The sequence below is a fragment of the Reyranella sp. genome, from assembly GCF_965249915.1.
Classification (GTDB): Bacteria; Pseudomonadota; Alphaproteobacteria; order Reyranellales; family Reyranellaceae; genus Reyranella.
This window is the reverse complement of the sequence record NZ_OZ252257.1, coordinates 3,395,424-3,449,482: the sequence shown is the minus strand read 5'-3', so window position 1 is coordinate 3,449,482 and position 54,059 is coordinate 3,395,424. Positions and strand designations below refer to the sequence as shown.

Annotated in this window: 56 protein-coding genes and 2 pseudogenes (2 of these 58 cut by a window edge); 36 read left to right on the top strand and 22 right to left on the bottom strand. The window is 66.8% G+C overall.

Annotation, left to right across the window (positions count from 1 at the left end; all coding sequences use genetic code 11):
• Together ACP15H_RS17160 and ACP15H_RS17155 are read left to right on the top strand one after the other, a co-directional pair.
• Nucleotides 1–62 carry the 3' end of a Bug family tripartite tricarboxylate transporter substrate binding protein gene (locus ACP15H_RS17160; RefSeq protein ID WP_425067395.1) on the top strand. It extends 916 nt beyond the left edge of the window, so 62 of the gene's 978 nt are visible here — the last part of the coding sequence; its start codon lies off the left edge, out of view; its stop codon occupies nt 60–62.
• Nucleotides 63–159: 97 nt separating this feature from the next.
• A complete protein-coding gene (locus ACP15H_RS17155) occupies nt 160–945 on the top strand; it encodes a dienelactone hydrolase family protein (RefSeq protein WP_425067394.1) in 786 nt (261 codons plus the stop codon).
• Between the two features lie 146 nt (nt 946–1,091).
• On the opposite strand, the gene ACP15H_RS17150 is transcribed toward ACP15H_RS17155, so the two are convergent.
• The 5 genes from ACP15H_RS17150 to ACP15H_RS17130 form a co-directional block, all read right to left on the bottom strand.
• The gene (locus tag ACP15H_RS17150) at nt 1,092–2,036 is read right to left on the bottom strand and encodes an arginase family protein (protein WP_425067393.1); all 945 of its coding nucleotides are present in this window, start codon (nt 2,034–2,036) and stop codon (nt 1,092–1,094) included.
• A gap of 1 nt (nt 2,037) precedes the next feature.
• On the bottom strand, nt 2,038–3,294 hold the full coding sequence (locus tag ACP15H_RS17145; RefSeq protein WP_425067392.1) for a M20/M25/M40 family metallo-hydrolase: 1,257 nt from the start codon (nt 3,292–3,294) through the stop codon (nt 2,038–2,040).
• Nucleotides 3,294–3,959 carry an amino acid ABC transporter permease gene (locus tag ACP15H_RS17140; protein ID WP_425067391.1) on the bottom strand — a complete coding sequence of 222 codons (666 nt, stop codon included), beginning with the start codon at nt 3,957–3,959 and terminating at the stop codon, nt 3,294–3,296. Before ACP15H_RS17140 ends, ACP15H_RS17145 begins: the two co-directional genes overlap by 1 nt.
• An 89-nt stretch (nt 3,960–4,048) precedes the next feature.
• Nucleotides 4,049–4,855 (bottom strand): ABC transporter substrate-binding protein, encoded by an 807-nt coding sequence (locus ACP15H_RS17135; RefSeq protein ID WP_425067390.1) that lies wholly within the window; start codon nt 4,853–4,855, stop codon nt 4,049–4,051.
• A gap of 28 nt (nt 4,856–4,883) precedes the next feature.
• On the bottom strand, nt 4,884–5,648 hold the full coding sequence (locus ACP15H_RS17130) for an amino acid ABC transporter ATP-binding protein (RefSeq protein WP_425067389.1): 765 nt from the start codon (nt 5,646–5,648) through the stop codon (nt 4,884–4,886).
• Nucleotides 5,649–5,764: 116 nt separating this feature from the next.
• On the opposite strand from ACP15H_RS17130, the gene ACP15H_RS17125 reads away from it, so the two are divergent.
• Together ACP15H_RS17125 and ACP15H_RS17120 are read left to right on the top strand one after the other, a co-directional pair.
• Entirely contained in the window at nt 5,765–6,643 is an 879-nt protein-coding gene (locus ACP15H_RS17125; protein ID WP_425067388.1) for a LysR family transcriptional regulator, read from the top strand.
• On the top strand, nt 6,644–7,912 hold the full coding sequence (locus tag ACP15H_RS17120; protein ID WP_425067387.1) for a M28 family peptidase: 1,269 nt from the start codon (nt 6,644–6,646) through the stop codon (nt 7,910–7,912).
• Between the two features lie 3 nt (nt 7,913–7,915).
• Here ACP15H_RS17120 and ACP15H_RS17115 read toward each other — a convergent pair whose 3' ends face one another.
• Nucleotides 7,916–8,812, bottom strand: coding sequence for a LysR family transcriptional regulator (locus tag ACP15H_RS17115; RefSeq protein ID WP_425067386.1), 897 nt, complete (start codon nt 8,810–8,812; stop codon nt 7,916–7,918).
• Nucleotides 8,813–8,903: 91 nt separating this feature from the next.
• Between ACP15H_RS17115 and ACP15H_RS17110 the strand changes: the two genes are divergently transcribed.
• The 4 genes and pseudogenes from ACP15H_RS17110 to ACP15H_RS17095 form a co-directional block, all read left to right on the top strand.
• The gene (locus tag ACP15H_RS17110) at nt 8,904–9,788 is read left to right on the top strand and encodes a pirin family protein (protein WP_425067385.1); all 885 of its coding nucleotides are present in this window, start codon (nt 8,904–8,906) and stop codon (nt 9,786–9,788) included.
• Nucleotides 9,789–9,837: 49 nt separating this feature from the next.
• Nucleotides 9,838–10,437 carry an NAD(P)H:quinone oxidoreductase gene (wrbA, locus tag ACP15H_RS17105; protein ID WP_425067384.1) on the top strand — a complete coding sequence of 200 codons (600 nt, stop codon included), beginning with the start codon at nt 9,838–9,840 and terminating at the stop codon, nt 10,435–10,437.
• A gap of 241 nt (nt 10,438–10,678) precedes the next feature.
• A pseudogene (locus ACP15H_RS17100) lies at nt 10,679–10,789 on the top strand (ISAs1 family transposase); the annotation flags it as partial.
• Between the two features lie 4 nt (nt 10,790–10,793).
• A pseudogene (locus tag ACP15H_RS17095) lies at nt 10,794–11,012 on the top strand (ISAs1 family transposase); the annotation flags it as partial.
• 57 nt (nt 11,013–11,069) lie between these two features.
• Here ACP15H_RS17095 and ACP15H_RS17090 read toward each other — a convergent pair.
• Complete coding sequence (locus ACP15H_RS17090; protein WP_425067383.1) at nt 11,070–12,248, bottom strand: pyridoxal-phosphate-dependent aminotransferase family protein; 1,179 nt, start codon at nt 12,246–12,248, stop codon at nt 11,070–11,072.
• 100 nt (nt 12,249–12,348) lie between these two features.
• Between ACP15H_RS17090 and ACP15H_RS17085 the strand changes: the two genes are divergently transcribed.
• From ACP15H_RS17085 to ACP15H_RS17075, 3 genes are all read left to right on the top strand, one after another.
• Entirely contained in the window at nt 12,349–13,611 is a 1,263-nt protein-coding gene (locus ACP15H_RS17085; protein ID WP_425067382.1) for an aspartate aminotransferase family protein, read from the top strand.
• On the top strand, nt 13,611–13,754 hold the full coding sequence (locus ACP15H_RS17080) for a hypothetical protein (RefSeq protein ID WP_425067381.1): 144 nt from the start codon (nt 13,611–13,613) through the stop codon (nt 13,752–13,754). Before ACP15H_RS17085 ends, ACP15H_RS17080 begins: the two co-directional genes overlap by 1 nt.
• 88 nt (nt 13,755–13,842) lie before the next feature.
• A complete protein-coding gene (locus ACP15H_RS17075) occupies nt 13,843–14,769 on the top strand; it encodes an SMP-30/gluconolactonase/LRE family protein (protein ID WP_425067380.1) in 927 nt (308 codons plus the stop codon).
• A 10-nt stretch (nt 14,770–14,779) separates the two neighbouring features.
• On the opposite strand, the gene ACP15H_RS17070 is transcribed toward ACP15H_RS17075, so the two are convergent.
• The gene (locus tag ACP15H_RS17070; RefSeq protein WP_425067379.1) at nt 14,780–15,166 is read right to left on the bottom strand and encodes an SET domain-containing protein-lysine N-methyltransferase; all 387 of its coding nucleotides are present in this window, start codon (nt 15,164–15,166) and stop codon (nt 14,780–14,782) included.
• 218 nt (nt 15,167–15,384) lie between these two features.
• Here ACP15H_RS17070 and ACP15H_RS17065 point away from each other — a divergent pair, with 218 nt between their 5' ends.
• Nucleotides 15,385–15,822 (top strand): GNAT family N-acetyltransferase, encoded by a 438-nt coding sequence (locus ACP15H_RS17065; RefSeq protein WP_425067378.1) that lies wholly within the window; start codon nt 15,385–15,387, stop codon nt 15,820–15,822.
• Here the strand turns inward: ACP15H_RS17065 and ACP15H_RS17060 are convergent.
• Nucleotides 15,819–16,220: a RidA family protein gene (locus ACP15H_RS17060; protein ID WP_425067377.1), complete on the bottom strand. Its 402-nt coding sequence runs from the start codon at nt 16,218–16,220 to the stop codon at nt 15,819–15,821. The two genes, ACP15H_RS17065 and ACP15H_RS17060, sit on opposite strands and share 4 nt — an antisense overlap.
• 15 nt (nt 16,221–16,235) lie before the next feature.
• Nucleotides 16,236–17,207, bottom strand: coding sequence for a Bug family tripartite tricarboxylate transporter substrate binding protein (locus ACP15H_RS17055; RefSeq protein WP_425067376.1), 972 nt, complete (start codon nt 17,205–17,207; stop codon nt 16,236–16,238).
• Between the two features lie 20 nt (nt 17,208–17,227).
• Here ACP15H_RS17055 and ACP15H_RS17050 point away from each other — a divergent pair, with 20 nt between their 5' ends.
• On the top strand, nt 17,228–19,327 hold the full coding sequence (locus ACP15H_RS17050; protein WP_425067375.1) for an acetate--CoA ligase family protein: 2,100 nt from the start codon (nt 17,228–17,230) through the stop codon (nt 19,325–19,327).
• 99 nt (nt 19,328–19,426) lie between these two features.
• On the opposite strand, the gene phhA is transcribed toward ACP15H_RS17050, so the two are convergent.
• Nucleotides 19,427–20,170 (bottom strand): phenylalanine 4-monooxygenase, encoded by a 744-nt coding sequence (phhA, locus tag ACP15H_RS17045; protein WP_425067374.1) that lies wholly within the window; start codon nt 20,168–20,170, stop codon nt 19,427–19,429.
• Nucleotides 20,171–20,280: 110 nt separating this feature from the next.
• On the opposite strand from phhA, the gene ACP15H_RS17040 reads away from it, so the two are divergent.
• Nucleotides 20,281–20,781, top strand: a complete 501-nt coding sequence (locus ACP15H_RS17040) for an Lrp/AsnC family transcriptional regulator (RefSeq protein WP_425067373.1) — start codon at nt 20,281–20,283, stop codon at nt 20,779–20,781.
• Here ACP15H_RS17040 and ACP15H_RS17035 read toward each other — a convergent pair.
• Complete coding sequence (locus ACP15H_RS17035) at nt 20,754–21,710, bottom strand: threonine dehydratase (protein ID WP_425067372.1); 957 nt, start codon at nt 21,708–21,710, stop codon at nt 20,754–20,756. The two genes, ACP15H_RS17040 and ACP15H_RS17035, sit on opposite strands and share 28 nt — an antisense overlap.
• 47 nt (nt 21,711–21,757) lie before the next feature.
• On the opposite strand from ACP15H_RS17035, the gene ACP15H_RS17030 reads away from it, so the two are divergent.
• The 6 genes from ACP15H_RS17030 (at nt 21,758) to ACP15H_RS17005 (ending at nt 28,852) form a co-directional block, all read left to right on the top strand.
• Nucleotides 21,758–22,933 (top strand): M20 aminoacylase family protein, encoded by a 1,176-nt coding sequence (locus ACP15H_RS17030; protein ID WP_425067371.1) that lies wholly within the window; start codon nt 21,758–21,760, stop codon nt 22,931–22,933.
• Between the two features lie 24 nt (nt 22,934–22,957).
• Complete coding sequence (locus ACP15H_RS17025) at nt 22,958–24,718, top strand: glucan ABC transporter ATP-binding protein/ permease (protein ID WP_425067370.1); 1,761 nt, start codon at nt 22,958–22,960, stop codon at nt 24,716–24,718.
• 68 nt (nt 24,719–24,786) lie between these two features.
• Nucleotides 24,787–25,800, top strand: coding sequence for an ABC transporter substrate-binding protein (locus ACP15H_RS17020; protein WP_425067369.1), 1,014 nt, complete (start codon nt 24,787–24,789; stop codon nt 25,798–25,800).
• 148 nt (nt 25,801–25,948) lie between these two features.
• Nucleotides 25,949–26,734: an ABC transporter ATP-binding protein gene (locus tag ACP15H_RS17015; RefSeq protein ID WP_425067368.1), complete on the top strand. Its 786-nt coding sequence runs from the start codon at nt 25,949–25,951 to the stop codon at nt 26,732–26,734.
• Nucleotides 26,731–27,507: an ABC transporter permease gene (locus ACP15H_RS17010; RefSeq protein ID WP_425067367.1), complete on the top strand. Its 777-nt coding sequence runs from the start codon at nt 26,731–26,733 to the stop codon at nt 27,505–27,507. Before ACP15H_RS17015 ends, ACP15H_RS17010 begins: the two co-directional genes overlap by 4 nt.
• Nucleotides 27,508–27,571: 64 nt before the next feature.
• Complete coding sequence (locus ACP15H_RS17005; RefSeq protein ID WP_425067366.1) at nt 27,572–28,852, top strand: Hsp70 family protein; 1,281 nt, start codon at nt 27,572–27,574, stop codon at nt 28,850–28,852.
• Nucleotides 28,853–28,889: 37 nt separating this feature from the next.
• Here ACP15H_RS17005 and ACP15H_RS17000 read toward each other — a convergent pair whose 3' ends face one another.
• From ACP15H_RS17000 to ACP15H_RS16990, 3 genes are all read right to left on the bottom strand, one after another.
• Entirely contained in the window at nt 28,890–30,422 is a 1,533-nt protein-coding gene (locus ACP15H_RS17000; protein WP_425067365.1) for an ABC-F family ATP-binding cassette domain-containing protein, read from the bottom strand.
• A gap of 69 nt (nt 30,423–30,491) precedes the next feature.
• On the bottom strand, nt 30,492–31,664 hold the full coding sequence (locus ACP15H_RS16995; RefSeq protein WP_425067364.1) for an amidohydrolase family protein: 1,173 nt from the start codon (nt 31,662–31,664) through the stop codon (nt 30,492–30,494).
• 13 nt (nt 31,665–31,677) lie between these two features.
• Complete coding sequence (locus ACP15H_RS16990; RefSeq protein WP_425067363.1) at nt 31,678–32,460, bottom strand: HpcH/HpaI aldolase family protein; 783 nt, start codon at nt 32,458–32,460, stop codon at nt 31,678–31,680.
• Nucleotides 32,461–32,517: 57 nt separating this feature from the next.
• Here ACP15H_RS16990 and ACP15H_RS16985 point away from each other — a divergent pair, with 57 nt between their 5' ends.
• Genes ACP15H_RS16985 through ACP15H_RS16975 form a run of 3 tightly spaced genes read left to right on the top strand, consistent with a single transcriptional unit; the run spans nt 32,518 to nt 34,853 of the window.
• Nucleotides 32,518–33,396, top strand: coding sequence for an aldose 1-epimerase (locus ACP15H_RS16985; RefSeq protein WP_425067362.1), 879 nt, complete (start codon nt 32,518–32,520; stop codon nt 33,394–33,396).
• Between the two features lie 9 nt (nt 33,397–33,405).
• Nucleotides 33,406–34,173, top strand: a complete 768-nt coding sequence (locus ACP15H_RS16980; protein WP_425067361.1) for an SDR family NAD(P)-dependent oxidoreductase — start codon at nt 33,406–33,408, stop codon at nt 34,171–34,173.
• The gene (locus ACP15H_RS16975; RefSeq protein WP_425067360.1) at nt 34,170–34,853 is read left to right on the top strand and encodes a hypothetical protein; all 684 of its coding nucleotides are present in this window, start codon (nt 34,170–34,172) and stop codon (nt 34,851–34,853) included. Before ACP15H_RS16980 ends, ACP15H_RS16975 begins: the two co-directional genes overlap by 4 nt.
• A 36-nt stretch (nt 34,854–34,889) precedes the next feature.
• Here ACP15H_RS16975 and ACP15H_RS16970 read toward each other — a convergent pair whose 3' ends face one another.
• Genes ACP15H_RS16970 through ACP15H_RS16960 form a run of 3 tightly spaced genes read right to left on the bottom strand, consistent with a single transcriptional unit; the run spans nt 34,890 to nt 37,805 of the window.
• Nucleotides 34,890–35,582 carry an alpha/beta fold hydrolase gene (locus ACP15H_RS16970; protein ID WP_425067359.1) on the bottom strand — a complete coding sequence of 231 codons (693 nt, stop codon included), beginning with the start codon at nt 35,580–35,582 and terminating at the stop codon, nt 34,890–34,892.
• A gap of 37 nt (nt 35,583–35,619) precedes the next feature.
• Nucleotides 35,620–36,864, bottom strand: a complete 1,245-nt coding sequence (locus ACP15H_RS16965; protein WP_425067358.1) for an MgtC/SapB family protein — start codon at nt 36,862–36,864, stop codon at nt 35,620–35,622.
• Nucleotides 36,865–36,908: 44 nt separating this feature from the next.
• Nucleotides 36,909–37,805 (bottom strand): LysR substrate-binding domain-containing protein, encoded by an 897-nt coding sequence (locus ACP15H_RS16960; RefSeq protein WP_425067357.1) that lies wholly within the window; start codon nt 37,803–37,805, stop codon nt 36,909–36,911.
• Nucleotides 37,806–37,903: 98 nt separating this feature from the next.
• Between ACP15H_RS16960 and ACP15H_RS16955 the strand changes: the two genes are divergently transcribed.
• The 12 genes from ACP15H_RS16955 (at nt 37,904) to ACP15H_RS16900 (ending at nt 48,311) form a co-directional block, all read left to right on the top strand.
• On the top strand, nt 37,904–39,439 hold the full coding sequence (locus tag ACP15H_RS16955; protein ID WP_425067356.1) for an alkaline phosphatase family protein: 1,536 nt from the start codon (nt 37,904–37,906) through the stop codon (nt 39,437–39,439).
• Nucleotides 39,440–39,456: 17 nt separating this feature from the next.
• Entirely contained in the window at nt 39,457–40,764 is a 1,308-nt protein-coding gene (gene ugpB / locus ACP15H_RS16950) for a sn-glycerol-3-phosphate ABC transporter substrate-binding protein UgpB (protein ID WP_425067355.1), read from the top strand.
• Between the two features lie 27 nt (nt 40,765–40,791).
• Nucleotides 40,792–41,685 carry a sn-glycerol-3-phosphate ABC transporter permease UgpA gene (gene ugpA / locus ACP15H_RS16945; protein ID WP_425067354.1) on the top strand — a complete coding sequence of 298 codons (894 nt, stop codon included), beginning with the start codon at nt 40,792–40,794 and terminating at the stop codon, nt 41,683–41,685.
• Nucleotides 41,682–42,605 (top strand): ABC transporter permease subunit, encoded by a 924-nt coding sequence (locus ACP15H_RS16940; RefSeq protein WP_425067353.1) that lies wholly within the window; start codon nt 41,682–41,684, stop codon nt 42,603–42,605. Before ugpA ends, ACP15H_RS16940 begins: the two co-directional genes overlap by 4 nt.
• Nucleotides 42,606–42,616: 11 nt before the next feature.
• Nucleotides 42,617–43,684, top strand: a complete 1,068-nt coding sequence (locus ACP15H_RS16935) for an ABC transporter ATP-binding protein (protein WP_425067352.1) — start codon at nt 42,617–42,619, stop codon at nt 43,682–43,684.
• A 24-nt stretch (nt 43,685–43,708) separates the two neighbouring features.
• Nucleotides 43,709–45,127 carry an amidase family protein gene (locus tag ACP15H_RS16930; protein WP_425067351.1) on the top strand — a complete coding sequence of 473 codons (1,419 nt, stop codon included), beginning with the start codon at nt 43,709–43,711 and terminating at the stop codon, nt 45,125–45,127.
• Nucleotides 45,128–45,275: 148 nt separating this feature from the next.
• On the top strand, nt 45,276–45,566 hold the full coding sequence (locus tag ACP15H_RS16925) for a hypothetical protein (protein ID WP_425067350.1): 291 nt from the start codon (nt 45,276–45,278) through the stop codon (nt 45,564–45,566).
• A 1-nt stretch (nt 45,567) separates the two neighbouring features.
• Entirely contained in the window at nt 45,568–45,888 is a 321-nt protein-coding gene (locus ACP15H_RS16920; protein ID WP_425067349.1) for a DUF3325 domain-containing protein, read from the top strand.
• On the top strand, nt 45,888–46,745 hold the full coding sequence (exbB, locus tag ACP15H_RS16915) for a tonB-system energizer ExbB (protein ID WP_425067348.1): 858 nt from the start codon (nt 45,888–45,890) through the stop codon (nt 46,743–46,745). Before ACP15H_RS16920 ends, exbB begins: the two co-directional genes overlap by 1 nt.
• 3 nt (nt 46,746–46,748) lie before the next feature.
• Nucleotides 46,749–47,162 carry a TonB system transport protein ExbD gene (gene exbD, locus ACP15H_RS16910; protein WP_425067347.1) on the top strand — a complete coding sequence of 138 codons (414 nt, stop codon included), beginning with the start codon at nt 46,749–46,751 and terminating at the stop codon, nt 47,160–47,162.
• Entirely contained in the window at nt 47,159–47,905 is a 747-nt protein-coding gene (locus ACP15H_RS16905) for an energy transducer TonB (RefSeq protein ID WP_425067346.1), read from the top strand. Before exbD ends, ACP15H_RS16905 begins: the two co-directional genes overlap by 4 nt.
• A 4-nt stretch (nt 47,906–47,909) precedes the next feature.
• Complete coding sequence (locus ACP15H_RS16900) at nt 47,910–48,311, top strand: Fur family transcriptional regulator (protein WP_425067345.1); 402 nt, start codon at nt 47,910–47,912, stop codon at nt 48,309–48,311.
• Nucleotides 48,312–48,317: 6 nt separating this feature from the next.
• Here ACP15H_RS16900 and ACP15H_RS16895 read toward each other — a convergent pair whose 3' ends face one another.
• From ACP15H_RS16895 to ACP15H_RS16885, 3 genes are read right to left on the bottom strand one after another with little or no spacing between them, the layout of a single operon-like run.
• Entirely contained in the window at nt 48,318–49,502 is a 1,185-nt protein-coding gene (locus tag ACP15H_RS16895) for an MFS transporter (protein ID WP_425067344.1), read from the bottom strand.
• A complete protein-coding gene (gene mtnA / locus ACP15H_RS16890; RefSeq protein WP_425067343.1) occupies nt 49,499–50,617 on the bottom strand; it encodes an S-methyl-5-thioribose-1-phosphate isomerase in 1,119 nt (372 codons plus the stop codon). Before mtnA ends, ACP15H_RS16895 begins: the two co-directional genes overlap by 4 nt.
• 9 nt (nt 50,618–50,626) lie before the next feature.
• Entirely contained in the window at nt 50,627–52,966 is a 2,340-nt protein-coding gene (locus tag ACP15H_RS16885; protein WP_425067342.1) for a transketolase, read from the bottom strand.
• Between the two features lie 100 nt (nt 52,967–53,066).
• Between ACP15H_RS16885 and ACP15H_RS16880 the strand changes: the two genes are divergently transcribed.
• On the top strand, nt 53,067–53,540 hold the full coding sequence (locus ACP15H_RS16880) for an Lrp/AsnC family transcriptional regulator (RefSeq protein WP_425067341.1): 474 nt from the start codon (nt 53,067–53,069) through the stop codon (nt 53,538–53,540).
• Nucleotides 53,541–53,656: 116 nt separating this feature from the next.
• On the opposite strand, the gene ACP15H_RS16875 is transcribed toward ACP15H_RS16880, so the two are convergent.
• A protein-coding gene (locus ACP15H_RS16875; protein ID WP_425067340.1) for a PhzF family phenazine biosynthesis protein crosses the window boundary here: on the bottom strand, nt 53,657–54,059 show its final stretch. Its footprint extends 506 nt past the window's final position; only the last 403 of its 909 coding nucleotides appear in the window; the start codon falls outside the window, past its right edge; it ends in the stop codon at nt 53,657–53,659.

The following is a 54,059-nucleotide window of genomic DNA, read 5'->3' as shown; positions in this document are numbered from 1 at the left end:
TCAAGAAGGAGTTGGTGAGCTGGGGCGAAATCGCCAAACTGGCGGGCATCCAGCCGGAGTGATTTTGCTGGGGGCGCGCCGCTCCAGCGGCGCGTCTTTGGAGATCTTGACGGTGGCCGCGCCACTGGAGTGGCGCGCCCCCAGCGGATGAGGCGCGACATGATCCGTCTGCTCGTAATCGTCCTTCTCGTGGCTCTGGGGACGCCCGCCTGGGCGCAGTCGGTGAGCTTCCCCAGCGTGACCGTCGGCAGCAGCCAAGCCGGGCCGGAAGTGAAAGGCTGGGTCTACAAGCCGGCGGGCAACGGACCGTTTCCGGCGATCATCCTGGCCCATAGTTGCGCCGGAACGAACCCGCATACCGACGGGTGGGGCAAGCTGCTGGTGAGCTGGGGCTATCTCGTGCTCGCGCCGGATTCCTTCGGCCCGCGCGGTACCAGGGCCGTCTGCACGACGCCCAACGTGGTGACGCCCAACATGCGCGTAGCCGACATCGCGGGCGCGCTCGACTATCTGGCGACGCGGCCCGACGTGATGAAGGGCAAGGTCGGCATCATCGGCCACAGCCATGGCGGCTCGACCGTCATACGCTCGGCGCAGAGGAACTTTGGGCTGGCGCAACGCGGCCTGGCGGCAGGCGTCGCCTATTATCCCGGCTGCAACCCACAGCTCGATGGCGGCATCGACGTCCCGGTGCTGCTGCTGGCCGGCGACAAGGACGACTGGACGCCCGCCGATCGCTGCCGCAGCCTGGTCTCGGGCCTGCGGCGCGGCGACCTCGTCGAGGCGGTCTACTACCCCAACGCCTATCATAGCTTCGACTCGAAGGTCGCCGACCGCAACGTGCCCGGCGCGGCCGGCAAGCAGCATCACCTCGCCTACGACACCGTCGCCGCTCCCGACGCCGAGGCGCGGACGAAGGCGTTCTTCGCGAAGTACCTGCGTTAGCGCGCTGCGTCTCCCCACCAATAACCTCGTCCTGAGGAGGCCGCGCAGCGGCCGTCTCGAAGGATGGGAACGAGCACCAAGTCTGTGGCCCATCCTTCGAGACGCGCGCGATGCGCGCTCCTCAGGATGAGGTCGTGCATAATTTACTACTGAGCCTCCGCCAGACCCATCTGCCGGCACAGCAGCACGAGCGTCTCGTAGATCACGTGCGAGCAGAGGTGGGCGGCCATGCCGTTCACATCCTGCGGCGGGCTCACCGTGTTCACGTCGACGGCCACGATGTTGAGGTCCGTGAGGCAGCGCAGCAGGTCGATGCCTTCGCGGGCGCTCAGCCCGCCCCAGGACGGGGTGCAGACGCCCGGCGCGCAGGACGGATCGAACACGTCCATGTCGAAGCAGAGATAGACGGGCCGCTTGCCGACCTCGTCGCGGAACTCGGCCATGCGCTGGGCGAAGCCGCCGCGGATCAGCTCGTCGATCGACACGACCTTGTAGCCGAGGCTCAGGGCGCGCGGCACGACGCCCTGCGCGTAGGTCGTGCTGCGGATGCCGACATGCCAGGAGAATTCGGGGTCGATGAGGCCTTCTTCGGCGACATGGGTGAACTGGGTGGCGGAGTTGTACTTCTCCTCCGAGCCGTAGGCGTACGAATCGGTGTGGGAGTCGATGTGGAGCGCCGCCATCTTCGGGTACTTCTTGCCGACCGCGCGGGCGACGGGAACGGTGACCGAGCCGTCGCCGCCGATGGTGATCGGCACGGCCCCTGCCTCGACGATGCGGTCGGCCGCCTGCTCGATTCGTTCGAAGGCATCGACGATCTTCGAGGGCGTGAGTTTCACGTTGCCGCAATCGACCAGGCCCAGCGCGGTCGCGGGATCGAAATCGGCATTGGTCGGATTGAAGCGCCGCATCAGCTGCGACTGCTGGCGGACCGAATCGGGGCCGCCGCGCGCGCCGATGCGCATGTTGGTGCCGCAGTCGAACGGGATGCCAAGGATTGCGGCCTTGTTCGCCGGACCGGGCCGTCCGTAGGGCACGCCCATGAAGGTCAGGGGCAGGGTGAACAGCTCGTCGTCGGACAGACGGTCCATGTCAAAGCTCCGCGGAGAGGAAGTCGTAGGCGACCAGGGTGTGGATCTTTGCGACGGCCAGCAGCTCGTCGACCAGCACATACTCGTCGGCACCGCCCATGTTGAAGGGCGTGAGGCCCAGCACCACGGTCGGCACATTGAACATGCGATACCAACGCGAGTCCGAACCGCCGACCCTCATGTTGACGGCCGGTGTCTCGCCCAGCACCTCGGCGGCGACGGCGGCGGTGCGTGTCACGATCTCGTGGCCGGGATCGGTGAAGGACGGCTCGAAACGGCGGATCGCCTTCCAGCTCACGCCTTCGAGCGGGCCCAGCCATTCGTCCAGTTTGGCGGCAAGCACGTCGGTCGTGATGCCGACCGGTAGGCGAATGTCGGCGCGGGCAATCGCATGCGTGGGCACCAGGTTGGGCGAGGTGCCACCCTCGATGGTGCCGATGTTCACCGTGACCCGCGACAGCGTGTCGGCCTCGCCCGTGCCCGACAGGGGCTCGGAAATGGGCTTGGCCTTGCCGATCGCATTGGTGACGACGGGCGGCGGCTGGAAGGGTAAGTCCTCGAGCTGCTTCAGGTAGTCGAGCGCGGTCCGCAGCCGGTCGATGGCGTTGGTGCCCTTGTGGACATGGGCGCCGTGGGCGGGGGAGCCCGTGGTCTCGATCTCGACCCACATCAGGCCCTTTTCGCCGAACCGCACGACCTTGGGCGAGCCGACATCGCCGCAGATGTTGGCGTCGCCGGCGGCATGCGGGAAATGTTTGAGCAGATAGCCCGAGCCCAGCGAGCCCATGTTCTCCTCGTCACCGGCCAGGGTGAGCACGATCTCGCCATCCCAGGCATCGCGGTTCTCGGCCAGCAGCAGGGCGGCCAGCAGCGAGCAGGCGATGCCGCCCTTCATGTCGCAGACGCCGCGCCCGTAGAGCTTGCCGTCCTTCAGCACGCCGCCCAGCGGCGGCACGGTCCAGGGCAGGTTCTCCAGCAGAGGGAAAGTGTCGAGATGGCCGTTGAAGATCAGGCGGCGCCCCGGCGAGCGCCCGCGGATGCGGCCGATCAGCGAGACGATTCGCGGTTCCGGTTCGACCCGCTCGACCTCGATGCCGGGAATCTCGCGCAGCAGCGCTTCGGCCACCGCGGCCACGTCGAACGTGTCGCTCGGCGGGTTGGGCGAGGCGATGGCCACCAGCCGCTGCGTCACGGCGATGAGACGGTCGAGGGAGCCCTCGACCTTGCGCGCCAGTTCGGTACGGATTTTCGACGACATCAGCGAGCCTGCAGCCTGCGTTCCCAGAAGCGGATGGCCATGGCGAGCGGCCAGCAGATGAAGAAGTAGACCACGGCGATGAAGGTGAAGGTCTCGAGCGGCCGGAAGTTGGTGGCCGAGAGCTCCATGCCGCGTCTTGTGATCTCGCTCACCGAGATGACGGCGCCCAGCGAGGAGAACTTGATGAGCTGCACGAAGTTCGAGGCGAGCGGCGGCAGCGTCATGCGGATCGCCTGCGGCAGCACGATGCGATTGAACGACTGCAGCGGCGTCAGGCCCAGCACCTGGGCGGCCTCACGATGGCCCTTGGGCACGCTCTGGATACCGGAGCGGTAGACCTCGGAGATGAAGGACGCCTGGTAAAGGGCGAGGCCGATGATCAGGGCCACGAGCGCCTCGATGCGGACGCCGAACACGATCGGCAGCACGTAGTAGACCCAGAGGAGCTGGACCAGGATCGGCGTGTTGCGCACCACCTCGCCGATCGAGATGCCGATCCAGCGCAGGACCCGGAAGCGCGACATGTCGAGCAGCGCGATGATCAGCCCGCCGATCATCGCCAGCACCAGGGTGATGGCCGAGATGATCAGCGTCATCTGCAGGCCACCCATCAGGAAGTCGAAGCTTCCCCAGACCGTGTCCCAGCGGAATTGGTACTTGAACATTCAAGCCTCGGCGGAGCGCGCCACTCCAGTGGCGCTCCCCTTGATAACGAGCGCCACTGGAGTGGCGCGCTCCAATGAGCGAACGCCGATTACGGCGCGACGATCGGGTCGAGCTTGTGCTTCTTGGCGTACTTGAGCAGCCGTCCGTCGAGCTTGATCGTGTCGACGAACAGGTTGACGTAGTTCAGCCAGATCTGGTCGCCCTGCGGCACGACGTAGGCGTAGGGCGTGATGGCGAGCTTCTCGTTGGGGAGGATGTAGGTCGCCCAGTCGAACTCGTCGGTCACTTTGATGGCGGTCGGGAAGTCGGTAATGATGACGTCGACCCGCTGCGCGACGAGCTCGGCCTCGCGCGTGTTGGGCGGCGCCACCGAGACGACCTCGGCGTTCTTCACGTAGCCCTTCATGAAGGGCTCCATGTAGCTGCCCAGGGAGACGGCAGCCTTGACGCCCTTCTGGTCGATGTCCTTCCACTCCTTGATCTTGCTGTCCTTGCGGGTGACCGCATAGAGGTTGGTCAGCAGGTAGGGCTTGGAGAATTCGACGGCCTGGCCGCGCTTCATCGTGGCGCCGACGCCGAACATGCCGATCTCGCACTTGCCGGCCTGGAGGTCGGCGATGAAGGATCCGAAGCTCGACTCGACAATCTCGAGCTTGGCGTCGAGTTCCTTGGCCAATTCCTTCGCCAGGTCGGCGTCGATGCCTTCGATCTCGCCGGTCTTGGAATTGCGGAACGAGATCGAATAGTAGAGCGGGAACTGGCAGACCCGCAGCTTCTTGCTCTTGGTGATCTCGAAGAGACGCGACTGCGTCTGCTGGGCTTCCGCGCCCGTGATCGAAAATGCGCCAACCGTGCCGGCCAGCGCGAGCGCACCCAATATCCTTGCTACACCCATCATCGGTCTCCCTTGTTGACCTTCCCCATCACTCGTCCGCGAACTGCTGCAGGAAGCGCTGGGCGCGCTCCGTCTGCGGCGCATCGAAGAACGCCGAACCCGGCGCCGCCTCGACGATCTCACCTCGATCCATGAACACGGTGCGCGTGCCGACATGGCGCGCGAAGCCCATCTCATGCGTCACGACCAGCATGGTCATGCCCTCGCGCGCGAGTTGGCGCATGACGGCCAGCACCTCGCGGCGCAACTCGGGATCGAGCGCGCTGGTTGCCTCGTCGAACAGCAGGACCTTGGGCGACATGGCCAAAGCGCGGGCAATCGCCACGCGCTGCTGCTGGCCGCCGGACAGGCGCGCCGGATAGGCGTCGCGCTTCTCGAACAGGTCGACCTTCTTCAGCAGCGACTCGGCGATGGCGACGGCCTTGTCCCTGGGCATCTTCTTCACGCGGATCGGCGCTTCGATCAGGTTCTGCAGCACGGACATGTGCGGCCAGAGATTGAAGTGCTGGAAGACCATGCCGATCTCGGAGCGCACGTCGCGCGCGGCGGCCTTGACCTGCTTGTCCGGCGATGGCGTCGAAATGGGCACGCCCTCCATCACCACACGGCCCTCGCTCGGCTCCTCCAGCAGCGCAAGGCAGCGCAGCAGCGTGGTCTTGCCCGAGCCCGACGGACCCACGACGCAGACAACGTCGCGCTCCAGGACTTCCAGAGACACGCGCGTCAGCACCTGGTTCGCGCCAAAGCGCTTGGTGATGCCGTCCGCGAGGATGAGAGGGCTGGGATTGCTCATGTCATTCCATAAGCAATTCCTATGCCGCTCCTTATTCGCCTCCTGAATCGGCAAGAGTCTTGCTAGGAAGTGGATGCAATACGGGCAATGCACACAATAACGGCTGATTATAGAGTATGGACGTCAAGCTTCTCGAAGCCTTCCGGGCGGTCGTCGACCACCGCTCCATGACTGCTGCCGCGGGCGCCATGGGTGTGACCCAGCCCGCCGTCAGTACCCAGATCGCGCGTCTGGAGGAGGCGGTGGGTTTTTCCCTGTTCGAGCGCGCCAACGGCCGGCTGAAACCGACGCCCGAGGGCATTCTGTTCTATGCCGAAGCAAGCCGTGTGCTGGGAGAGGTCGACCGGCTGGAGGCCGCGACCGCGCAGATCCGCGAGGGCCAGTCGGGCCGGCTGACGATCGCCAGCCACCCTTCGGCCGCCATCTCCCTGTTGCCCAATCTCGTGGCGCAGTTCCTCGCCGAGCGTCCGGGCGTGGCGGTGCGGCTGATCTCGCGCCATTCCGACGTGGTGAGCCAGTTGCTGCCGACCGAGAGCTTCGACATCGGCATCGCCGAACTGCCGATCGACGACAGTCAGGTCGAGGTGCGGCGCTACGCGATGCGCTGCGTCGCGATCCTGCCGCCGCGCCATCCGCTCGCCTCCTGCAAGCTTCTGACGCCGCAACTGCTCGCGCCGCATCCGATGGTGATGCCGGCGCGATCGCATCAGGTCCCAAACCGCATCCGCAGCGTCTTCTCGGCGGCGGGCGTATCGCTGAACGCCGTGGTCGAAGCCGAGTTCTTCGCCACGCTGTGTGGTCTCGTGGCGGCCGGCGCGGGCTGGTCGATCGTCGATCCGCTGTCGGCGCGCAGCTTCGAGCATCTCGGTCTCGTGACGCGGCCCTTCGAACCCGCCGTCACCTACGATATTGGCGCCTTCCACCGCCGCGACCGCGAACCTTCGCTTCTGGCGACGGCCTTCCTCGACATGCTCGACGACAAACTGAAAGGGTGAATGATGCGTCTCGACGCCAACCTGATGGGTCGCCTCGCGGCCGACGAGGCGCTGTGGCGCGACTTCAACGACATCTGCGATTGCGGGGGCCGTCTCTCGGGCACCGAGAGCGAGAAGAAGGCCTTCGCGTTGCTGCGGGAGAGGGTGCGGGCGGCCTCGCCGGCCAATTCGGGCCGGTCGATTCCGGTGCCCTACAATGGCTGGCAGCCCAGGTCGGCGACGCTCGAGCTGCCGGGCGGAGCCTTTGCGCCGTGCCATCCGCTGGTGCGCACCATCGCGACGCCGGGCCTCACCGCCGAGGTGATCGACCTTGGGCGCGGCACGCCCGACGAGTTCGAGGCGCACAAGGCGGAGATCGCCGGCCGCATCGTGCTGGTGCGGCACGAGCTGATGTTCGCGGCGGGAACGATCCATCGCCGCCGCAAGTACGACATGGCGCGCGCCCATGGCGCGGTGGGATTCCTGATCGGCGGTCCCCTGCCGGGCCATGTGGTGGCGGGCTCCTCGGGCCGCGACTCGGGCGAGGGCATTCCCGCGCTCGGCATTTCGCCCGAGACGGCGGCGAAGCTGGCGCGCCGTTCGACCGGCTTCCCGTCCGTGACGATCGCCATCGAGACGGCGGAAGGGCCGGCGGAGACCGAAACGCTGGTCTTCGACTATCCCGGCCAGACCGACGAATGGGTGGTGCTGTCGGCGCATGTCGACGGCCACGATCTGGCCGAAAGCGCGATGGACAACGGCACCGGGCTTGCCGCCGTGCTGGCGGTGACGCGGGCGCTGTCGCCGGAAGTCGCGAAGTGGCGGCGCGGCCTGCGGGTGATGTTCTTCAGCGTCGAGGAATGGGCGCTGACGGGCTCGGCGCAATATGTGAAGGCGCTGAGCGAGGCGGAACGCGCGAAGATCGCGCTCAACGTCAATCTCGATTCGGTCGCGGGCAGCCCGAACCTCGCCGCCCTCACCAGCGGCTATGCCGGCGTCGAGCCTTTCCTGTTGGGCGTTGCCGAGGCCAATGGCCAATCCCTGCGCACCGTGCGGCCGTTGATGACCAATTCCGACCATGCGAACTTCGCGGCGAGTGGCATCCCGGCGATCCGCCTGGTGGCGGGCTTCGACGATCCCAACGCCCATCTGCGCGTCGTGCTGACACCCGCCGACACGCGCGACAAGGTCGCGCAAAGCGAGCTACGGCAGGCGACGATGCTCACCGCCGCGTTGGTCGCCGCCGCCTGCAATGCCGATCCGGAAGAAGCCGCGCGGTGGCGGGGGTAGACGCTACATCTGACTCCTGAAGCGCTCGATCAGCCATTGGGCGGCGGGGCCGGGCGGGCTGTCGATGCGGTGCAGGACGCGCAGCGGGTAGGTCGCCGCCCACCAGTCGGAGAGAGCGAGTTCGACGAGGCGGCCGGCCTCGATGTCGCCTTTTACCATCGGTGCCGGCATGCTGCCCCAGCCGACGCCAGCCAGCAGCAGCGCGTGCTTGGCGCCGAGATCCGCGAGCCGCCACGTCTTGGGACCGACCACACCAAAATCCTGGCCCTCGGTCAGCTTCGAGCGGTCGCTGAGGACGAGCTGGATATGATCGCGCGCCGCCCCTCGCGCCTGCCCTCCGAGACGCGCCAGGGGATGGAACGGCGCGGCGACAGGGACCAGCTGGACGCCGCCGATGGCGATGCTCTCGGTGTCGTCGACCGCGACGTTCAACGGACCGCTGATGGCAATGGTCGCCGTACCGTCTAGAACGAGCTGTGTGACCGCGCCCAGCGTCTCGACATGAAGCCGCAATGGCACGGTCGGGAAATTCGTCTGAAAGGCCTGCAGCGCGTCGACGAGACGGGCAGTCGGCAGCATGACGTCAACGGCGAGCGAGACTTCGGCCTCCAGGCCCTCGAGCAGCCCTTTCACCTTGGCGCGCAACATGTCGACGCCGTGCGTCACGGCGCGGGCCTCGGCCAGCACGGCCCGGCCGGCTTGGGTGAGCTCGGGTTTGCGCGTGGCAACCCGGTCGAACAAGGGCAGGCCGAGCTGCGCCTCCAGATTGTCGATGGCGTAGGTGATCGCCGAGGTCGCGCGGTTGAGACGCCGGGCGGCGGCAGCAAAGCTGCCAGCATCCACCACAGCGAGCAGAACCTGCAGTTGGGCAAAGGAGGGGGTGCCGGGCGTTTGCGTCATTTCTAAATTATCGAAAAGATCATTAAATATTATACGGATTTTCAGGCAGAGAGGCAGCGCCTACATAGCCTTCTTAGCAAGGAGGGCGGCCATGACGGCTTCGACCATCAACAAAAGCAGGCGCCAACTCGTTTCCATACATGAGGCGTTTCGGACCCTCGAAGGCGACGGTTTCGAAGTGCGCCGCGCCATTCCCTCCGACGCCTACGAGGCGATCGGCCCGTTTATCTTCCTCGACCAGTTCGGCCCGATCGATGTCCGGCCGGGCGAGGCCAAGGGCGCCTCGGCGCATCCGCATGCGGGCATCGAGACGCTGACCCTGCTGCTGGAAGGCAGCCAGACGCACAAGGACAGTCTGGGAAACACCAGCAGCATGCTGCCGGGCGAGGTCCAGTGGATGCGCGCCGGGCGTGGCGTGGTCCACGACGAGAGCCCGGATGAGCAGCTCCGCCGCGAGGGCGGTCACGTCCATGGCGTCCAGCTCTGGATCAACATGCCCAAGGGCACCAAGCACGGGGAGCCGGCCTATCGCCACGTGAAGGCGTCGGAGATCCCGACCGTCACGGCGGATGAGGGGCGCGTCGTGGCACGGCTCGTGGCGGGAAGCCTGGGCGATCTCCAGGGACCGATCGCGACGTCAGGCGCGCCGTTCGTCGTGCACGCCTCGCTGCGGGACGGTGCCCGCGCGGAGCTTCCCGCGAGCAGCCCGGCTGAACTCGGCCTCTACGTGATGGTCGGCGCCGTGCGCGTCGGCGGCGACGAGCGTCGGCTTGAGGCGGGCCAGCTCGGACGGCTGACGGCGGGCGACTCTCTCGAGATCGCGGCTACGGCTAACAGCGAGATCCTGCTGGTCGGTGGCGACCCTCTCGATGCGCCCATCCTGCGCCACGGACCGTTCGTCATGAACTCGATCGACGAACTCGAACGCGCAGTCCGCGACTACCACGCCGGTCGAATGGGCCGGATCGCGGCCTGAAGCCTCTCTTCCTCAACCCATCAACCTCAACCGACAACTGGAGACTGAAATGACCAAGGTTCTCGTCCTTTACTATTCGACCTACGGCCACATCGAGACGATGGCGGAAGCCATTGCCGCCGGCGCCCGCGAGGCCGGCGCCCAGGTCGACATCAAGCGCGTTCCCGAGACCGTGCCGGAAGAGCTGGCCAAGGCCGCGCACTTCAAGCTCGACCAGAAGGCACCGATCGCCAAGGTCGAGGACCTGGCCGACTACGACGCGGTGATCGTCGGCACCGGCACGCGCTTCGGCCGCATGTCCTCGCAGATGGCGAGCTTCCTCGACCAGGCGGGCGGCCTGTGGGCCAAGGGTGCGCTGAACGGCAAGGTGGGCGGCGCCTTCACCTCGACGGCCACCCAGCATGGCGGCCAGGAGACGACGCTCTTCTCCATCATCACCAACCTGCTGCACTTCGGCATGGTGGTGGTCGGTCTCGACTATGGCCACGCCGGGCAGATGACGATCGACGAGATCACCGGCGGCAGCCCCTATGGCGCCACCACGATCGCCGGCGGCACCGGTCAGCGCCAGCCGTCGGAGAATGAGCTGGTCGGCGCCCGCTATCAGGGCCGCCGGATCGCGGAGACGGCGAAGAAGCTCGTCGCCTGACATCGCTCAGCTACCTCCCCCGTCTTGCGGGGGAGGTGGCCCCAGCGCTGTTTACAGCGCCTTTGGCCGGAGGGGGCAGCCATGAGTCTGAACTCTTCGCGGCTGGCAATCATCGCGTTGCTCTCGCCCTCCCGGCCTCCTCCGTTTGACGGGGGAACGCATGTCCGTCCGAGTAAGTTGTTGTTCGGGCAAGGCAAATAGATTCCGAAGATGGCTCCTGCCGCAGAAGGAGCCATCTTCGCTGAAGCGCTTTGCGGCCTGTTTTGCGGACCTGCCGGACCCTCGTGCAGAGAACGCGCTGCACGATCTGACGGAGTCGCCGTTCATTGCGCTATCGACGCTGTGCGGAGCGACGAATTGAGAACTGCCTGCACGGGCCTCTCGACGTGCTGCTCGACGAAGGCCTCGCGCGAAACCGCGAGAACAATCGCCCCGCCAGTCCGGCCGTCCTGAAGCGCCTTACCCTCAACGTCGCGCGCGCTCAGCCAGACAAAACCTTCTCCCTGCGCGCGAAACTCAAACGCGCAGGATGGGGCGGCGCCTTCCTCTTCGACGGGTTCGGACACAGGCGATAGCCCTGGTCACCCGAGGGAGGTGGCCGCAGGCCGGACGGGGCGAGTTCCAGACGCGGTTTACGCCGACAGCGACTTGATCGCCGCGTCGACGCCGCCCGGGACGAACGGCACGCCCGAGGCCTTCATGGCGAGTTCGGTCGTGGCGAGGCAGCCGAGGAGCATCGGCTCGTTGAGGTCGCCCATGTGGCCGATGCGGAACATCTTGCCCATCATCTTGCCCAGCCCGCCGCCCAGCGACAGGTTGAAGCGATCGACGGCGGCCTTGCGCATCGGGTCCGAGCTGACGCCCTCGGGCATGACGACCGCGGTCACCGAGTTCGAAAGCCGGTCCTCGTTCTGGCAGAAGAGCTGCGGCCCCTTGCCGTCGGATCCCCACACGCGCACCGCGGCGCGCGTCGCTTCGGCGAGGCGCGCGTGGCGCGCGAACACCGCGTCGAGACCTTCTTCCTCGAGCATCTTCAGCGATTCCTGGAGGCCGAAGAACATGTGAACGGGCGCGGTGCCAACAAACTTCTGCGGCGCGCGGCCGGTCATCATCTCCCAGCTCCAGTAGTGGCGCGGCGTCTTGGACTTGCGCGACACTTCCAGCGCCTTGTTGCTGACGCCGGTCATCGACATGCCGGTGGGCAGCATCAGGCCCTTCTGGCTGCCGCCGACCGTCAGGTCGATGCCCCAGGCGTCCATCTTGTATTCCATGCTGGCGAGCGACGAGATCGTGTCGCTGAGCAGCAGGGCCGGATGCTTGGCCTCGTCGATCGCACGGCGCACCTCGGCCAGCGGCAGGACCATGCCGGTCGCGGTTTCGTTGTGGACGGTCAGGACCGCCTTGATCTTGTGTTCCGTGTCGGCGGCGAGGCGCTCGGCGATCCTGGAAATGTCGGCGCCCTGGCGCTGGTCGGCGGGAATCGTCTCGACCTTGATGTCGAGATGGTTCGCCATCTCGGTCCAACTCTCGGAGAAGTAGCCGGTCTCGACCATCAGCACGGTCTCGCCGGGCGAGAACAGGTTGGCGAGGGCGGCTTCCCAGGCGCCGTGACCGGTCGAGGAATACATGAACAGGTTCTGGTCGGTCTTGAGCACGCGCTTCAGGCCGTTGTGGCAAGCGTGATGGATGGCCACGAACTCATCCGACATGAAATCGATTACGGGCCGGTCCATGGCACGAAGCACACGGTCGGGAATGTTGGTCGGGCCGGGGTTGTTGAAGAATTGACGGCCACGGGGCTTGGCGTTCACGGCGTTCCTCCACCTTTTAGACGGCGGACTGTGGCGCGAGGCCCTTGGCGAAACAAGCGAGACAAGCGATGCTCAGCCATTAGCTGGGTTGAGGGCAAGTATGACCGTGCAAGAGAAAGATTCATCGCAGACGAACTCGGCCGTCGTCGCCGACTACAAGGCCAGGACGGGCAAATCGGCGGCTCTGTTCGAGCGCGCCCACAAGGTGCTGCCGAGCGGCATCACCCACGATGCGCGCTACCTCGACCCCTATTCGATCCACGTTTCGCGCGCTGCGGGCCCGCGCAAGTGGGACGTCGACGGCAACGAGTATGTCGATTACTTCGGCGGCCACGGCGCCATGCTGCTCGGCCATTCGCACCCTGCCGTCGTCGAGGCGGTCAAGCGACAGATCGAACTCGGCACGCATTACGGCTCCAGCCACGAGCTGGAGGTGCGCTGGGCCGAGCTGGTGTGCGAGCTGACGCCCTGCGCCGATCGCGTGCGCTTCACCGCGTCGGGCACCGAGGCCTCGCACATGGCGATCCGCCTCGCCCGCGCCCACACAGGCAAGGACAAGATCCTTCGCTTCCTCGGCCACTTCCACGGCTGGCACGATCACGTGACGGCGGGCGCCGGCGCGACCTATGACGGGGGCACCACGCCCGGCGTGCCGCAGGAGGTGAGCTCGCTGTCGATCGTCATGCCGAGCAGCGACGTTGCGGCGGTCGTGAAGGTGATCGAGGAACGCGACGACATCGCCGCCGTCATGTTCGAGCCGTCGGGCGCGTCGTGGGGCCAGGTGCCGCTGCCGCCGGGCTTCATCCAGGCGGTGCGCGATGCCACGGCCAAGAAGGGCGTCGTCATGCTGATGGACGAGGTCATCACCGGCTATCGCTGGTCCTCGGGCGGCGCGCAGAAGGCGTTCGGCATCACGCCGGACCTCTGCATCCAGGCAAAGATCGTGGCCGGCGGCCTGCCGGGCGGTGCCGTCTCGGGCAAGCGCGAGATCATGGACCGCATCGATCACGTCGCGACCGCGGCCCGCAAGATCGAGCGCATCCTCCATCCCGGCACTTTCAACGCCAATCCGCTGTCGGCCGCTGCGGCGGTCACTGCGCTGTCGCTGGTGCGCGATGAGGACCTTGCCGAGAAGGCCAACAGGACGGCGGCCGAACTGCGCGCGGCCCTCACCGAGGTGCTGGTCCAGGAAGGCGTGCCGTGGGGCATCTACGGCCAGAGCTCGACCTTCCTGATCTATCCCAATCCGTTCGGCGATCCGATCGATCCGGCGACCTTCGATCCGCTGAAGTTGCCGATCGAGAAGCTCAAGGGCGCGCGCGCGCCGCGGGGCCGCTCACCGGCAAGATCCGCATGGGCCTGATGACGCATGGCGTAGACGTCATGGGCTCGCCCGGCGGCTTCGTCTCGGCCACGCACGGCGGCGCCGAGATCGAGAAGACGGTCCATGCGCTCCGCGAGACCGTTCGCGCGCTCAAGGCCGAACGCGAAGTGAAGGCAGCTTAGGCGGCTGGGGGCGCGCGACTCCAGTCGCGCGTCTTCGTTGCTGAAACAATGATCGCGCCACTGGAGTGGCGCGCCCCCGGCGGGAGTTATGACGATGTACGGAATGACCAAGCCCGTTCCCGCGACCGAGTTCACACGGCTGCCGGACAGGTTCCGTAAGCCTGGGCGCACGTCGTGGGGTGACGCCAATGCGGTGGGGCAGTTGCTCGATTCCTTCCTCGAAGGGCCGAGCTTCGACCGCGCGGGCAATCTCTACGTCACCGACATTCCGTTCGGGCGCATCTTCCGAATCTCCCCGGCGGGCGAGTGGACGCTGGTGACCGAGTATGACGGCTGGCCCAACGGGCTGAAGATCCACAAGGACGGCCGCATCTTCATCACCGACTACAAGCGCGGCATCGTCCTGCTCGATCCCGACACCGGCACGGTGACGCCGCTGCTCGAGACGCGCGGTTCGGAGAGCTTCAAGGGCGTGAACGACCTGTTCTTTGCCCAGAACGGCGATCTCTATTTCACCGACCAGGGCCAGACCGGCCTGCACGACCCGACCGGCCGCGTCTATCGCTACGATACGGCAGGCAGGCTCACGATGCTGGTGAACACCGTGCCCAGCCCCAACGGGCTGGTGATGAACAAGGCCGAGACCGTGCTCTATGTCGGCGTCACGCGCGGCAATGCGGTGTGGCGGCTGCCGCTGATGGGCGACGGCACGGCGAGCAAGGTCGGGCTGTTCATCCAGATGAGCGGCGGCCATGCGGGTCCCGACGGCATGGCGCTGGACGATGAGGGCGGGCTGGTGATCGCCCATCCCAGCACCACGGCCTGGCGCTTCGATTCACTGGGGCGGCCGACGCACCATGTCGAATGCGGCGACGATATCTACTGCACCAACGTCGCCTTCTCCGGCCATGATCTCTATGTCGTGGTGTCGCGCCGCAGCGAGAAGGTCGCGGCCGGCACCATCCTCAAGGCGACCATGCCCGTGCCCGGCAAGGCGATGTTCTCGCACGCCTAAAGTATATCCACTACTTGGCGATCGGGTCGTAGCCGTAGTCGAAGGTCAGTTCTTCGCCCTTGGAGACGCGGCGTATGGACCACGCCTCGACCATCCAGCGATCGTGGACCTGGAGCATCCGCCATTCACAGTTGGGCTCCGGATCGTGGTTGATCAGGGAGATGTGACCGATCGCGACAAGGCCGCGTCGGGAGTTGACGGGATGATCGAAGTAGTTTCCGTTCAGGACAGTCTCGGTGACATGCTTGATGTCCCGCCCGGGCAGCTCCCAGGTGAAGCAGTCATCGATCTTTGTGCGCGCAGCGATGTCTGAGCACGCGGTGAGCCCAAGGCCACGACCAGGGATCGCCGTGACCCGATACGGTCGGACGGTGAGAGGGGTTTTGACGCGCTTCACGTGCTGGCGGCTTCCGGAACTCTAGGGACTCGCAAGGGGCTCAACTCTTTCCCGAACAGCCGCGTGCGGATAAGGAGGTGGCAATACTCGATCACCCTGTGGCCGATCAAGTGTTCGAAGCACCCCAGACGCCGAATCCCCGCAGACACATCCATCGGTGGCTCCGATGTAGCAATGCCCGTGCCGAGCAGCGGCAAGAGACTGTATAGTCCGCCGCGATGATCACCATTGGAAAGCTCGAACCGTCCGACCGCGCGCAATGGGAAGTGCTGTTCCGCGCCTACATGGATTTCTACGAGCGCACGCTCCCGCAGGCGATGTACGACCGCGCCTGGAACGAATTCGCCAAGGACACGCGCATGCACGCGCTGGGCGCCCGACTCGACGGACGCCTGGTCGGCATCACGCACTTCCTGATCCACGCCAACACCTCGTCCGACGATGTCTGCTACCTGCAGGACCTGTTCACCTCGGCCGAGGTGCGCGGCAAGGGCGTGGCGCGGGCGCTCATCCAGGCGGTCGCCGATTGGGCGAAGGCGCAAGGCTGCCCTCGCCTCTACTGGCAGACGCAGGCCAGCAACACGACCGCGCGGCTGCTCTACGACAAGATGGCCGTGAACCGCGGGTTCATTCGTTACGATATCGAATTGGGTTAACGCCGACCCTTGCCGATGTAGGCGATGGCCTCGATCTCGACGAGGATTTCGGGCGCGGCGAGGGCGCTGACCTCGACGAGGGTGGAAGCGGGAAAGTCACCGGTGAAGAACTCACGGCGAGCTTGCCAGACCTTGGTGTTGTTGGCGATCCGGGTGAGGAAGACCGTGATCTTCACCACGTCGGACATGGCGCCGCCGGCGGCTTCGACCAGCGACTTGATCTTGCCGAAGATGATCTTGGCCTGGGCGTATTCGTCCATCTTGCCCAGCGCCTCGGGATCGGCGCTGCGCGCGGTCATGCCGGAGACATAGGCGACGCCGTCCACCACGAGGCAGTTCGACCAGCGCTCGGGCGGCGGTTCGGCGACGTCGGGCGAGATCACACGTCGGATGGTCATGGCGTCTCCTTCTGGTTACTCGGGCTTCGCCCCCGAAGACTTCACGACCGGCGTCCATTTGTCGATCTCGGCCTTGATGAAGCGCGTCACCTCGGCAGGCGTCATGGTGCTGCCCTCGGCGCCGATCTCTTCCCAGCGCTTGATGACGGCAGGTTCCTTCAGCACGGCCTGCATCTCGGTCGCCAAGCGATCGACGATCGGCTGCGGTGTCTTGGCGGGCACGGAGATGCCGAACCAGGAATAGGAGATCAGGTCAGGATAGCCCAGCTCCTTCATGGTCGGCACGTCGGGAAAGGCGGGGCTGCGCGTTTCGCCGCTCACCGCCAGCGCGCGGACCTTGCCGGCCTTGATGTGCGGCGCGGCCGAGGGCAGCGAATCGAACATCACCGGCACGGTGCCGGCGATCGTGTCGATCATGGCCGGTCCGGCGCCGCGATAGGGAACATGGACCATCTCCGCGCCGATCACCTGGGCAAGCCGCGCGCCCAGCAGATGGTTGCTCGAACCGGCGCCGGAGGTGGCGTAGGAGAGCTTGCCGGGGTTGGCCTTGGCGTAGTCGACGAACTCCTTGAAAGTCTTGGCCTGGAAATTCGGATTGGCGACCAGCACGCTGGGATTGGTCGAGGCGATGGAGACATGGATGAAGTCGCCCATCGGATCGAAATCGCCGCCGCCGTAAAGCGTGGGCGAAATCGACAGGCCGGAGATCACCGACATCAGCAGCGTGTAGCCGTCGGGGGCTGCCTTGGCGACGAGGGCCGTGCCGACCATCGCACCCTTGCCCGGCTTGTTGTCGACGATGATGTTCTGGCCAAGCTTCTGGCCGAGATATTCGGCGACCATGCGGGCCACCACGTCGGTGGTGCCGCCGGGCGCGTAGGGCACGACGAGCTTGATGGGCTTGCTGGGCCACGGCGCGGTCTGAGCGGTGGCAGGGGTGGCGGCAACGGCGAGCGTCGCGGCGACGAAGGAGCGGCGGTTGAGCATGCACGGAGTATACTCGGGCGATGAGTGATCCCAAGGTTCTGTTCTCCGCCCTTTTCGAACCGCGACGTGTCGCGCTGATCGGTGCCTCGTCGGATGTCACCAAAACGACATCGCGGCCCCAGCGTTTCCTGCGCAAGCACGGCTTCACCGGCGAGATTTTGCCCGTCAATCCGTCGCGAAGCGAAATACTGGGCGAGCCGGCCTACAAAGACCTCGACGCGATCGCAGGTGATATCGACCACGCCTACATCCTGCTGAATGGCGCGGCCGCGGTACGCGCGCTGGCCGAGTGCGGCCGGCGCGGCGTCAAGGTGGCATCGATCCTGGCCGGCGGCTTCGCCGATGCAGGCGCGGCTGGAGCCTCGCTGCAGGACGAGTTGGCGAGGGTCGTACGCGAGACCGGCATCCGCCTCGTCGGTCCCAACAGCATCGGTACGGTCAGCACCGATCCCGCCATGGCGCTGACGGCCAATGCCGCTTTTGCCGTGGAGAACTTGCGCAGCGGCGACTGGGCCGTCGTCAGCCAGAGCGGCAGCCTGATCGGCGCGCTGCTGTCGCGGGCCGACGCACGCGGCATCGGCTTCTCGCGACTGATCTCCGTGGGCAACGAGGTCGACCTCGCTGTCGGCGAGATCGCGGACATGCTGGTCGACGATCCGAAGACCAAAGCCATCCTGCTGTTCATGGAGACGTTGCGTGACGGCGACCGGCTGGCGCGCGCGGCGCGACGGGCGCACGAGGCCGGCAAGCCGGTGATCGCCTACAAGCTCGGCCGCTCCGAGATCGGCCAGGAACTCGCGAAGTCGCACACCGGCGCCATCGCCGGCTCCGATGCGACCTTCGATGCCTTCTGCCGCCGACACGGCATCGCCCGCGTCTCGATGTTCGAATCGCTGATCGATGTGCCGTCGCTGCTGGTCGGCCACGCCAGGTCGAGGAGCGGCGGCCGACGCGTGGTGGTGGCGACCACCACCGGCGGCGGCGCGGCCATGGTGGTCGACAGCATGGCGATGGCCGGTCTCGACATCGTGGGTCCGCCGAGGAACCTCGTGGAATGGTTGAAGCCGCATGGCATCGCGGCCGGCGACGGCAAGCTGGTCGATCTCACCCTGGCCGGCGCCAAGCCCGAGATCGTGGCGGGCACGATCGAGCGGCTGCTGGCCGACGAGGGCAACGACGCAGCGATCTTCGTGGTCGGGTCCTCCGCGCAGTTCAATCCCGAGCTCGCCGTCGAGCCACTGCTGCGCTTCGCGGGATCGGCGAAACCGTTCGCCGTGGCGCTGACGCCGTCGGCCGAGACGTCGCTGGCACAGCTGACGGCGGCCGGCGTGCCGGCCTTTCGCCATCCCGAATCCTGCGCCGAGGCGATGGCGCTCTGTCTTCTGCGTACGCCGCCGCAACCCGTGCCGCGTCTCGCCGAACCGTCGATCGCCGCGCTCGCCGCGCTTGAAGCCGGTCGTGCGTCCGGTTTCGACGAGCGCCGCGCCGCCGACTTCTTCGCGGCACTCGGCGTGCCGATGGCGAAGTCGCTGGCCGTACCGGATGCCCGGCGCGTCGCGGCGGCTGTCAACGAAGTCGGCGCGCCTGTCGTGCTGAAAATTCTGTCGGCCGACATTCCGCACAAGACCGAAGCCGGGGGCGTGGCCTTGGGCATTCCCGATGGCCAGACCGCCGCCGTCGCGGCACGTGAGATCGAGAAGCGCGTGAAGGCCCACGCGCCCGGCGCGCGGCTGCAGGGCTTCCTAGTGCAGAAGATGGAGCGCGGGCTCGTCGAAGTGATCCTGGGCTACCGCCGCGATCCGCTGGTGGGGCCGACCATCACCGTCGGCCGCGGCGGCGTGCTGGCGGAGATCTACAAGGATGCCTCGACGCGTCTCGCGCCCGTCGACGAAGCCGAGGCGATGCAGATGATTGCCGAAGTGAAGGGGCTGGCGACCATCCGCGGCTATCGCAATCTGCCGAAGGGTGACATCGCCGCGCTCGCGAAGACGATCGCCGCGTTCTCCGCATTGGCCCACAGGCAGTTTGCCAGTGTGGTGGAGGCGGAGATCAACCCGCTGCTGGTGAAGCGCGAAAGCGAGGGTGTCGTCGCGGTGGATGGGCTGGTTGCGCTGAATTGAGTGATAAATCCGCCGTCTCGACCGGAGCCTCGCCCCTTGAACGCCTAGGGGTGAACTCCGCTTCGCACCTGCGGCGCTCCGGTCGAGACGACAGACTACTCAGTTCACAGTGGGCCGATCCACGAGCTGGCTGAAGTCGTCGAGTACGAAGTACGTGCTCTGCAGCCGGTCGATCTCGTAGGGACGGTTCATCGCCACGGTCGCATCGAAGGGGATCCGCTCGACGCCTTCGCCCTCGATCGCATGCTTCACTTCGGCGGCCGAGGACAGAATGCCGGCGCCATAGGCCTTCATTCCCCGAGGCGTGCGGATCAGGCCGAACTCGACGGTGAACCAGTAGAGGCGCGCCAGCAGATGGACGTTGGGGCCCGCTTCGACGCCGCGTCGGCCATAGTCCTGCATGTAGTCGGCGAACACCGGGTTGGTGAGCAGCGGCACGTGGCCGAAGAAATCGTGGAAGAGGTCTGGCTCGACCAGATAGTCGATTTCCTTGCGCTTGCGAATCCACACCGTCACCGGGAAGCGGCGATGGGCGAGATGGTCGTAAAAGGCCGCATCGGGGATCAGTCCTGGCACACCGACGATGCGCCAGCCCGTGAGTGGCTCGAGGCGCGCATTCACTGCCGCGAAATCGGGAATCGTGTCGCCCAGCCCGATCGCCTCCAGCCCCTCCAGGAACTCCGCGCAGGCATATCGTTCGGCCAGGGCGCGCTGGCGCTGGACCAGCAGGCGCCACACGGCCTGGTCCTCGGCGGAATGCAGGTCGGGATGCTGCGGTACCGTCCAATCCGGTGCCATGCCGGCATAGTCGCCGCGCAGGTTCTCGAGGGGTGCGGTGTTCATGCCCTGAATATGGGACCGCCCCGCTGGTGAATCCCGGCGAAGTTGGGCTTCGAAGTGACAGAATTCAGGGATATCATCTCAGACAGGCCGCGATATTAGAGATTATCACCATGATCGAACTGGATGACATCGATAGACGCATCATCGCCGCTCTGCAGGCCGAAGGCCGGTTGCCGATGGTGGATCTCGCGGAACGCGTCGGCCTGTCCCCGACACCCTGCCAGAGGCGCGTGAAGCGGCTGGAGGAAGAGGGGGTGATCGAACGCTATGGCGCGCTGGTCTCGCCGCCCTCCCTGGGTCTGGCGCTGCAGGCAATGGTGCAGGTGACGCTCGATGACCATTCGGAAAAGACCGTCGATGCCTTCGAGGCCGCGATCCGGGCTCGTCCCGAAGTCGTCGCCTGCTATGCCATGACCGGTGACATGGACTTCCTGCTGCACGTGCTGGCGCCCGACCTCGCGAGCTTCAGCGATTTCGCCATGAAGGCGCTGCTGCGCATGCCGGGCGTCCGCGGCACGCGCTCGTCCTTCATCATGCAGGCGGTCAAGAGCGACCTCGCCTGGGCGCCCCAGGCGCCGCCCCCTCAGCTGTCGGCCAGAGTTCGCAAATAGACCGGCCGGTCGATGTTGCCGCCGCTCAGGATCAGGCCGACGCGCTTGCCCGCCATGCGCCCGCGCTCCTGCAGAAGCGCCGCGAGTGCGGCGGCGCCGGCGCCTTCGGCGAGCTGGTGCGTGTCCTCGTAATAGGCCCGCATCGCCACGCCGATCTCGGCGTCGCTCACCTGCACGATGCGATCCGCCCCCTTCAGGATGACCTCGAGCGCCTCCGCGTCGGGGCCGCGCACCGCCATGCCGTCGGCCATCGTGTCGGCGCTGTTGGTCGGCACGACACTGCCGGCGGCGAAGGACAGGGCATAGGCCGGCGCCTCGGTCGAGACGACCCCGACCACCTTCGTCGCTAATCCGAGCGCGTCGCGCACCGCGATGGTGCCGCAGATGCCGGAGCCCAGCCCGATCGGCACATAGACCGTGTCGAGCGGCGGCGCCGTACGGAACAGTTCGAGCGCATAGGAGGCGACGCCCGCCACCAGGTCGCGGTGAAAGGATGGCACCATGACCAGATCACGCTCGCCGGCCAGCTTGATCGCCGCCTCCTTGGCGGCATCGAAATCGTGCCCGGCCTCGACCAGCTCGGCCCCGAAGGCGCGCATGGCGGCATTCTTCTCGACCGAATTGCCCTGGGGCACGACGATCGTGGCGGCGATGCCGTTGCGCGCCGCCGCCAGCGCTATGCTCTGGCCATGGTTGCCTCGGGTGGCGCTGATGACGCCGCCGGTGTGGGGCATCCTGCGCTTCAGGCGGTCCATGAAGACCAGCCCGCCGCGTACCTTGAAGGCGCCGGTCGGCGTGTGGTTCTCATGCTTGACCCAGGTTTCGCAGCCGGTGCGCAGGGCGAGCAGGGGCCACGCATATTGCGCGGTGGGCGGCATGGCGTCCTGCACGATGGCGGCAGCCCGCTCGATCTCGTCGAGAGACAACATGGTCCTACTCTGGTCTAAGATGGTTGAGGTTCCAACCGGAGTACCCCATGCCTGTCCTGCCGCGTACACTTGAAATCCAGGGCGAGATCTCGGCGATCCGCCGCGACATCCATGCCCATCCCGAACTTGCCTACGAGGAAAACCGCACGTCCGACGTGGTGGCGGCCAAGCTGGAGGAATGGGGACTGGAAGTGACGCGCGGCCTGGGCAAGACCGGCCTGGTCGGTACCCTCCGCAAGGGCAATTCGCTGAAGTCGATCGGGCTGCGCGCCGACATGGACTGCCTGCCGATGGACGAAGCCAACGATTTCGCGCACCGCTCGACCAATCCCGGCCGCATGCATGCCTGCGGCCATGACGGTCACACCGCCATGCTGCTGGGTGCGGCCAAGGTGCTGAGCGAGACGCGGAACTTCGAGGGCGCCGTCCACTTCATCTTCCAGCCGGCCGAAGAGGGCGGCGGCGGCGCCAAGGTGATGATCGAGGACGGGCTGTTCGAGAAGTTCCCCTGCGACGCCGTGTTCGCGATCCACAACAAGCCCGGCGTCCCGGTCGGCCACATCGTCACCAAGGGCGGGCCGCTGCTCGCCGCGGCCGATCGCTGGGACATCCGGATCACCGGCAGGGGCGGTCATGCCGCCCATCCGCATTCGACGCTCGATCCCATGGTCGTCGGCGCCAATATCGTGATGGCCCTCCAGACCATCGTCTCGCGCAACATCGACCCGATCGATGCGGGCGTCGTGACCGTCGGCTTCTTCCATGCCGGCTCCGCCTACAACGTCATTCCGGGCGATGCGCATATCGGCGGGACGACGCGCACGACGACGCCCGAGAACCGCGCGCTGGTGAAGCGGCGCATCGACGAGATCTGCGAGGGCGCCGCCCGGATGCACGGCGTCAAGATCGAGGTCGAGCACAAGCCGGGGTATCCGCCGACGGTGAACGACGTCGAGCAGGCCCGCTTCGCCGCCGACGTGGCCGCCGGCGTCTGCGGCGAACATGCGGTCCAGGACAATACGCGTCCGAGCATGGGCGCCGAGGACTTCTCCTACATGCTGGAGAAGGTGCCGGGCGCGATGGTATGGCTGGGCAACGGCGGCGGTCCCGGAACGGTCAGCCTGCACAACTCGCGCTACGACTTCAATGACATGGCCATCCCGTTCGGCGTGAGCTTCTTCGTGCGCACCGTCGAACGCTTTCTCGACCCCAAGGCGGCCTAGAGCGGACGGGCGCGGACGAGGCATATGGAATTCTTCCGCGTCTATGGCCGTGTCATAGGCCTGCTCAGGGCCGAGAAGGGCCTGGCCATCACGCTGGCCATCGCGAACATCGCGGTGGCGGGCCTGCAATTCTATGAGCCGGTGCTGTTCGGCAAGGTGATCGACCTGCTGAGCACCGCGCGCGACCGGCCGGTCGACCTCCTGTGGCGCGATGCGCGCGAGATCCTGGGCCTATGGGCGCTGGTCGGCATCGGCGGCATCGTGGCCAACATGGTGGTCTCGCTGCAGGCCGACCGGATGGCCCATCGCCGCCGCCTGGGCGCGATGGCCACCTATTTCCAGCATCTGCTGATGCTGCCGTTCTCGTTCCACAATGCCCAGCATTCCGGCCGGCTGATCAAGATCATGCTGACCGGCGTCGACAATCTGTTCGGCATCTGGCTGTCCTTCTTCCGAGAGAACCTCGCGACCCTGGTGGCGCTGTTCGTCATGCTGCCGCTCAGCCTTTTCATGAACTGGCGGCTGGGCCTGCTGCTGCTGGTCCTGATCCTGTTCTTCGCCGTGACCAATGTCTGGGTCGTGAGTCGCACCGACCGGCTGCAGAAAGAGGTCGAGGACCTGCATAGCGAGCTTGCGGGCCGGGCGGGCGACGCGCTGGGCAACATCAGCCTCATCCAGAGCTTCGTGCGGCTGGGCGCCGAGACCAGCGAAATGCACCGCATCATCGGCCAGACGCTGCAGGCGCAGTTCCCGGTGCTGAACTGGTGGGCGCTGCTGTCGGTGATGACGCGCGCTGCCTCGACGGTCACCGTGATCGCTATCTTCGTGCTGGGCACCTGGCTCTATACACGGAACGAAGCGACGGTCGGCGAGATCGTGAGCTTCATGGGCTTCGCCACCATGCTGATCGGGCGCATGGATCAGGCCTCGGGCTTCGTCAGCCGCATCTTCTTCCAGATGCCGTCGCTGGGCGATTTCTTCCGCGTGCTGGATTCGCAGTCGAGCGTGCCGGACAAGCCGAACGGCATCGATATCGGGCGCGCCAGGGGCGATGTCGAGTTCGACGACATCAACTTCTCCTACGACGGCAAGCGGCCGGCCCTGGTGCATTTTTCGCTCAAGGTCCCGGCCGGCGCGACGGTGGCGTTCGTCGGCCCGACCGGCGCCGGCAAGAGCACGGCGCTGTCGCTGCTGCACCGCATGTGGGACGCCCAATCGGGCGTGATCCGCATCGACGGCGTCGACCATCGCGACATCAAGCTGGAATCGCTGCGCCGGAACATCGGCGTGGTGTTCCAGGACAGCACCATGTTCTACCGCTCGATCGCCGACAATCTGCGCATCGGCAAGCCCGACGCGACGCAGGCCGAACTGGAGGAGGCCGCCAAGCTCGCGGAGGCGCACGACTTCATCATGCGCCAGCCGCAGGGCTACGAGACGCTGGTCGGCGAACGCGGTACCACTTTGTCGGGCGGCGAACGCCAGCGCCTCGCGATCGCCCGCGCACTGCTCAAGAACCCGCCGATCCTGATCCTCGACGAGGCGACCAGTGCGCTGGATTCGGTTACCGAGGCGCGCATCCAGAAAGCGCTGAAGATCCTGATGCAGGGCCGCACCACCTTCGTGATCGCCCATCGCCTGTCGACCATCCGCGATGCCGATCAGGTCGTCGTGTTCGAACACGGGCGGGTCGTCGAGCAGGGTGGCTATCAGGCGTTGCTCGCCCAGGGCGGTGCCTTCGCCCGGCTGGTGGCGACGCAGCAGGCTGGCATAGAATCTGCCTGATATCCCCTTGGCGGGCGTGAAATGTCCGCCTAAGAGTCGCCGACAGGGAACGCAGGGGGATCAAGAAGATGAGCAAATTCGCCAAGATGCTGGGCGGTGCAGCGGCCGTCGCGCTCGCCCTGGGCAGCCTGCCGGCCAATGCCCAGACCGCGATCAAATTCACCCTCGACTGGGTCTTCCAGGGCCCGACCTCGCCGTTCCTGGTGGCTCTGGAGAAGGGCTACTACAAGGCGGAGGGCCTCGACGTCACGATGGACCCCGGCCAGGGCTCGGCCGGTGCGGTGCAGCGCGTGGCCACGGGCGCTTACCAGGTCGGCTTCGCCGATGTGAACTCGACCATCGAATACAATGCCAAGAACCCGGGCAAGGAAGTGCTCTGCGTGTTCATGGTCTACGATTTCGCGCCGTTCGGCGTCTATGCGCTGAAGAAGAGCGGCATCAAGACGCCGAAGGACCTGGAGGGCAAGAAGCTCGGGGCGCCGGTGTTCGACGCCAGCTTCCGCCTGTTCCCGGCCTTCGCCAAGAAGAACGGCATCACCAAGTGGGAGCACGTCAACTTGACGCCCCAGCTGCGCGAGCAGAGCTTGGTCCAGGGCACGGTCGACTTCATCTCCGGCCACTATTTCTCGTCGATGCTCGATCTCAAGGCGCGCGGCGTGGCGTTCGAGGACATCGTGGCGATGCGCTACGTCGACTTCGGCATGGACGTCTACGGCAACGGCATCGTCATCTCGGCCGACATGATCAAGAACGAGAAGGCCGTGAAGGGCTTCCTCGCCGCCACGGTGAAAGGTTGGAAGGACGTCATCGCCAACCCGCAACTCGGCATTGCCGCCGCCAAGAAGCGCGATCCGCTGATCGACGAGAAGCTTGAAATGGAGCGTCTCCAGATCTCGCTGGAGACCAACATCCTGACGCCCTACGTCAAGGCCAACGGGATGGGCGACGTCGACCCCGCCCGCTTCGCCCGTGCCGTGAAGGACGTATCCGAGGCCTTCGGCCTGCCGAACGCGCCGGCGCCCGACAAGGTGTTCAGCAACGCCTACCTGCCGCCCAAGGCCGACCGGATGGTCGCCAAGTAAACTTAAATTCCTCCCCCGTCATACGGGGGAGGTGCCCGAAGGGCGGAGGGGGAAGGCATCACCATGGGTTCCACACTCAAGACGATCATGTTGTTGCTCTCCCCCTCCCTGTCCCTCCCCCGTGTGACGGGGGAGGGGAGATGATCTGATGGCCTTCGTCGATCTCAAGGGCGTCAGCCTTACCTACCGCCTCGGCAAGGACACCACGCTGGCGCTGGCCGATGCCACTTTCGGCATCGAGAAGGGCGAGTTCATCGCCGTCGTCGGGCCGTCGGGCTGCGGCAAGTCCACCATCATGAAGCTGGTCACGGGCCTGCTGCCGCCGTCGGGCGGCGAGGTGCGGGTGAACGGTGCGAAGGTGACGGGACCGATCAAGGGCGTCGGCATGGCGTTCCAGAATCCGACCCTGATGCCGTGGCGTACGACCATGAACAACATCCTCCTGCCCATGGAGGTGGTGGAGCCGCACAAGCGCCGCTTCCGCAGCCATCGCGCGGAGTATGTCGAGCGCGCGATGAAGCTCCTGAAGACCGTCGGCCTCACCGATTTTGCCGACAAGTACCCCTGGCAGCTCTCGGGCGGCATGCAGCAGCGCTCGAACCTGTGCCGCGCGCTGATCCACGAGCCCGAGCTCCTGATGCTCGACGAGCCGTTCGGTGCGCTCGACGCCTTCACGCGCGAGGAGCTGTGGGGCGTCATGCAGGCGCTGTGGCTCGAGAAGCGCTTCACCGGCGTTCTGGTGACGCATGATCTGCGCGAGGCGGTCTATCTCGCCGACACCGTCTACGTGATGAGCCGGCGGCCCGGCCGCATCGTGCTGGCGAAGAAGATCGACATCCCGCGGCCCCGTACCCTGGAGACGACCTTCGAACCGCACTTCGTGGACATCGTCCACGAGCTGCGCGACCGCATCCACCAGGAGCACGCGCCATGAGCGACCTGCGGCGTGAGGCGCTGAAGCATGCGATGCCGTGGCTGGTGCTGGCGGGTTTGCTGATCGTCTGGGAAGTCTGCTGCATCGTGTTCCAGGTGCCCGAGATCATCCTGCCGAAGCCGACCAAGATCTTCGCCGTCTTCGTCCAGCGCTTCGACATCCTGATGGCCTATTGCTGGGACACGCTGTGGACCACGACGATCGGCTTCCTGCTGGCCATTGCTTTCGGCCTGCTGCTCGGCCTCGCGGTCGGCGCATCGCCCTTCATCTATTCCGGCCTCTATCCGCTGCTGATCGCCTTCAACGCGATCCCCAAGGTGGCGATCGTGCCGATCTTGATGATCTGGGTCGGTGTCGGCTCGCTGCCGGCGGTCATCACCGCCTTCGTCATCAGCTTCTTTCCCATCGTGGTGAACGTGGCGACCGGCCTCGCGACCATCGAGCCCGAGATGCGCGATGTGCTGCGCAGCCTCGGCGCCACGCGGCTCGAAATCCTGACCAAGGTCGGTATCCCGCGCGCCATGCCCTACCTGTTCGCCAGCCTCAAGGTCGCGATCACGCTGGCCTTCATCGGCTCGGTGATCTCCGAGACGGTGGGCGGCAACAACGGCATCGGCTTCCTGATGCTCTCGGCCAGCGCCCGCAACGACGCGCCCACCACCTTCGCCGGCCTGTTCGCCATCGCCATCATGGGCGTGGCCATGTACGCGGTCTGCGCCATGGTCGAGAAGCGCATGACCCGCTGGGCCTTCCGCGGCGAGATCGTCGCCTAGCGCGCCATCGCGCAGGGGCTAGGCGAAAAGAAACGGTCTGGCACCGCGTGGCGCATCGTAATAGATGACATCCCCTTCGCGCCTCCAGGGGATCAACATGCTCGCGTGCGGACTGGATTTCGGAACGTCGAACTCGGCGATCGGCGTGATGCGCAACGGCGTGGCCGAGCTGGCGCCGATCGAGGTGGACAACACGCTGATGCCCAGCGCGGTGTTCTTCGATTACGAAACCAAGGGCCGGGTCGTGCTCGGCAATGCCGCCATCGCGGCCTATGTCGAGCAAACCGAGGGCCGGCTGATGCGGGCGCTGAAGTCGATCCTGGGCTCCCCCCTGATCGACGAGGAAACCAGCCTCGGCGGCCGCAAGGTGCCGCTCACCCATGTCGTCGAGATCTTCGTCCGGAACCTGAAAGCCAAGGCGGAAGAATTCGCCGGCCAGGAGATCGCCTCCGTCGTGATGGGCCGTCCGGTGCGTTTTGTCGACGACGACGACCAGGCCGATGCGCGCGCGCAATCCGTGCTGGAGCGTGTGGCGCGGCAGGCCGGCTTCCGCGAGATCGCCTTCGCCTACGAACCCATCGCCGCCGCCCATCACTACGAGCAGACCGTAGCGCGCGAGGAGCTGGTGCTGATCGCCGACATCGGCGGCGGTACCAGCGACTTCTCGATCGTACGTGTCGGCCCCGAGCGACGAGGGCGGGCGGATCGCAGCAGCGATGTGCTGGCCAGCACCGGCGTGCGCATCGGCGGCACGGATCTCGACTCGGCGCTCAGCCTCGCTGCGGTGATGCCGTTGCTGGGGCTCGGCACGCAGCTCGTGAAGAAGAACCTGCCGATGCCGAACGCGCTCTTTCACCAGCTCGCCACCTGGGCAACGATCAACTTCGCCTACACCTACAGGAACGAGCGCGAGGTGGCCGAACTCGTCTCACTGGCCTGCGAGCCCGAGAAGGTCTCGAGGCTCCTCAAGCTGCTGCAGCAGGGGCTGGGCCATCGCCTCGCCTTCATCGTCGAGGACGCGAAGATCGCGCTCAGCGCCGAGGATCGCGTTGCCATTCCGCTGGCATTTCTCGAAGCGGGCCTGTCGGCTGTCGCGACTCGCCACGCGTTCGACCATGCGATCGGCACCGCGACGGATCGGCTTTGCGAGGCAGCCAGCGCCTGTATCACCGCCGCCGGCCTCAAGGCCGATGCGATCGAGACCATCTTCCTGACTGGTGGATCGAGCCGCGTGCCCGCGGTGCGCAACGCCGTCGCGCGAGCTGCCCCGGCCGCCCGCATTGCCGGCGGCTCCGATTTCCTCTCGGTCGCGCTCGGTCTGGCTCAGATGTCGGGGCGCAAGTGATGAATTCCGCCTCCCATTCAAATGGGGAGGCGAAGACTTAAGCCTGCGAATCGAAGAAGGCGTCGGCGTCGTCGGTTTCGACCAGGCGGCCCTTGCGGATTTCGAGGAAGCGCGTCGCCACGGTGCGCGTGAAGAAGCGGTCGTGGCTCACGAAAATGCACGACACGTCGCTCTTCTCGAGCTGCTCCTCGAGGTCCTCTTGGCCCTCGATGTCGAGATGGTTGGTCGGCTCGTCGAGCACGTAGAAGTTGGGCCGCAGCAGCTTCATCTTGAGAAACACGAGTCTCGCGCGCTCGCCGTGACTCAGCACGCCGATCGGTTCCTTCAGGCGCACAAAGGCGAAGCCCGCACCGGCGAGATGGCGGATTGCCTCCTTCTCGGTCACGCCCTCGGCCGAGGCCACGTAGTCGAGGATCTTCGTCGCGACCGGCAGCGCGCTCATCGCCTGATCGAAATAGACCAGGCGGCAGGCCGGGTTGAAGCGCACGGCGGCCTGCCCGTCATAATGCTCGCGGCCGGGCTCGTAGGCGGCGGCCAGCGCGGCCAGCAAGGTCGATTTTCCGGTGCCGTTGGTGCCGAGCAGGGCGACGCGCTCGCCCGCGGCAATCGCCAGCCGGTCGATGCCGATCAGCTTGCGTTCCGATCCCGGCACCGTGATGTCGAGGTTGGACAGGCGCAGCGCCACCTTGGCGTCGATGTCGCCGTCCGCCAGTTCGAGCCGGCGTTCGCGCGCGACATACGTTTGGGTGCGCTCCTTCTCGATGCGCGCGATGCGGCTCTCGACGGCGTTCTTGCGCTTGTTGAGGTCGGGATTCTTGACCGCCCAGACCTTGTAGCGCGCGGCGGCCTGCTCCAGCCGCTTGATCTCGCGATCCTCCTGCCGTGCCCGCGCCGCCGCGGTGGCGTCGCGGCGCAGCAGCTCCTCGCGCGCGATCGAGAAACGCGTCTTGAAGGCATGGACGCCGTCGGCGCGCAGGAACAGCGTGCGTTCGGTCACCCGGTCGAGGAACTCGCGGTCGTGACTGACGATCAGCATCGGCACGGAGAACTCGTCCGTCAGCCAGCGCTCCAGGGTGTTGATGTTGGCGAGGTCGAGATGGTTGGTCGGCTCGTCGAGGATCAGGATGTCGGGCTCCTCGAGCCGGGCTGCCGCCGCGATCAGCATCAGCCGCTGCCAGCCGCCCGATAGCGTGCCGAACGGCTTGTCGAGGATTTCCGCGTCGACGCCGATCTCGTCGACCAGCACGTCGATGCGCCATTCCTCGCCGTCCTGGCCGACCTTGGTGAGCGACCGGCCAAGAACGTCGCGAACAGAATGCGCAGCGAGGCCCTCGGGAACATCCTGCGGCACCTGACCGATGCGCAGGCTGCGCGAGCGGATGACCTGTCCGGCATTGAGTTCGAGCGCTCCCGTCAGGCACTTGAGCAGGGTCGACTTGCCGGCGCCATTCTCGCCGACCAGCGCCGTGCGCGCATCGTCGAGCAGGAACGACACGTTCTCGAAGACGCGGCCCGAGCCGTAGAAGAAGGAAGCCTGCTCCATGCCGAGCACGGCCTGACGCGATACCATTGTTTGTCCTGACGCGAAAACGACGGGGCGTTTACCACCCCGGGGCGTCAGGGACCAGCGGTCGCCTAGCTAGATCAGCATGCCGTCCCGGGCGACGATGCGGCCTGACTTGACCACCAGGCTGCGGCGTTTGCGGGTGGCGACGGCTTCGGCGAGCGTGGCCGCCTCGACCGTCACGAAGTCGGCGGGCCCACCGACCTTCAGCCCGTACTCGGCGAGGCTGAGCACGCGTGCCCCAGCCGCCGTCACCATGTCGAAGGCGAGCGCCAGTTCCTCGTCATGGCGGAAGTTGGCGCGGTAGCCGATCAGCATGGCGCGCTCCAGCATGTCGCCGTTGCCGAACGGCGACCAGGCATCGCGGATATTGTCGGAGCCGCCGAACACCTCGACACCGTGCTCGCGCAGCAGCTTGAGCGGCGGGATGGTCGCGCCTCCGGGCCCGTGGCTCATGATGGCGACGCCCGCGCGGGCGAGCGTATCGGCGGCGCGGGTGACGCTATCGGTGGAGACCGAGCCCAGGGCGAAGGCGTGGCTGACCGCGACCTTGCCTTGCAGGCCCGCCGCCTCGGTACGCCGGGCGATTTCGAGAATCTGCGCGAGGCCGGCTTCTCCGCCATCGTGCAGGTGGATATCGACCCCGACACCACGGCGGCTGGCGACGGAGAAGATGGCATCAAGATGGGCATCGAGGTCGCCGTCGATGCCGACCGGATCGAGGCCACCCACGAGGTCCGCGCCCTGCACGATCGCCTCGTCGAGCAGCTCCTGCGTGCCGGGAGAGCGCAGGATGCCGCTTTGCGGGAAGGCCACGATCTCGATGGTGACGAGATCGCGGAAATGCTCGCGGATCTTCAGGACTTCGTGGAGGTTCCGGAGCCCGAGCCGGTTGTCGATGTCGACATGCGTCCGCATGTGCAGCGTGCCGCTGGCCATGACCTGGCGCACAAGATTCGAGCCGGTCTCGAATTCCGGCACGGTGCGCGCCGCGCGCACGCGGCGCTCGGCCTCGATGCGGTCCGAAACCTTGTTGCCCGCGGATTGGTTGGGCACCCACGGCAGCCCGAGCAGGGTCTTGTCGAGATGGATATGGCCGTCGACCAGCGGCGGCAGGACGATCGTGCCGCCGAGATCGACGGCATCCGGCGTCGACGGCGAAGCCGGCAGGAGGGCGGCGATCCGCCCTCCCTCGACCTCGATGTCGTGCCGGCTGCCGTCGGGCAGCGTGGCGTTGGTGAAGCGCACGCTTCTGCTCGCCTTACTTGGCGGCCGTCGGGCCGCCTTCCTTGCGCGTCAGGTCCACGGCTTCGCGAGCGGCCTTGGCCATCAGCGCGGCGTCGTTGGCGATGGTGACGAGCTGGAAGCCCTTGTGGACCATCTTCGCGGCGTAGCTGCCAGTGCCGTTGTGCAGGCCAGCGAACTGGCCGCGCTTCTTGGTGGCGGCGAGCAGCTTGTCGTAGATCTGCAGGATCTGCGGCTCCTCGCGGTCGAGCATCGGCTTCAGGCCAAGCGACAGGCCGAGATCGGACGGGCCGATATAGATGCCGCTGATGCCCGGGACGTCGAGGATGGCGTCGATATTGTCGATCGCCTCCTGCGTCTCGATCATCGGGATGACCAGCACTTCATCGTTGGCCATCGCCTGGTAGGGCGTCGCCTCGCCATAGGCGCCGGCGCGGATCGGGCCGTTGGAGCGCTTGCCCTTGGGCGGATAGAGGCAATAGGAAACCAGCGCCTTGGCTTCGGCGGCCGTGTTGACCATCGGGCAGATCACACCCCAGGCACCGCCGTCCAGGACCTTGCCGACGATGCCGGGCTCGTTCCACGGCACGCGCACCAGCGGCGTGATGGGATACTTGTCCATCGCCTGGAAGCAGCGGACCATCGAGAGGTAGTCCTGCACGCCGTGCTGCATGTCGACGGTGACGCTGTCCCAGCCGCATTGCGCCATGGTCTCGGCGGCGAAGCCATCGGGGATCGCCAGCCATCCATTGACGCAAGCCTTGCCGGCCTGCAGCCGCTTCTTCAGCATGTTCGACATCGATGCGTTTCCTCGTCATTTGAGAACGGGGGAGTTTACACAGCGACGGAGGAATGCGTGACGCTTTTGTCGCTGCGGGCGGGCCGGCTGGCCGTGGATCTGGCGCCGGACGCCGGGGGCTCGATCGCACGCTTTGCCGTCGAAGGCCCCGGCAAGGATGAAGGCGACCTGCTGCGGCCCGCCACCGACGCTGCCCTGGCTTCCGGAACCGGCATGGACACGGCCTGCTATCCGTTGGTGCCGTATTCCAACCGCATCGCGAATGGCCGTCTCGGCTTCGACGGCGAAGAGTTCCAGCTGGCGCGCAACTGGCCGGGGATTCGCCATCCGATGCATGGCGATGGATGGCGGCATGCCTGGCAGGTGCTCCATCAGGAGCGCACCTGCGCGGAACTCCTTTATGTGCACGAGCGCGGGGCTGCGGGCGCGGAGTGGCCATTCCGCTATCGCGCGCGGCAGCTCTATGTGCTCGATGAGACGGGCCTGACCGTCGGGCTCTCGATCGAGAATCTCGAGGACCGCGACGTGCCGGCGGGCCTGGGCCTGCATCCTTTCTTCGTGCGCGATGCCGATACCGAGCTCGCCTGCCGTCTCGCAGGGGTATGGCGCACCGATGCCGAGGTCCTGCCGCTGCAACGGGTGCCGGTGCCGCACGAATGGGATTTTTCGCGATCGCGCCGCGTCGACGGGATGGGGCTCGATCACTGCTTCGACGGCTGGGACGGCGAGGCCACCGTCACCTGGCCGGCGCGCGGCCTTCGCCTCATCCTCACGGCGACGGAGGCATTTCGTCATCTGGTGATCTATGTTCCCGACGGCCAACGTCGTTTCTGCGTCGAGCCGGTGAGCCACGCCAACGGCGCGATCGGACAGACGCGGCTCGCTGCCGGCGCCACGCTCGCCGGCGAGATCTCTTTCCGGCTGGTCCAGATCTAGAGGAGTGTCATGCCGCCCTTCGCTTCCTATCCCAGCCTCTCGGGCCGTACCGTCTTCGTCTCAGGCGGCGGGTCCGGCATCGGCGCGTCGATCGTCGAGCATTTTGCGGCCCAGGGCGCGCGCGTCGGCTTCGTCGATATCGATGAAGGCTCGTCGACGGCGCTGGTCGAGAGCATCCAGGCGGCCGGCCATCCTGCACCCCTGTTCGTGCCTTGCGATATCCGCGATGTCGCCGCCTATCAAAGCGCCATCGAAGGCGTCGCGGCGAAGCTCGGGACCATCACGGTCCTGGTGAACAACGCCGCGCGCGACGATCGCCACACGATCGACCAGGTGACGCCGGATTTCTGGGACGAGCGCATCGCGGTCAATCTGCGGCATGCCTACTTTGCCATCCAGACGGTGGCGCCGGGGATGAGGAAGGCGGGCGGCGGCTCGGTCGTGAACTTCAGCTCGGTGAGTTATCACACGATGACGCCCAACCTCTCCGTCTATCAGGCGGCGAAGGCCGCCGTGATCGGCATGACGCGCGGCCTTGCGCGCGATCTGGGCGGCGACGGAATCCGGCTCAATGCCGTCACGCCAGGCTGGATCATGACCCAGCGGCAGCTTGACCTCTGGGTGACGCCGGAGGCCAAGGCGGCCCAGCTCAAGGCGCAATGTCTCAAGGAGCTGCTGTACGCGCCCGACATCGCGCGCATGGTGCTGTGGCTGGCGTCCGATGACAGTCGTTTGGTCACGGCGCAGAATTTCGTCGTCGACGGGGGACGCGTGTGAACACCGCCGCCATCGCCTCGCTACCGAGACGCTTCTTTCACGGCTGGATGGCGCTGTTTCGGCACCTGTTGCCGCCGACAGCCTATTTCTTCGTCGCCTTCAACCTGATCGTCTTCACGACGAACCTGCTGGCGCACGACTACTGGTTCAACCTCAGCAGCTTCCTGTTGGCCAGCACGACGGCGCTGGTCGTCGGCAAGGTGGTGCTTGTCGTCGACAAAGTCCGCATCATCGACAAGTTCCGCGGCGCGCCGCTGATCCAGCCGATCCTCTACAAGACCGTCTTCTATTCCCTGGTCGTGCTGGTCGCGCGCTTTCTGGAGAAGCTCGTGGATGTCGCGTTCGACGCGCACAGCCTCGAACAGGTCTACCAGATGGTGGCGGCGGACTTCACCTGGCATCGCTTCGTCGCCGTGCAGCTCTGGATCTTCGTCTGCTTCCTCATCTACGTGACCGCGAGCGAGCTCAATGCGCTGGTGGGCGACGGCCAGCTCAGGCGCCTCTTCTTCCATCATCGCTCGTCCGAATACGGCCTGACGCGCCGCCAGCATATCCGCGCACTGACCGAGATCAGCCGGCTGGCGCGCGACACGCCGCGCGACCGGTTGCTCGATCCAACGACGCCGCAAGGCAGCCGCCTGGCTGAGCTGATCGACCGCCTGCGCCGGCGCAACGCCTGACCAAGGGGCTGCCGCCTGGCTGGTGCAGACGGCGCACTACAGGCCGGAGCCTTCGATCCACGCCTTGAGCAGCGCCGAAAGTTCGCGCGGCTTTTCCAGCGGCGCCATGTGCCCGCACTCCTCGATGATGCTGAAGCGGGAATTTGGCAGCGCCTGCGCCATGCGCTCGGTTTCGGCCAGCGTCCGCAGCCGGTCCTGCCGGCAGGCCACGACCAGCGAAGGACAGGTGATGCGTTCGAGATCGGCATAGCCATCGCGGCGGACCAGGGCAGCCTGGCGCTTGCGCACGTCCGGTCCCAGCCGCCGCTGCATGCCGCGCAGCCGGTCCAGCAGCACCGGATCGGTCTCGCGGTCGGGATGCAGGCCCATCGCGGTGGTGACGGCGCCGGCGACGCGCGGCGGCCGGTCGCCGGGCCTGAAGCCCGAGATGCGTCGGGCCCGCTCCTCGTCGGAATAGCCGCGCGCCGAGGAGGCCACGAAGGCCACGCCGGACACACGCTCCGGCGCCATCAGCGTGAGGATGCGCGCGACGAAGCCGCCCATCGAGAAGCCGACCAGCACGAAGCGGTCCGGCGCTTCCGCCAGCACGCGGTCGGCCATACCTTCGAGCGAGTCGTCCTCGTAGACGTTGCCGAAATGGAGTGCACCCAACGGTTCGAGGTCCGCGAGCATGTCGGTCCACAGATCCGCGTCGCACATGAAGCCGGGCAGTAGGACGAGAGATCTCACGTGGGCGTCTCCCACCGTTCGAGCGTGAAGGGGAAGGTCATGCGATGAGCAGCGCGGCCCATGCTGCGGCCAGCATGAAGAGCTGGCCCGGAACGACATAGAGCGCGAAGCGCCGACCACCGGCGGTGAGGGCGAACAGCGTCTTGGTGACGGTATTGGTCGCGAAGGCCGCAAGGACGGGAATGACGGAGGCGGCCGGCGTGAGCCGGCCGTCGGCAACGAGTGATGCGACGGAGATGGCGGGGGCATGCGTATCGGCGAAGCCCGCGGCGCCGGCCGCGAAGATCACGCCGGCTTCGCCGAACCAGTCCTGAAGGGCCGCCGCCAGCAGCAGCACGCCTGCCAGAAGGCCGGCAAACAGCAGCGCCGTACGGAGGCTGAAGGCGTTGCCCTGCGTCTCCTCGACCTTGCCGCTGTCGGTCTGCAGCGCCCACAAAGTGAAGGCTCCGCCATAGAGGATCGCCGCCGCTCCCGCGAACAGCAGCGGTATCAAGATGGCGCGGAAAGCTGCGAGGTCGGTGACCGCGATCAGGATGCCGAGCTGCACGACCGTGGCGATGGAGGACATCGTCGCCCCGGCGGCCGCGGGTTTCATCAGATGCGGATCGCGCGCCGAGCGCGCGCCCATGGCGCCGATCGTGGCCGAGCTAGAGATGAAGCCCGAGGCCAGTCCCGCCAACGGCAGGCCGAAGCGAGGGCCCACGATCCTGACGGCTATGTAGCCCAGAGCGCCGACGCCCATCACCAGGATCACCACCAGCCAGATCGTGCGCAGGTTCAGCGCGCCATAGGGGCCGATCGGATGGTCGGGCAGCAGCGGCAGCACGACCAGCGTGGCGCCGGCGAAGATCAGCAGGTCGTGGATCTCCTCGTCGGTCAGCATCGAGCGGACGAAGCGGTGAAGGGCGACACGGGCGTTGAGCAGCAAGGCGACGACAACGCCGACGCCCGCGGCGAAGGCGGGTTCGCGAATCGCGAGCCCGCCCAGCAGCGTCGTCGCCACCAGGGCCGTCTCGGTCGTGAGGCCGGGATCGCTGTCGCGCGCCCGCCAGTAGGACAGGCCGGCGAAAGCCACCATGCCCAGCACGACGGCGGCCAGCAGGATATCGCCTCCCGCCGCGGCCCCCGTCGCGCCGGCCAGCGAGGCGAGGGTGAATGTGCGCAGGCCTGCGGCGCCGCGGCCGGGACCTTCGCCCTTCTTGCGCTCGCGGTCGATGCCGACCAGCAGGCCGACGCCGAGAGCGACGACGAAGCCGAGAAACAGGGAGTGGAGTTCCAGCATGAGCAGCCGAGTGTAGCATCAGATGGCGTGCGCCACCCGTTGCCTCAGGGGAGGCCGCGCCGCGTCGCCGCGCGCTGATTGGACAGACCTGCCGCCACGGCGAAGAACGCCTTGATGCTGCGGCGCATGCTCTCGCTCTTCAGGCACGCGACGTAGTCGCTGCTCGTGATCTTCGTGTCGCGGAAGTGAAGGGTGCGAAAGCGTGTCGAGGCGCTCGCCTCCAGCTCCCAGATGACGCTGAAGCCGAGGCCTGCACCGACGGCTTCGCAAACGGCCTCGCGGCTGCCCAGTTCGAGCACGGTGCGGGGCCGGACGCCGGCCTTTGCCATCGCAGCGTGAGTGATGCGCCGGGTGTTCGAGCCTTCCTCGCGGGCGATCATGGGCTGGTCATGGAGCTCGGCCAGCCGCACGCTCTCTCGCCCCGCCCAGGGGTGGTCGTTGGCCACGATCAGCACGGCGGTATGCCGCCACAGCGGCATGGCATGGATCTGCGGGTGGCGTTCCACGCCGGGCAGAATGGCGAGGTCGGTCCGCCGCTCCAGCAGCTGCTCTCGCACAAAGCGCGTGTTGCCCATGGCAACGGAGAGTCCGATGTTGGGATGGCGCGCCAGGAAGCGGGCGAACACGCCCATGGCGATGTGCGGTCCGTCGGCGGTCAGGCTGAGCTGGCCGCTTTCGAGCTCGGACGATTCGGTCAGGATCTCCCGCATCTGTTCTTCGAGACTCGAGTAGCGGCGCGACATCCGGAACAGGCGTTCGCCCATTTCCGTCAGGCGCACCGACCGGCGCGACCGTTCGAGCAGCTTCACGCCGTAGCGTTCCTCGAGCGCCTTCACCTGGATGGTGACGGCGGGCTGGGTCAGTCCCAGCGCCTCGGCGGCGCGCGAGAAGCTGCCGTGATGGGCGACGGCGTCGAAAGCGCGGATCTGTGTATGCAGCATGATCCAAGTATAAATATTCTTTAAGTTACAGAAGTAATATTAAATTGTCCTATCAGTCCGCGCGCCCGATGATCCTCCGAGGGGAAAGGGGGCAATTGATGGTCGCGCGGAGGAATATCCTCTTCATCGTCATCGATCAGTGGCGGGCCGATGCACTTGGCTGTGCGGGCAATCCCGTCCTGAAAACCCCGAATCTCGACCGCCTGGCCGCGGAAGGCGTGCTCTGCCGCCGCCATTTCGTGCAGGCGGCTCCCTGCGGGCCGTCGCGCGCGGCCCTGCTCACCGGCACCTACCAGCACAACAACGGCGTCATGCGGAACGGCACGCCGCTGGCGCGTCGCTTCACCAACATCGCCCTGGAATGCCGCAAGGCCGGCTACGATCCGGCGCTGTTCGGCTATACCGACACGACGGCCGATCCGACCGGATTGCCGCCCGACGATCCGGCGCTGCGCACCTACGAATCGGTCATGCCCGGCTTTGCGCCAGAACTGCATCTGCCGGAACTGCCTTATCCGTGGATGGCCGATCTCAAGGCCAAGGGCTATCCCTTCGCAGACGACGTCACGGAGATCTATCGGCCCGCCAGCCCGGCGGGCGACCGCGGGCCGACCTTTCCGCCGGCGCGCTTCAAGGCGCAGGACAGCATCACCGCCTTCCTGACCGATCGCCTGTTGGACTACATCTCGGTGCGCCGCAACGGCTCCTGGTTCGCGCACGCGGCCTACATCCGCCCGCATCCGCCCTTCATCGCTCCGGAGCCCTACAACACGCTCTACGACCCGGCCGACATGCCGGCGCCCCGTCGCGCCGCGACGGTGGACGCGGAGGCCGCGCAGCATCCGCTGCTGGCGAGCTATCTCAAGTCGCAGAACCAGGCGAGTTACTTCGTCACCGGGCAGGGGCTGGTCGCCGATCTCAGCGCCAGCGACGTCGCACAGCTGCGTGCGACCTATTACGGGATGGTGCAGGAGGTCGACGACCAGGTCGGCCGACTGATCGACAAGCTGAAGGAGTGGGGGCTCTACGACGACACGCTGATCGTCGTGACGGCGGACCATGGCGAGCTGCTGGGCGACCACTGGATGCTCGGCAAGCAGGGTTATTTCGACGAGGCCTACAACGTGCCGCTGATCGTGCGCGATCCGCGGGCCGCGGCGAACGCGAGCCGCGGCACGGCGATCGAGCGCTTCACCGAGGCGGTCGACGTGATGCCGACGGTGCTCGACTGGCTCGGCCTCGACATTCCGCGCCAGTGCGACGGCCGCTCGCTGCTGCCCCTGCTGCACGGAGAGATGCCAAAGGACTGGCGCCGCGACGTGCATTGGGAGTTCGACTTCCGCGGGCTCGGCGCCGCCGATTCCGAGACGGCGCTGGGCGTGCCGATGGATGCCTGCTCGCTGGCCGTGATCCGCGACGAGCGCTTCAAGTACGTCCATTTCGCCGCGCTGCCGCCGCTGTTCTTCGACCTTGCCTCCGATCCGCACTGCTTCAACGACCTGTCGCGCGATCCCGCGTCGGCGCCGGCCATGCTGGCCTATGCGCAGAAGATGCTGTCGTGGCGCATCGTTTCGAACGCGCGCGACCTGACCGGCATGCACGTTTCGTCCAAGGGCCTCCACGTCCGTCCCTGATGCAGAAGGAAACCGTCATGAGAAGAAGACTGTTCGGCGCCTTCGCAGGCATGATCGCCGCCTTCACGGCCTCGGTTGCGGCCGCCGCGCCGATCGAGATCCAGTTCTGGCATCCGACGCTCGGTCCCATCGACGATGCGTTGAAGCAGCAGATCGACAGCTTCAACAACTCCCAGACCGCCTACAAGGTCGTGGCTTCGGGGCGCGGCACCTACGACGAGACCTTCAATGCCGCGATCGCCGGCTTCCGCGCGAACAAGAGCCCGCACCTGCTGGTCGTGATCGGCCAGGGCACGCAGAGCATGCTGCTGTCGGGCGCTGTCTATCCGGTGCAGGACCTGCTGGCGGCCGAAGGCTACAAGATCGACTGGGACAACTACATCCAGCCGGTGCTGAACTATTACCGCACCAAGGACATGAAGCTCCTGTCGCTGCCGTTCAGCGTCTCGACCCCGATCCTCTGGTACAACAAGGAGGGCTTCGCCAAGGCCGGGCTCACGCGAGCGCCCGTGACCTGGGACGAGATGGGCGAGTACCTCACGAAGCTTCGCGCCGCGGGCTTCGAGTGCGGCTACACCTCGGGCTGGCAGCAGTGGGTGCACGTGGACAACTACTCGACGATCCACGATCTGCCGATCGCCACCCTGCATAACGGGCTCGATGGGCTGGGGGCCACCTTCACCTACAACAAGACCGACGTGGTGAAGAACATCGCGCGCCTTCAGTCGTGGGTCGCCGACGGCCGCTACGTCTATTCGGGCCGCCAGGGCAGCAGCGCCACGCCCGCCTTCGCCTCGGGCCGGTGCGCGATGATGACCCATTCCTCGGCCGTCTTCTCCGCGCTGCAGGCCAGCGCCAAGTTCGCCTTCGAGGCGGCACCCCTGCCGTACGAGGCCGGCACGACGCCGCACAACAGCCTGATCGGCGGCGGTGCGCTCTGGGTGCTGAAGGGCCACAAGCCCGAGGAGTACAAGGGCGTGGCCGCCTTCCTCGCGCACCTTGCGAGCCCGGACCAGCAGGCCAAGTGGCACAAGGACACGGGCTACATGCCGATCACTAAGGCCGCCTACGAGAAGGTCAAGGCCGAGGGCTATTACGACAAGTACCCGCAGCAGGAAGTGGCGATCACGCAGGTCCAGCGCGGTACGCCGACGCTCAACACGATGACGGTGCGGCTGGGCAATGCCAACCAGTATGTCGCCGCCCTTGAGGAGGAGATGGAAGCCGTCTGGGCCAACAAGAAGACGGCGCAGCAGGCGATGGACGATGCGGTGCGGCGCGGCAACGAGATCCTGCGTCGCTTCGAACGCCAGCGCGGCAACTGAGCGGCGGCGGCTGGACGGGCTGATGCTATGATCAAGCGGGTAAACTTCCAGCGGCACAAGCCGCTGGCCTTCCTGCTGCTCGCGCCGCAGATGCTCGTGCTCGCCATCTTCGTCTTCTGGCCGGCGGCGCAGGCCCTCTACCAGGCCTTCACCATCACCGATCCGTTCGGCCAGCATTCGACCTTCGTGTGGTTCGACAATTTCCGCGACGTGCTGACCAGCCCGGAATATTTCAACTCGATCTACCGCACCGCCATCTTCAGCACCGGCACCACCGCATCGGCCGTGCTGGCGGGTCTCGGCTTCGCGGTGCTGGTCGATCGGGTCGCGAGGGGCAAGTCGGTCTATCGGCTGATGATCATCTGGCCCTATGCCGTGGCACCGGTGCTGGCCGGCGTGCTCTGGCTGTTCCTGTTCCACCCGATCTACGGCGCCATCGCGTTGATGCTGAAGCAGGGCTTCGGCATCCCGTGGAACCCTCTGCTCGATGGCAGCGACGCCATGCTGCTCGTCATCGTGGCCGCCGCCTGGAAGCAGGTGAGTTACAACTTCGTGTTCTTCCTCGCCGCGCTGCAAGCGATCCCGCGCTCGCTGATCGAGGCCGCGGCCATTGACGGAGCCGGCCCGATCCGGCGCTTCGTCAGCATCGTCTTTCCGCTGATCTCGCCCACCACATTCTTCCTGCTGGTGATCAACGTCGTCTATGCCTTCTTCGACACGTTCGGCATCATCCACGCACTGACCCAGGGCGGGCCCGGCGGCGCGACCGACATCCTGGTCTACAAGGTCTATGCCGACGGCTTCCTCGGCCTCGATCTCGGCCTGTCCTCGGCCCAGTCGGTCATTCTGATGATCCTGGTGATCGGGCTGACGGCCATCCAGTTCCGCTTCCTGGAGCGGCGCGTGAAGTACGCCCAATGATCGAGCGGACCCCGAAACTCGATTTCCTGTGCCACGTCCTGCTGATCCTGGGCGTCGTGGCGGTCTGCCTGCCGCTCTACTACGCCCTGATCGCGGCCACCCACACGCTGCCCGACGTACTGCAGGTGCCGATGCCGCTCACGCCCGGGAACGAACTGCTCGCCAACCTGAAGGTGGCAATCGAGCGCGGCGATCTCGGCCGTCAGCTCCTCAATTCGCTGATCGTCTCGGTCGGCGTCACGGTGGGCAAGATCTCGGTGTCCATCCTGTCGGCCTTTGCCATCACCTATTTCCGATTCCCTTTCCGGATGACGGCCTTCTGGATGATCTTCGCGACCCTGATGCTGCCGATCGAGGTTCGCATCGTGCCGACATATGCGGTGGCCGCCCATCCGCTGCAGGGAGTGGGCTGGCTGCTCGACGAGACGGGCCTGCGCGGACCGTTCGAGAGCCTGACCGGCTGGAACGTCGAGGCCGTCGTGAAATGGAGCCTGCTCGACTCCTATGCCGGCCTGATCCTGCCGTTGATGGCCTCGGCGACCGCGACCTTCCTGTTCCGTCAGCTCTTCCTCACCATCCCCGAGGAGCTGCTGGAAGCCGCGAAGATCGATGGCGCGTCACCCATCCGCTTCCTGGTCGACGTGCTGTGGCCGATGTCGCGCACCAACGTCGTGGCGCTCACCGTCATCCTCTTCGTGTTCGGCTGGAACCAGTATCTGTGGCCGCTGCTGATCACGACCGAGGCCAGCATGACGACGGCGGTGATCGGCCTGTCCAAGCAGATCTCCGGCGCGCCCGAAGCCGTGCCGAAGTGGAACACGCTGATGGCCTCGGCGCTGCTGATCACGCTGCCACCGGTGATGGTGGTGATCGTGCTGCAGCGCTGGTTCGTCAAAGGCCTCGTCGACTCGGAAAAATAGCGGAGCAATCCTTGGCCACCGTCGACATTCGCAAAGTGGAGAAGTCCTACGGGACGTCCCGGGTCCTGCACGGCATCGACCTCGAGATCCGGCATGGCGAGTTCGCCGTCATCCTGGGGCCGAGCGGCTGCGGGAAGTCCACGCTCCTGCGCATGATCGCCGGCCTCGAGGAAATCAGCGGCGGCGAGATCGCGATCGACGGCCGGGTGGTGAACCGGCTCGAGCCGCGCGAGCGTGACATCGCCATGGTGTTCCAGAACTACGCACTCTATCCGCACATGAGCGTGGCGGAGAACATGTCCTATTCGCTCCGGATCGCGCATGCCCCCAAGGCGACCATCCGCGACAAGATTGCGGGCGTCGCCAGCATCCTGGGCATCGGCGACTTCCTCGGGCGCAAGCCCACGCAGTTGAGTGGCGGCCAGCGTCAGCGGGTCGCCATGGGCCGCGCCATCATCCGCGAGCCCAAGGTCTTCCTGTTCGACGAGCCTCTGTCGAACCTCGACGCCAAGCTGCGCCATCAGATGCGCACCGAGTTGAAGCGCCTGCATCTGCGGCTCGACGCCACCTCGATCCTGGTGACGCACGACCAGGTCGAGGCCATGTCGCTCGCCAACCGCCTGATCGTGATGAATGCCGGCCGGGTCGAGCAGGTGGGCTCGCCGGGCGAGGTCTATGCGCGGCCCGCGACCCTGTTCGTGGCGGGCTTCATCGGCTCGCTGCCGATGAACTTCTTCGAGGGCACCGTGGGCGCAGACGGGCGCGCGATCGTGCTCGCGGGCGGCGCGTCGATCGCCGGCGAGGGCGAGCGGATCGGTCCGCCGGGGCAGGAGGTCGTGGTCGGTGTCAGGCCCGATGCCCTGACCCTTTCGCCGCTGCAGGCCGGCAGCCTCGGAGGCCGGGTCGAGCTGGTCGAGGATCTGGGTAGCGTGAAACTGGTCCATCTCGACGATGGACGGGGCGGATTCGTGGTGGCGGTGCCGCCCGACATGGAACTGGGCGAGGCCACGCAACACGGCGTGAACATGCGCGGCAAGGACCTGCACGTGTTCGACGCCAGGTCGGGCCAGCGCCTCTAGGGAAGCGGGATCAGGAGGAAGACGATGGAACTGCGTCAGTACGCAGCCTTGAGCGCGGTCGAGATGGCGCGTCTCGTACGGCAGGGCGAGGTCTCGCCGGTGGAACTGGTCCAATCGTCGCTGAATGCGATCGAAGAGACCGAGGCCCGCGTGAACGCCTACAGCGCCGTCTTTGCCGAAGATGCGAAGGCGCGGGCGGCGACACTGGAGAAGGAGGCGCGCGCCAAGTCGTTTCGCGGTCCCTTTCACGGTGTGCCGGTCGGCATCAAGGATCTGTTCCTGGTGGACGGCTACAAGACGCAGCGCGGATCGAAGCTCTACGTCGATTCGATGGCGACCGAGACTGCGCCGTCGGTCGAGCGCCTTCTCGCTTCGGGCGCGGTCATGGTCGGGAAGACGACGACGCCCGAACTGGGCTGGAAGGCAGCGTCCAACTCGCCGCTCTCCGGCGTGACACGCAATCCCTGGGATGTTTCCAGGACCGCCGGCGGATCGAGCTCGGGTTCGGCCGTCGCCGTGGCCGATGGCACGGTGCCGCTGACCCTGGGCTCCGACGGTGGCGGCTCGATGAGGGTGCCTGCCTCGTTCTGCGGCATCTTCTCGCTGAAGCCGACGCTCGCGCGCGTGCCGACCTATCCGCTCAGTCCGACCGAGCACCTGTCGCATGCCGGTCCTATGACCAACAGCGTCGAAGATTATGCGCTGGCGCTCGACGTCGTGCAGGGGCCCGACGCGCGCGACCCGCAGTCGCTGCCGACGGCCGGCCTCTCCTTTCACGAGACGCTGGGCGCGTTGCCGAAGCTGCGCTGCGTGTTGGCGCCGACTCTGTTCGGCGCCTCCGTGGATCCGGGCGTTGCGGGGGTGATCGCCACGGCCTTCGGCGAGATCGCGGCGCATCTGCCGGTCGAGATCGTCGACACGACGCTCGACTGGCCCGATCCCATCGACATCTTCGACGCGCTCTGGGTGGCACGCGGCGCGCTCTATGGCAGCCTGAAGCCCGAGGATGTGGCGCGGATCGATCCGGGGTTTGCGCGCATGGTGGCGCGGTCGGCGTCGATCCGGCTGGAGGATCACTTCCGGACCCTGCAGGCGCGGGCGGCCTTCAATCGCTCGGTGGCCGAGGCGTTCGAGACCTTTGACCTGCTCGTCATGCCGATGGTGCCGATCGAGCCGTTCGCGGCCGAGGCCGACGGGCCGCCGGACATGGACATGGACAAGCCGGTGCCCTGGGCGCGTTGGACGCCTTTCTCCTATCCGTTCAACATCACCGGCCAACCTGCTGCTTCCGTTCCCTGCGGCTGGTCGCCGTCGGGCCTGCCGGTCGGACTTCAGGTGATCGGGCGGCGGTTCGCCGACGAGCAGGTGCTGCAGTTCTGCGCGGCCTGGGAGAAGCACTTTGGCTGGCGGCAGCGCACCCCTTCGGTCTACGCCGGAGCCTGAGTTCACAGAAATTGCCCGCGCCGTGAGAATAAGCGCCCGGCGGGCAGGCTAGGACGAAAATAAATCGCCCCCGGCGGTCCGGCCGGGGAGAAAACGCACCCTCTCGTTCGTCTTATGAATGAGAGGTAGTTGCAGCGTGATTCCGTCCATGCCTGGTCTGTCCGTCCTCGTCCGCCTCGTCGCGGCGGTGGGAGGCGGCTATGCCGTGGCGGCGGGCCTCGCCGCGCTGGCCGCGGTCGCACTTCCGGCGGCCGGGCTGATGGTGCGCAGCGAAGCCGTCGTCCTGGCCTCGATGCTGGCCTTTCTCGTCTATCTGGCGCTGCTGATCTGGGCCTTTGCCGACCGGCGCCTGGCCCGTCTTTGTCTTCTCATGGCCGCTGCCGGCGTGGCTTCGTGGGGTGGCGCCTGGGGCCTCCTGCGCCTGACCGTGGGCGGCTGAGATGGCGCCGGCTCTTCTGATCGCCCTGGCGCTCGCCTCCTATTGCGGTTTCGCGCTGCTCGCTCTCAGCCAGGATCGCCACTGGGAACGCGCCGGCGGGGGGCGCGACTGCCCGCGGCGGCTCGTCCTGCCGCTGCGGATCGCGGGCTATGTCCTCCTGCTGGCCTCGCTTGCGCTCGCACTCTGGCGCGACGGGCCGAGTTTCGGATCGCTCGTCTGGGCCACCATGCTCAGCGTCGGCGCGGTAGCCGTGACCTGCACTCTCACCTGGCGCGCCAACTGGCTGCGCCCTGTCGTTCGCACTCTTCAGGGTATCGCGTAATGCTGCTTCGTCGTCTGCTGGTCCTTCTTCTGCTGTTCCCGACGCTCGCCTTGGCGCAGGCGCCGGTCCCGACGGAGCCTGCCCCACCCGCGGTTGCGGGACCCGCGGCGGCGCCTCCCGCCGGGGCCGCGCCCGCGCCCGCCGAACCCGCGACGCCGGCCGCGATGGAGCCATCGCCTGCTGTCGCGCCGCCGGCTGCGGCCCCGGCCCAGGCGGTGCTGCCGAAGGACCTGTCGGTCTGGGGCATGTTCGTGGCGGCGGACTGGGTGGTGCAGGGGGTCATGATCGGCCTGGTGCTCGCATCGGTCCTGACCTGGACGGTATTCGTGGCCAAGAGCCTGGAGCTGGCGATGGCGGTGCGGCGGCAACGGCGCCTGCTGGCCGCGCTGGACACCGCGCCCTCGCTCGACAAGGCGCCGGCCAGCGACCTCGTGGCGGCGGCGCAGGCCGAGCAGCGGCTCAGCGCCGACACGGTCGACGATCGCGACGGACTGAAGGAGCGCGTGGCCTCTCGGCTGGAGCGTCTCGAGGCGGGAACGGGTCGGCGCATGCTGAAGGGCACGGGCGTGCTGGCGACGATTGGGTCCACGGCGCCGTTCGTGGGCCTGTTCGGGACGGTGTGGGGGATCATGAACTCCTTCATCGGCATCTCGCGCTCGCAGACGACCAACCTCGCGGTGGTGGCGCCCGGCATCGCCGAGGCGCTGCTGGCGACGGCGCTGGGCCTGGCCGCGGCCATTCCCGCGGTGGTGATCTACAACCACTTCTCGCGCCGTGTGACCGCCTATCGCGCTCTGGTCGGCGACACCTCGGCGGCGGTGCTGCGGCTGGTCTCGCGCGACCTGGGACGGAGGTAGCCCATGTCGGTGAAGCTCGACCACGGCGACGACGAACTGGCGGAGAACCACGAGATCAACGTCACGCCGTTCATCGACGTGATGCTGGTGCTGCTGATCATCTTCATGGTGGCCGCGCCGCTGGCGACGGTGGATGTGCCGGTGGACCTGCCGGTGTCGACGGCGGAGCGCCAACCCAAGCCCGACACGCCGCTCTATCTCACCCTGAAGGAGGACCTGTCGTTCACGCTGAAGGACACGCCGGTGAGCCGCGAGGCGCTGGCGAAGGCGCTGGACGAGGCGACCGGTGGCAAGAAGGACGAGCGCATCTTCCTGCGGGCCGACAAGGCAGTGCCCTATGGCGAGCTGATGCAGGCGATGAACGTGCTGCGGACGGCGGGCTACCTGAAGGTGGCGCTGGTCGGTCTGGAGCAATGAGGGAGGCGGCCCGCTGGATCGGGAGCTTCGCCTTCGTGCTGGCCCTGCACGCAGGAGCGATCCGGATTGCGCTGGGCTGGGTGCACGGAGAGGTGCCGTATTCGCCGCCGCCCGCGGCGATCATGCTGGAACTGGCGCCGCTGCCGGCCGCGCCGGAGGCTCTCCCCAACGAGGCGCCGCCGGGCCCGGAGCTGAGCGAGGTGATCCCCGAGCCGGAGGAGCCGCCGCCGGTGGAGATGCCGCCGCCGGTGCTGGCGGAGGTGACCCTGCCGGAACCCGAGCCGCCGCCGCCCCTCGACCTCAAGCCGCCACCGCCGCCCAAGCCGGTGGAGAAGAAGAAAGTCGAGAAGAAGCCGCCGCAGCCAAAGGTCTCGGCGCCGCAGGCGGCACCGGAGCAGTCGCAGGTCGCGGCCGCGCCGGCGCCGGGCGCCTCGGTCGATCCGCCGTCCAACACGCTGCCGACCTGGAAGGGGCAGCTGCTGCGCCATCTCGAACGGCACAAGCGCTACCCGTCGGAATCGCAGCGATCGCGCCACGAGGGCGTGACCTATGTGCGGTTCACGATGAGCCGCGACGGCCGCATCCTCGCCGCGCGCATCGAGCGGCCCTCGGGACACGCCGCGCTCGACCAGGAGGGGCTCGACCTGCTGCAACGCGCCCAGCCATTGCCGCCGCTGCCGCAGGACCAGCCGGGCGAGAGCCTGGAGATCGTCGTGCCCGTGCAGTTCTTCCTCAAGAGGTGAGGGGATGGACCGGCTGGACGAGCTCTGCCGCGAGCGCGGGCTACGACTCACCGAGCAGCGGCGCATCGTGCTGGAAGTGCTCGAGGCCGCGACCGACCATCCCTGTACCTTCGAGATCCACCGCCGTGCCTCGGTCGGCCGCCGGATCGGCGTCGCCACGGTCTATCGTGCGCTGAACAGTCTCGCCTCGGCGGGGCTCGTCACGCGCCATGTGTTCCGCGACGGCAAGGCGCGTTACGAGCGCACGGGCGGGGCGCCGCATCCGCACCTGATCGATGTCGCCACCGGCGAGATCGTCGAGGTCGAAGACGATGACAGCCTCGCGCGCCTGATCGAGGAGGAAGCGCGTCGCATGGGCTTCCGGCTGGTCGAGTTCAGGCTGAAACTGTTCGGCGAAAAGATCTGAATCGCTTCAGCGGATCGGACCGCTCACCCGCACCAGCATGATGGTCGTGATCAAGGCGATCATGGCGACGATGAAGGTCAGGACGAGTACGCCGTCGGCGCCGTAACTCGCCATCGTTGCCGCCAGGACGGGCGGCGCGGAGGCCGACACGATGCCTTGAGGCAGCGCAAGGCGGCCGAGATAGGTGCCGAACTGGGCGCGGCCGAACAGAGCGAGCGGCAGGGTGGCGCGCAGGACCGCCTTGAGCCCGTTGGCGATGCCGTAGGCCATCACGCAGACCAGCGCGACGGCGAAGTTGCCGCCGGCGAGCAAAGCCAGCCCCAGGCCGAACGGCAGGACGGCACTGGAGAACAGCGTCGAGGCGGTGATCGTGTAGCGGTGCCCGAACCCCAGCTCGAACACCCGCACCGCCACCTGCGCCGGCCCGATCAGCGAGGCCAGCAGCAGCGCCGTCGCGGGATCGTGGCCCAGGCCGCGCAGCACACCGATGGCATGCACGATGAAGCCGGTGAAGATGAAGGCGCCGCACGCCAGCGAGATCGACAGCAGCAGGAATATCCGCTTGGTGTGCGCCGAGGGCGGCACGGGCGCCGTCATCGCTGCCGCAGCCTGCGTGCCGACCAGCGGGCGGCCGGGCAGCACCAGCAGATGGACCGGCGCGCAGATCGCGAGATGGATCGAGGCATAGATCAGCAGCACGCCGCGCCACCCGACGAGGAGTTCGAGCGCCTCCGAAACCGGCCAGAACACGGTCGAGGCAAAGCCGCCGATGATGGCCAGGACGGCGATCGCCTGCCGCGCCCGGGCTCCCGCGATCTGGGCGAGCGCGATGCTCGACGGCGTGTTCAGCGCCAGGGTCGAGGCGACGCCCATCGCGGCCCAGCACAGCAGATAGCTCACCAGCCCTTGCGAGAAGGAGAGCGCGGCGAGCGACAGGGCATAGACGATCGAGCCCACGGTCATGACGGCGCGCGCGCCGGTCCTGTCGAGCAGGCGGCCGACCCGGGGCGCGAACAGGGCGCCGACACCGAACATCACGGTGATGCCGCCATAGACGATCTCGCTCGCCAGCCCGAGATCCCGCTCGATGTGGCGGCCCAGCACCGAGGGCATCAGGAAGGTGGTGCCCCAGCCTACGATCTGGGTGAGGCCAAGCCCGGCGGTGGCCTTGGCCGCTTGGCTGACCTTCACGCCGCTCGGGTCTGTTGTTCGGGATAGAGGGACAGAAGCCCCGCTTCGCTGGCGTCGCACACGCCGCGTTCGGTGATCAGCGCCGTCACCAGCCGCGCCGGCGTCACGTCGAAGGCGGGATTCGCGGCGCTGCTGCCTTCAGGGAGGATTTGCACGGTGGCGAGTTCGCCGGTCTCGTTTCCATCCTTCACCAGGCGTCCCGTGATGTGCGACAGCTCGCGGGCGCTGCGTTCCTCGATCGGGATGTTGCGCACGCCATCGAGCAGCGTCCAGTCGATGGTCGTGTGCGGCAGGCCGACATAGAAGGGAATGCCGTTGTCGTGGGCGGCCAGCGCCTTGAGATAGGTGCCGATCTTGTTGCAGACGTCGCCGCCGCGTGTCGTACGGTCGGTGCCGGTGATGACGAAGTCGACCTCACCATGCTGCATCAGGTGGCCGCCGGCATTGTCGGCGATCACCGTGTGCGGCACGCCGTGCTTGCCCAGTTCCCAGGCGGTCAGGCTGGCGCCTTGATTCCGGGGCCGCGTCTCGTCGACCCAGACATGGATGGGAATGCCGGCATTGTGCGCCTGATAGATCGGCGCCATCGCGGTGCCCCAGTCGACGGTGGCCAGCCAGCCCGCGTTGCAATGGGTGAGGGCGTTGATGCGTCCGCTCTTGTCGCGCGGTTTGAGTTTGCGGATGAGGCCCAGCCCGTTCTCGCCGATCCGGCGGCCGATCTCGGCATCCTCGTCGCAGATCTCGGCGGCGCGCCGATAGGCCGCCTCGCGGCGCTTCGCGGGCGGCAGCGGCGCCAGCAGTGCCCGCTGGTCGTCCAGCGCCCAGCGCAGGTTCACCGCGGTCGGCCGCGACTCCATCAGGACCGTGTAGGCGCGGGCCAGCATGGCATCGGAGGGATCGGCCGCCATGGCGAGCGCCATGCCATAGGCCGCGGCGGCGCCGATCAGCGGCGCGCCGCGCACGATCATGGTGCGGATCGCCACCTCCGCGTCTTCCATCGTGCACAGGTCGCGCACGACGAAACGATGGGGCAGCAGGGTCTGGTCGATCGCCTGGACGGTCGTGCCGTCGGGGCCAAGCCAGATGGTTCGGTAAGGGGTGCCGTCTACTTTCACGCCGCCAGTTTAGACGGCGCGCGCCACCGCGTCGATTATCGCCGCCGCATCGAGCCCGTAGGTTCGATAGAGATCGGGAATGTCGCCGGACTGGCCGAACTTCTCGATGCCGAGCGGCACGACCCGCTGGCCGCGCACCGATCCCAGCCACGACAGCGCCAGCGGATGGCCGTCCATGACCGTCACGATGCGTGCATCGCGCGACAAGGGGGCGAGCAGTCGCTCGATCGGGCTCGGCGAACGGTCGACCAGGCCGGCCGTGCGGCCGCGGTTCCGCTGCGCGGCGAGCCAATCGCTGTGCAGCCGGTCGGGTGAAGTCAGGACCAGCAGGCCCGCGCCGGCAAAGTCGCGCGCCACGCTCTCATGGGCGGCGATCGCTTCCGGCGTCACCGCGCCCATGGCGACGATGGCCACGTCCGCGCCCTCGTCGGGCGGGGCGTACCAGTATCCGCCCGACACGATGTCGGCCTGCTGCTGCGGAGTCAGCGTACGCTCGGGCTGGGGCAGGCTGCGCGTTGAGAGGCGCAGATAGACCGAGCCGCCATCGTCCTGCTGCATGTAGTCGAAGCCGTGGCGCATCAGCACCGCCAGCTCGTCCACGTAAGCGGGTTCGTAGGAGACGAGGCCGGGCTGGCCGATGCCGATCAGCGGCGTATGGATGCTCTGATGCGCGCCGCCTTCCGGTGCGAGCGTTACGCCCGACGGCGTCGCCACCAGCATGAAGCGCGAATCCTGGTAGCAGGCATAGTTCAGCGCATCGAGGCCGCGCGCGATGAAGGGATCGTAGAGCGTGCCGATCGGCAGCAGCCGGGCGCCGAACAGCTGGTGGCTGAGGCCGAGTGCTGCGAGCTGGATGAACAGGTTGTTCTCGGCGATGCCCAGCTCGACATGCTGGCCCTTGGGCGTCTGCCGCCAGAGCTGGGCCGACACGACCTTGAGCTCGCGGAACACGTCCTCGGCTTCGGTGTGGCCGAACAGGCCGCGCCGGTTCACCCAGGCGCCGAGATTGGTCGAGACCGTGACGTCGGGCGAGGTCGTGACGATGTGGCGGGCCAGTTCGCCGTCTTCGGACGCGATCGCGTTCAGGATCTTGCCGAAACCTTCCTGCGTGCTCGACTTCTTGTCACTGGGCTTGGTGAGCTGCGCCGGGATGGCGACGACCGGTGCCTCCGTTCGGCGGCGGCCTTCGGCGTTGAACGGCGCCGCCTCGATGAAGGCCTGCAGGTCGGTCGGCGACGCGGTGAGGCCCGCGAACTTCTCCCACTCCTGGCCGTCCGCGATGCCCATGCCCTTCTTGAAGCTCGCCATCTGGTCGAGCGTCATCAGGCCGGAATGATTGTCCTTGTGGCCGGCGAAGGGCAGGCCCTGGCCCTTGATCGTGTAGGCGATGAAGCAGGTCGGCGTGTCGTCGTTCACGCCCTCGAAGGCATCGACCACGGCCTGCATGTCGTTGCCGGCCAGGTTGGTCATCAGCCTGTGCAGCGCCGCGTCGTCGTGCTGCTCCAGGATGCGTCGCACGCCGGGATACTGGTTGAGGTCGCGCGTCAGCGCCTCGCGCCAGCCGGCGCCGCCCTTGAACACCAGCGCCGAGTAGAGCGAGTTGGGGCAGGCGTCGATCCAGTCGCGCAGATGCGCGCCGTCAGGCTGCGTGAAGGCGGTCTCCAGCAGCTTGCCGTACTTCAGCGTGACGACCCGCCAGCCGACCAGCTCGAACATCTCGGCGACCCGGCCGAACAGCCGGTCGTTCACCACGCCGTCGAGGCTCTGGCGGTTGTAGTCGATCACCCACCACAGGTTCCGGACGTCGTGCTTCCAGCCTTCGAGCAGCGCCTCGAAGATGTTGCCCTCGTCGAGTTCGGCGTCGCCGACCAGCGCCACCATGCGGCCGGTGGGGCGCTTACCGTCGCCGAGATTTTTCAGGCGCACATAGTCCTGCACGATCGACGAGAACAGCGTCATGGCCACGCCGAGCCCGACCGAGCCGGTCGAGAAGTCGACATCGTCCACGTCCTTGGTGCGCGACGGATAGGACTGCGCGCCGCCCAGCGCGCGGAAGCGCTCGAGCTTCTCGCGGGTCTGGTGGCCGAACAGATATTGGATCGCGTGGAAGACCGGCGAGGCGTGCGGCTTCACCGCAACGCGATCCTCGGGCCGCAGCACCGAGAAATAGAGCGCTGCCATGACCGTCGCCAGCGAGGCGCAGGAGGCCTGGTGGCCGCCGACCTTGAGCCCGTCGCGGTTGGGCCGGATGTGGTTGGCGTGATGGATCGTCCAGGCGCTGAGCCACAGCACCTTGCGTTCCAGTTCACGGAGGAGGCGAAGACGCTGGATGGGGGCGAGGGTGGTCATGGATACCGGCATACGCCTGCTCCGCTGGTAGGTCCTTGCGTTCGGGTCGCCAAACGGGCTGTATAGGGCGGGATTTCCCTGGATTATGGCGATTTCAGCAATGATCTCCCTGGACGCGATCGACCGGCGCATTCTCGAACGGCTGCAGCACGATGGCCGGCTCAGCAATGCCGACCTCGCCGAGCAGGTTGGCCTCTCCTCCTCGCCGTGCTGGCGCCGGGTCAAGGCGCTGGAGGAGGCGGGCGTCATCAAGGGCTATGCCGCCCAGGTCGACGCCAAGTCGGTCGGCCTGTCGGTGAACGTCTTCGTGAGCGTGTCGCTCTCGACCCAGAATGAGAAGGCGTTGAAGGATTTCGAGCGCGCTGCGGCGGAGCGCCCCGAGGTGATGGAGTGCTACCTGATGACCGGCGACAGCGACTACCTGCTGAGGGTCGTGGTGCCGGACCTCGAAGCCTATGAGCGCTTCGTGATGGACTTCACCAAGATCCAGGGCATCGCCCAGATCAGAAGCTCGTTTGCGCTGCGCCCGGTGAAGCAGGGCGCAGCGTTGCCGTTGGCGGTGTCGGGACGGTAGGTCGCGATCATCCATCTTGTCATCCTGAGCGCAGCGAAGGATCTCACGCAAGCTACGGAGTTCACTGGTCGTTCGGCTAGGTCCTTCGCTGCGCTCAGGACGACAGGGTGGCGCTGCTACTCCAGCTCGATCACGCCGCTCATCATCGGCTTGCAGCGGCCGCCGATATAGGTGGCGACCACCTTGCCGTCCTTCTTCTCCGCACACGCCTGCAGCACGCTGGGGCGGCCCATGTCGAAGCCCTGGCCGATCGTCTTCGCCAAGGTGATGTCGGCCTCGCGGCGGTGATGCGCCAGCACGCCGATCAGGGCGACGTTGGCGGCGCCGGTCGCGGGATCCTCAGGGATGCCGTGCTCGGGAGCGAACATGCGGGTGTGGACGTCGATGTCGCCGTCCTTCTCCTGCACGTAGAGATGGATGCCGACGATGCGGTCGCGCGGCAGCTCGCGGGCGAAGATTTCTGCACGCGGTGCAGCGCGCTTCAGCACCTCGCGCGACTTGAGTTCGACGAACAATAAC

What these genes read in the sequence shown, in the direction of transcription:
- ACP15H_RS17155 (WP_425067394.1), top strand. Translation starts at nt 160, where the DNA reads ATGATCCGTCTGCTCGTAATCGTCCTTCTCGTGGCTCTGGGGACGCCC.
- ACP15H_RS17150 (WP_425067393.1), bottom strand. Translation starts at nt 2,036, where the DNA reads ATGGACCGTCTGTCCGACGACGAGCTGTTCACCCTGCCCCTGACCTTC.
- ACP15H_RS17145 (WP_425067392.1), bottom strand. Translation starts at nt 3,294, where the DNA reads ATGTCGTCGAAAATCCGTACCGAACTGGCGCGCAAGGTCGAGGGCTCC.
- ACP15H_RS17140 (WP_425067391.1), bottom strand. Translation starts at nt 3,959, where the DNA reads ATGTTCAAGTACCAATTCCGCTGGGACACGGTCTGGGGAAGCTTCGAC.
- ACP15H_RS17135 (WP_425067390.1), bottom strand. Translation starts at nt 4,855, where the DNA reads ATGGGTGTAGCAAGGATATTGGGTGCGCTCGCGCTGGCCGGCACGGTT.
- ACP15H_RS17130 (WP_425067389.1), bottom strand. Translation starts at nt 5,648, where the DNA reads ATGAGCAATCCCAGCCCTCTCATCCTCGCGGACGGCATCACCAAGCGC.
- ACP15H_RS17125 (WP_425067388.1), top strand. Translation starts at nt 5,765, where the DNA reads ATGGACGTCAAGCTTCTCGAAGCCTTCCGGGCGGTCGTCGACCACCGC.
- ACP15H_RS17120 (WP_425067387.1), top strand. Translation starts at nt 6,644, where the DNA reads ATGATGCGTCTCGACGCCAACCTGATGGGTCGCCTCGCGGCCGACGAG.
- ACP15H_RS17115 (WP_425067386.1), bottom strand. Translation starts at nt 8,812, where the DNA reads ATGACGCAAACGCCCGGCACCCCCTCCTTTGCCCAACTGCAGGTTCTG.
- ACP15H_RS17110 (WP_425067385.1), top strand. Translation starts at nt 8,904, where the DNA reads ATGACGGCTTCGACCATCAACAAAAGCAGGCGCCAACTCGTTTCCATA.
- wrbA (WP_425067384.1), top strand. Translation starts at nt 9,838, where the DNA reads ATGACCAAGGTTCTCGTCCTTTACTATTCGACCTACGGCCACATCGAG.
- ACP15H_RS17085 (WP_425067382.1), top strand. Translation starts at nt 12,349, where the DNA reads ATGACCGTGCAAGAGAAAGATTCATCGCAGACGAACTCGGCCGTCGTC.
- ACP15H_RS17080 (WP_425067381.1), top strand. Translation starts at nt 13,611, where the DNA reads ATGACGCATGGCGTAGACGTCATGGGCTCGCCCGGCGGCTTCGTCTCG.
- ACP15H_RS17075 (WP_425067380.1), top strand. Translation starts at nt 13,843, where the DNA reads ATGACGATGTACGGAATGACCAAGCCCGTTCCCGCGACCGAGTTCACA.
- ACP15H_RS17065 (WP_425067378.1), top strand. Translation starts at nt 15,385, where the DNA reads ATGATCACCATTGGAAAGCTCGAACCGTCCGACCGCGCGCAATGGGAA.
- ACP15H_RS17060 (WP_425067377.1), bottom strand. Translation starts at nt 16,220, where the DNA reads ATGACCATCCGACGTGTGATCTCGCCCGACGTCGCCGAACCGCCGCCC.
- ACP15H_RS17055 (WP_425067376.1), bottom strand. Translation starts at nt 17,207, where the DNA reads ATGCTCAACCGCCGCTCCTTCGTCGCCGCGACGCTCGCCGTTGCCGCC.
- ACP15H_RS17050 (WP_425067375.1), top strand. Translation starts at nt 17,228, where the DNA reads ATGAGTGATCCCAAGGTTCTGTTCTCCGCCCTTTTCGAACCGCGACGT.
- phhA (WP_425067374.1), bottom strand. Translation starts at nt 20,170, where the DNA reads ATGAACACCGCACCCCTCGAGAACCTGCGCGGCGACTATGCCGGCATG.
- ACP15H_RS17040 (WP_425067373.1), top strand. Translation starts at nt 20,281, where the DNA reads ATGATCGAACTGGATGACATCGATAGACGCATCATCGCCGCTCTGCAG.
- ACP15H_RS17035 (WP_425067372.1), bottom strand. Translation starts at nt 21,710, where the DNA reads ATGTTGTCTCTCGACGAGATCGAGCGGGCTGCCGCCATCGTGCAGGAC.
- ACP15H_RS17030 (WP_425067371.1), top strand. Translation starts at nt 21,758, where the DNA reads ATGCCTGTCCTGCCGCGTACACTTGAAATCCAGGGCGAGATCTCGGCG.
- ACP15H_RS17025 (WP_425067370.1), top strand. Translation starts at nt 22,958, where the DNA reads ATGGAATTCTTCCGCGTCTATGGCCGTGTCATAGGCCTGCTCAGGGCC.
- ACP15H_RS17020 (WP_425067369.1), top strand. Translation starts at nt 24,787, where the DNA reads ATGAGCAAATTCGCCAAGATGCTGGGCGGTGCAGCGGCCGTCGCGCTC.
- ACP15H_RS17015 (WP_425067368.1), top strand. Translation starts at nt 25,949, where the DNA reads ATGGCCTTCGTCGATCTCAAGGGCGTCAGCCTTACCTACCGCCTCGGC.
- ACP15H_RS17010 (WP_425067367.1), top strand. Translation starts at nt 26,731, where the DNA reads ATGAGCGACCTGCGGCGTGAGGCGCTGAAGCATGCGATGCCGTGGCTG.
- ACP15H_RS17005 (WP_425067366.1), top strand. Translation starts at nt 27,572, where the DNA reads ATGACATCCCCTTCGCGCCTCCAGGGGATCAACATGCTCGCGTGCGGA.
- ACP15H_RS17000 (WP_425067365.1), bottom strand. Translation starts at nt 30,422, where the DNA reads ATGGTATCGCGTCAGGCCGTGCTCGGCATGGAGCAGGCTTCCTTCTTC.
- ACP15H_RS16990 (WP_425067363.1), bottom strand. Translation starts at nt 32,460, where the DNA reads ATGTCGAACATGCTGAAGAAGCGGCTGCAGGCCGGCAAGGCTTGCGTC.
- ACP15H_RS16980 (WP_425067361.1), top strand. Translation starts at nt 33,406, where the DNA reads ATGCCGCCCTTCGCTTCCTATCCCAGCCTCTCGGGCCGTACCGTCTTC.
- ACP15H_RS16965 (WP_425067358.1), bottom strand. Translation starts at nt 36,864, where the DNA reads ATGCTGGAACTCCACTCCCTGTTTCTCGGCTTCGTCGTCGCTCTCGGC.
- ACP15H_RS16960 (WP_425067357.1), bottom strand. Translation starts at nt 37,805, where the DNA reads ATGCTGCATACACAGATCCGCGCTTTCGACGCCGTCGCCCATCACGGC.
- ACP15H_RS16955 (WP_425067356.1), top strand. Translation starts at nt 37,904, where the DNA reads ATGGTCGCGCGGAGGAATATCCTCTTCATCGTCATCGATCAGTGGCGG.
- ugpB (WP_425067355.1), top strand. Translation starts at nt 39,457, where the DNA reads ATGAGAAGAAGACTGTTCGGCGCCTTCGCAGGCATGATCGCCGCCTTC.
- ugpA (WP_425067354.1), top strand. Translation starts at nt 40,792, where the DNA reads ATGATCAAGCGGGTAAACTTCCAGCGGCACAAGCCGCTGGCCTTCCTG.
- ACP15H_RS16940 (WP_425067353.1), top strand. Translation starts at nt 41,682, where the DNA reads ATGATCGAGCGGACCCCGAAACTCGATTTCCTGTGCCACGTCCTGCTG.
- ACP15H_RS16930 (WP_425067351.1), top strand. Translation starts at nt 43,709, where the DNA reads ATGGAACTGCGTCAGTACGCAGCCTTGAGCGCGGTCGAGATGGCGCGT.
- ACP15H_RS16925 (WP_425067350.1), top strand. Translation starts at nt 45,276, where the DNA reads ATGCCTGGTCTGTCCGTCCTCGTCCGCCTCGTCGCGGCGGTGGGAGGC.
- ACP15H_RS16920 (WP_425067349.1), top strand. Translation starts at nt 45,568, where the DNA reads ATGGCGCCGGCTCTTCTGATCGCCCTGGCGCTCGCCTCCTATTGCGGT.
- exbB (WP_425067348.1), top strand. Translation starts at nt 45,888, where the DNA reads ATGCTGCTTCGTCGTCTGCTGGTCCTTCTTCTGCTGTTCCCGACGCTC.
- exbD (WP_425067347.1), top strand. Translation starts at nt 46,749, where the DNA reads ATGTCGGTGAAGCTCGACCACGGCGACGACGAACTGGCGGAGAACCAC.
- ACP15H_RS16905 (WP_425067346.1), top strand. Translation starts at nt 47,159, where the DNA reads ATGAGGGAGGCGGCCCGCTGGATCGGGAGCTTCGCCTTCGTGCTGGCC.
- ACP15H_RS16900 (WP_425067345.1), top strand. Translation starts at nt 47,910, where the DNA reads ATGGACCGGCTGGACGAGCTCTGCCGCGAGCGCGGGCTACGACTCACC.
- ACP15H_RS16885 (WP_425067342.1), bottom strand. Translation starts at nt 52,966, where the DNA reads ATGACCACCCTCGCCCCCATCCAGCGTCTTCGCCTCCTCCGTGAACTG.
- ACP15H_RS16880 (WP_425067341.1), top strand. Translation starts at nt 53,067, where the DNA reads ATGATCTCCCTGGACGCGATCGACCGGCGCATTCTCGAACGGCTGCAG.